The 57,671-nt window shown below is 65.7% G+C and carries 45 protein-coding genes, 1 tRNA gene and 1 pseudogene (1 of these 47 running past the window's edge); 28 read left to right on the top strand and 19 right to left on the bottom strand.

Features of this window, described 5'->3' with window-relative positions; genetic code table 11:
- The 6 genes from RJ1_RS07680 to RJ1_RS07655 form a co-directional block, all read left to right on the top strand.
- Positions 1–1,136, top strand: partial view of an acyl-CoA dehydrogenase family protein gene (locus RJ1_RS07680; RefSeq protein WP_073359363.1) — the 3' portion only. The gene continues 88 nt to the left of window position 1, outside the view; 1,136 of the gene's 1,224 nt are visible here — the last part of the coding sequence; its start codon lies beyond the left edge, outside the window; its stop codon occupies positions 1,134–1,136.
- The gene (locus tag RJ1_RS07675) at positions 1,133–2,230 is read left to right on the top strand and encodes an acyl-CoA dehydrogenase family protein (protein ID WP_073359362.1); all 1,098 of its coding nucleotides are present in this window, start codon (positions 1,133–1,135) and stop codon (positions 2,228–2,230) included. The genes RJ1_RS07680 and RJ1_RS07675 overlap by 4 nt, the downstream gene beginning before the upstream one ends.
- Before the next feature lie 19 nt (positions 2,231–2,249).
- A complete protein-coding gene (locus tag RJ1_RS07670; RefSeq protein ID WP_073359361.1) occupies positions 2,250–3,869 on the top strand; it encodes an AMP-binding protein in 1,620 nt (539 codons plus the stop codon).
- A gap of 44 nt (positions 3,870–3,913) precedes the next feature.
- Positions 3,914–5,047 carry a thiolase family protein gene (locus tag RJ1_RS07665; protein WP_073359360.1) on the top strand — a complete coding sequence of 378 codons (1,134 nt, stop codon included), beginning with the start codon at positions 3,914–3,916 and terminating at the stop codon, positions 5,045–5,047.
- A 206-nt stretch (positions 5,048–5,253) separates the two neighbouring features.
- Positions 5,254–6,078, top strand: coding sequence for a TetR/AcrR family transcriptional regulator (locus RJ1_RS07660; RefSeq protein WP_083400651.1), 825 nt, complete (start codon positions 5,254–5,256; stop codon positions 6,076–6,078).
- A gap of 569 nt (positions 6,079–6,647) precedes the next feature.
- The gene (locus RJ1_RS07655) at positions 6,648–7,991 is read left to right on the top strand and encodes an MFS transporter (protein ID WP_174694948.1); all 1,344 of its coding nucleotides are present in this window, start codon (positions 6,648–6,650) and stop codon (positions 7,989–7,991) included.
- 1,199 nt (positions 7,992–9,190) lie between these two features.
- Here the strand turns inward: RJ1_RS07655 and RJ1_RS07645 are convergent.
- The 4 genes from RJ1_RS07645 to RJ1_RS07630 form a co-directional block, all read right to left on the bottom strand.
- The gene (locus RJ1_RS07645) at positions 9,191–9,712 is read right to left on the bottom strand and encodes a cupin domain-containing protein (RefSeq protein WP_073359357.1); all 522 of its coding nucleotides are present in this window, start codon (positions 9,710–9,712) and stop codon (positions 9,191–9,193) included.
- A gap of 82 nt (positions 9,713–9,794) precedes the next feature.
- Entirely contained in the window at positions 9,795–10,541 is a 747-nt protein-coding gene (locus RJ1_RS07640) for an enoyl-CoA hydratase (RefSeq protein WP_073359356.1), read from the bottom strand.
- A 215-nt stretch (positions 10,542–10,756) separates the two neighbouring features.
- Positions 10,757–11,938 (bottom strand): acyl-CoA dehydrogenase family protein, encoded by a 1,182-nt coding sequence (locus RJ1_RS07635; RefSeq protein WP_073359355.1) that lies wholly within the window; start codon positions 11,936–11,938, stop codon positions 10,757–10,759.
- Positions 11,935–13,773 carry an AMP-dependent synthetase/ligase gene (locus RJ1_RS07630; RefSeq protein ID WP_073359354.1) on the bottom strand — a complete coding sequence of 613 codons (1,839 nt, stop codon included), beginning with the start codon at positions 13,771–13,773 and terminating at the stop codon, positions 11,935–11,937. The genes RJ1_RS07635 and RJ1_RS07630 overlap by 4 nt, the downstream gene beginning before the upstream one ends.
- A 245-nt stretch (positions 13,774–14,018) precedes the next feature.
- On the opposite strand from RJ1_RS07630, the gene RJ1_RS07625 reads away from it, so the two are divergent.
- Positions 14,019–15,188, top strand: a complete 1,170-nt coding sequence (locus RJ1_RS07625) for a TetR/AcrR family transcriptional regulator (RefSeq protein ID WP_073359353.1) — start codon at positions 14,019–14,021, stop codon at positions 15,186–15,188.
- Positions 15,189–15,591: 403 nt separating this feature from the next.
- Positions 15,592–17,334 (top strand): alkyl/aryl-sulfatase, encoded by a 1,743-nt coding sequence (locus RJ1_RS07620; RefSeq protein WP_240319928.1) that lies wholly within the window; start codon positions 15,592–15,594, stop codon positions 17,332–17,334.
- Between the two features lie 36 nt (positions 17,335–17,370).
- Here the strand turns inward: RJ1_RS07620 and RJ1_RS07615 are convergent, their stop codons facing one another.
- Positions 17,371–18,552, bottom strand: a complete 1,182-nt coding sequence (locus tag RJ1_RS07615; protein WP_073359351.1) for a zinc-dependent alcohol dehydrogenase — start codon at positions 18,550–18,552, stop codon at positions 17,371–17,373.
- A 474-nt stretch (positions 18,553–19,026) separates the two neighbouring features.
- On the opposite strand from RJ1_RS07615, the gene RJ1_RS07610 reads away from it, so the two are divergent.
- Positions 19,027–19,476 (top strand): hypothetical protein, encoded by a 450-nt coding sequence (locus RJ1_RS07610; protein WP_073359350.1) that lies wholly within the window; start codon positions 19,027–19,029, stop codon positions 19,474–19,476.
- A 300-nt stretch (positions 19,477–19,776) separates the two neighbouring features.
- Here RJ1_RS07610 and RJ1_RS07605 read toward each other — a convergent pair whose 3' ends face one another.
- A complete protein-coding gene (locus RJ1_RS07605; protein WP_073359349.1) occupies positions 19,777–21,483 on the bottom strand; it encodes a DEAD/DEAH box helicase in 1,707 nt (568 codons plus the stop codon).
- 824 nt (positions 21,484–22,307) lie between these two features.
- Positions 22,308–22,709, bottom strand: coding sequence for a type 2 periplasmic-binding domain-containing protein (locus tag RJ1_RS07600; RefSeq protein ID WP_073359348.1), 402 nt, complete (start codon positions 22,707–22,709; stop codon positions 22,308–22,310).
- A gap of 99 nt (positions 22,710–22,808) precedes the next feature.
- Here RJ1_RS07600 and RJ1_RS07595 point away from each other — a divergent pair, with 99 nt between their 5' ends.
- Genes RJ1_RS07595 through RJ1_RS07590 form a run of 3 tightly spaced genes read left to right on the top strand, consistent with a single transcriptional unit; the run spans position 22,809 to position 26,383 of the window.
- Positions 22,809–24,152 (top strand): sulfatase-like hydrolase/transferase, encoded by a 1,344-nt coding sequence (locus tag RJ1_RS07595; protein ID WP_073359347.1) that lies wholly within the window; start codon positions 22,809–22,811, stop codon positions 24,150–24,152.
- Complete coding sequence (locus RJ1_RS46685; RefSeq protein WP_162850367.1) at positions 24,149–24,289, top strand: hypothetical protein; 141 nt, start codon at positions 24,149–24,151, stop codon at positions 24,287–24,289. Before RJ1_RS07595 ends, RJ1_RS46685 begins: the two co-directional genes overlap by 4 nt.
- A 27-nt stretch (positions 24,290–24,316) precedes the next feature.
- Positions 24,317–26,383 carry an FUSC family protein gene (locus RJ1_RS07590; protein WP_073359346.1) on the top strand — a complete coding sequence of 689 codons (2,067 nt, stop codon included), beginning with the start codon at positions 24,317–24,319 and terminating at the stop codon, positions 26,381–26,383.
- A 102-nt stretch (positions 26,384–26,485) separates the two neighbouring features.
- On the opposite strand, the gene RJ1_RS07585 is transcribed toward RJ1_RS07590, so the two are convergent.
- The 4 genes from RJ1_RS07585 to RJ1_RS07570 form a co-directional block, all read right to left on the bottom strand.
- Positions 26,486–28,786 carry an acyl-CoA dehydrogenase family protein gene (locus tag RJ1_RS07585; protein ID WP_240319929.1) on the bottom strand — a complete coding sequence of 767 codons (2,301 nt, stop codon included), beginning with the start codon at positions 28,784–28,786 and terminating at the stop codon, positions 26,486–26,488.
- A gap of 156 nt (positions 28,787–28,942) precedes the next feature.
- Positions 28,943–29,605, bottom strand: coding sequence for an enoyl-CoA hydratase/isomerase family protein (locus tag RJ1_RS07580; protein WP_073359344.1), 663 nt, complete (start codon positions 29,603–29,605; stop codon positions 28,943–28,945).
- 198 nt (positions 29,606–29,803) lie between these two features.
- Entirely contained in the window at positions 29,804–31,141 is a 1,338-nt protein-coding gene (locus tag RJ1_RS07575) for an MFS transporter (RefSeq protein WP_073359343.1), read from the bottom strand.
- 48 nt (positions 31,142–31,189) lie between these two features.
- On the bottom strand, positions 31,190–32,368 hold the full coding sequence (locus RJ1_RS07570) for a CaiB/BaiF CoA transferase family protein (RefSeq protein WP_073359342.1): 1,179 nt from the start codon (positions 32,366–32,368) through the stop codon (positions 31,190–31,192).
- A gap of 150 nt (positions 32,369–32,518) precedes the next feature.
- Between RJ1_RS07570 and RJ1_RS07565 the strand changes: the two genes are divergently transcribed.
- The 7 genes from RJ1_RS07565 to RJ1_RS46680 all read left to right on the top strand — a co-directional run bounded on the left by RJ1_RS07565 (position 32,519) and on the right by RJ1_RS46680 (position 37,683).
- Positions 32,519–33,748, top strand: a complete 1,230-nt coding sequence (locus RJ1_RS07565) for a PucR family transcriptional regulator (protein WP_073359341.1) — start codon at positions 32,519–32,521, stop codon at positions 33,746–33,748.
- Positions 33,749–33,882: 134 nt separating this feature from the next.
- Positions 33,883–35,202, top strand: coding sequence for an alkyl sulfatase dimerization domain-containing protein (locus tag RJ1_RS07560; protein WP_073359340.1), 1,320 nt, complete (start codon positions 33,883–33,885; stop codon positions 35,200–35,202).
- Entirely contained in the window at positions 35,190–35,540 is a 351-nt protein-coding gene (locus tag RJ1_RS07555; protein WP_073359339.1) for a YidH family protein, read from the top strand. Before RJ1_RS07560 ends, RJ1_RS07555 begins: the two co-directional genes overlap by 13 nt.
- Positions 35,537–35,854, top strand: a complete 318-nt coding sequence (locus RJ1_RS07550) for a DUF202 domain-containing protein (protein ID WP_240319930.1) — start codon at positions 35,537–35,539, stop codon at positions 35,852–35,854. Before RJ1_RS07555 ends, RJ1_RS07550 begins: the two co-directional genes overlap by 4 nt.
- Before the next feature lie 60 nt (positions 35,855–35,914).
- Complete coding sequence (locus RJ1_RS07545) at positions 35,915–37,120, top strand: alkyl sulfatase dimerization domain-containing protein (protein ID WP_073359338.1); 1,206 nt, start codon at positions 35,915–35,917, stop codon at positions 37,118–37,120.
- 126 nt (positions 37,121–37,246) lie between these two features.
- The gene (locus RJ1_RS45770) at positions 37,247–37,510 is read left to right on the top strand and encodes a hypothetical protein (RefSeq protein WP_073359337.1); all 264 of its coding nucleotides are present in this window, start codon (positions 37,247–37,249) and stop codon (positions 37,508–37,510) included.
- On the top strand, positions 37,507–37,683 hold the full coding sequence (locus RJ1_RS46680; RefSeq protein ID WP_162850368.1) for a hypothetical protein: 177 nt from the start codon (positions 37,507–37,509) through the stop codon (positions 37,681–37,683). The genes RJ1_RS45770 and RJ1_RS46680 overlap by 4 nt, the downstream gene beginning before the upstream one ends.
- A gap of 603 nt (positions 37,684–38,286) precedes the next feature.
- Here the strand turns inward: RJ1_RS46680 and RJ1_RS07530 are convergent.
- From RJ1_RS07530 to RJ1_RS07510, 5 genes and pseudogenes are all read right to left on the bottom strand, one after another.
- A pseudogene (locus tag RJ1_RS07530) lies at positions 38,287–38,634 on the bottom strand (alanine dehydrogenase); the annotation flags it as partial.
- Positions 38,635–38,831: 197 nt separating this feature from the next.
- Positions 38,832–39,650 carry an SDR family oxidoreductase gene (locus tag RJ1_RS07525; protein WP_073359335.1) on the bottom strand — a complete coding sequence of 273 codons (819 nt, stop codon included), beginning with the start codon at positions 39,648–39,650 and terminating at the stop codon, positions 38,832–38,834.
- A 43-nt stretch (positions 39,651–39,693) separates the two neighbouring features.
- Entirely contained in the window at positions 39,694–40,545 is an 852-nt protein-coding gene (locus RJ1_RS07520; RefSeq protein WP_073359334.1) for an alpha/beta fold hydrolase, read from the bottom strand.
- Positions 40,546–40,573: 28 nt separating this feature from the next.
- Positions 40,574–41,575: an NADP-dependent oxidoreductase gene (locus tag RJ1_RS07515; RefSeq protein WP_073359333.1), complete on the bottom strand. Its 1,002-nt coding sequence runs from the start codon at positions 41,573–41,575 to the stop codon at positions 40,574–40,576.
- A complete protein-coding gene (locus tag RJ1_RS07510) occupies positions 41,572–42,480 on the bottom strand; it encodes an alpha/beta fold hydrolase (protein WP_073359332.1) in 909 nt (302 codons plus the stop codon). The genes RJ1_RS07515 and RJ1_RS07510 overlap by 4 nt, the downstream gene beginning before the upstream one ends.
- A gap of 134 nt (positions 42,481–42,614) precedes the next feature.
- Here RJ1_RS07510 and RJ1_RS07505 point away from each other — a divergent pair, with 134 nt between their 5' ends.
- A complete protein-coding gene (locus tag RJ1_RS07505; RefSeq protein WP_073359331.1) occupies positions 42,615–43,190 on the top strand; it encodes a TetR/AcrR family transcriptional regulator in 576 nt (191 codons plus the stop codon).
- 41 nt (positions 43,191–43,231) lie between these two features.
- Positions 43,232–43,663: a hypothetical protein gene (locus RJ1_RS45765; RefSeq protein WP_143048940.1), complete on the top strand. Its 432-nt coding sequence runs from the start codon at positions 43,232–43,234 to the stop codon at positions 43,661–43,663.
- Between the two features lie 411 nt (positions 43,664–44,074).
- Here the strand turns inward: RJ1_RS45765 and RJ1_RS07495 are convergent.
- Positions 44,075–44,145: transfer RNA gene (locus tag RJ1_RS07495), tRNA-Gly, on the bottom strand.
- Between the two features lie 96 nt (positions 44,146–44,241).
- Positions 44,242–45,066: an oxygenase MpaB family protein gene (locus RJ1_RS07490; RefSeq protein ID WP_073359329.1), complete on the bottom strand. Its 825-nt coding sequence runs from the start codon at positions 45,064–45,066 to the stop codon at positions 44,242–44,244.
- Positions 45,067–45,151: 85 nt separating this feature from the next.
- On the opposite strand from RJ1_RS07490, the gene RJ1_RS07485 reads away from it, so the two are divergent.
- The 6 genes from RJ1_RS07485 to RJ1_RS07460 all read left to right on the top strand — a co-directional run bounded on the left by RJ1_RS07485 (position 45,152) and on the right by RJ1_RS07460 (position 54,214).
- Positions 45,152–45,820 (top strand): TetR/AcrR family transcriptional regulator, encoded by a 669-nt coding sequence (locus tag RJ1_RS07485; protein ID WP_073359328.1) that lies wholly within the window; start codon positions 45,152–45,154, stop codon positions 45,818–45,820.
- A gap of 9 nt (positions 45,821–45,829) precedes the next feature.
- Entirely contained in the window at positions 45,830–46,399 is a 570-nt protein-coding gene (gene dcd / locus RJ1_RS07480; protein WP_073359327.1) for a dCTP deaminase, read from the top strand.
- Between the two features lie 123 nt (positions 46,400–46,522).
- Complete coding sequence (locus RJ1_RS07475) at positions 46,523–47,923, top strand: lipase/acyltransferase domain-containing protein (protein ID WP_073359326.1); 1,401 nt, start codon at positions 46,523–46,525, stop codon at positions 47,921–47,923.
- Between the two features lie 14 nt (positions 47,924–47,937).
- Positions 47,938–50,901, top strand: coding sequence for a CHAT domain-containing protein (locus RJ1_RS07470; protein WP_073359325.1), 2,964 nt, complete (start codon positions 47,938–47,940; stop codon positions 50,899–50,901).
- An 83-nt stretch (positions 50,902–50,984) separates the two neighbouring features.
- A complete protein-coding gene (locus RJ1_RS07465; RefSeq protein ID WP_073359324.1) occupies positions 50,985–52,922 on the top strand; it encodes a DNA/RNA non-specific endonuclease in 1,938 nt (645 codons plus the stop codon).
- A gap of 23 nt (positions 52,923–52,945) precedes the next feature.
- Complete coding sequence (locus RJ1_RS07460) at positions 52,946–54,214, top strand: zinc metalloprotease (protein ID WP_073359323.1); 1,269 nt, start codon at positions 52,946–52,948, stop codon at positions 54,212–54,214.
- A 44-nt stretch (positions 54,215–54,258) separates the two neighbouring features.
- On the opposite strand, the gene RJ1_RS07455 is transcribed toward RJ1_RS07460, so the two are convergent.
- Entirely contained in the window at positions 54,259–56,154 is a 1,896-nt protein-coding gene (locus tag RJ1_RS07455; RefSeq protein ID WP_073359322.1) for an alkyl/aryl-sulfatase, read from the bottom strand.
- Positions 56,155–56,545: 391 nt separating this feature from the next.
- Between RJ1_RS07455 and RJ1_RS07445 the strand changes: the two genes are divergently transcribed.
- The gene (locus RJ1_RS07445; protein ID WP_083400652.1) at positions 56,546–57,529 is read left to right on the top strand and encodes a TIGR00341 family protein; all 984 of its coding nucleotides are present in this window, start codon (positions 56,546–56,548) and stop codon (positions 57,527–57,529) included.
- The last annotated feature ends 142 nt before the right edge of the window (positions 57,530–57,671 follow it).

The raw sequence follows: 57,671 nt of genomic DNA, 5'->3' as shown, positions 1-57,671 counted from the left end.
CGGCAAGAGTATTCCAAGCCGCGCAGTACGATGCGGGGTTCGTCGCGATCACCTGGCCGAGGGAACACGGCGGTCAGGAACTATCCCCCGAGCACGAACGGGCTTACCTCGAGGAAGCCGAACACTACAGGCTGCCCGCCGAACCCTTCGGGATTGGCATCGGGATGTGCGCACCCATCCTGAGAGAACTCGGCACCGCGTCCCAGCGCGAGCTGAACCTGCGGAAGATTCTTCGTGGTGACGACATCTGGTGCCAGCTGTTCTCGGAACCCGGCGCGGGGTCGGACGTCGCAAGTCTGCAGACCCGCGCCACTCGGGACGACGCCGGTTGGGTGGTCACGGGGCAGAAGGTGTGGACCTCCCGCGCCCACTACGCCGATCGTGGAATACTGCTGGCACGGACGAATGTCGATGTTCCCAAACACCAGGGCATCACGATGTTCGTCGTCGACATGCACGCGGTCGGGGTCGACGTACGCCCGTTGAAGGACATGTCGGGTGGCGCGTACTTCAACGAAGTGTACTTCGACTCCGTCCGACTGCCCCTCGACGCGGTCGTCGGTACCGTCGACGACGGATGGAACGCGGCCGTCGCGATGCTGAAATTCGAGCGGATTGCGATCGGGACTGCACCGCGCAAGCAGTCGAATACGTTGTCGGCATCCAATCTGGTGAAGCTCGCGCGTCAGCACGGTAAGACCGCCCATCCGCTCCTACGGAGTGAGTTGGTGCGGCTGTCGATCGACGAGCGTGCGGCAAAGCTCTTGGGAGTTCGCCTCGACGAGCAGCGGAAGAAGGGCGTCGACATCGGCGCACGTGGTTCGATCGCCAAGCTCGTCGGCGCTGAACTCACCCGGCGGGCAGCAGGGCTCGCGGTCCGACTGAGCGGATCCGCCGCGGTCGGGTGGGATACAGGCGACGACACCGCCGCCGAGATCGCCCGGTCGATCAATGCCGCACCGTCCGCGGCGATCGCGGGCGGCACCAACGAAATCCAACGCAACATCATCGGTGAACGGGTGCTCGGACTGCCCAGGGAACCGACGGTCGACCGTGACATCGCCTTTCGGGAACTCAGAAGCGGCACACACCGTGGCCGGTCCGAAAGTGCTTTCCAGGCAGGGGAGGGATCGTGACTCTAGTTCTGACGGATGAGCAGGAAGAACTACGCTCGTCGGTACGTAAGGTAATCGCCGCCAAATGTTCCATTGAGCAGGTACGCTCGTTCGTCGCCAGCGGCGGAGTGGACCAACCTCAGGGCCTGTGGACGGCAATGGCACATCAAATGGGACTTGCCGGCATCGCCATCCCCGACAAGTACGGCGGTACCGGCTCGGGGATACGCGAAGCGGCCGTGGTGACGGAAGAACTCGGGCGAGGCCTTGCGGTGGCCCCCTTCCTGTCCTCGATCGTGCTGGGCGGGCAGGCATTGCTCGCCCTCGACGACGAGTCGGCGCGTCAGGACTTCCTGCCCTCGATCGCGGACGGCACCGTTCGGATGACGTACGCCTGGTCCGATCACGATTCCACCTCGAAGAGGGGTGTGCGTAGTGGTCCCGCGGGCCTGACCGGAACGGTTCCCTTCGCCCTCGACGGCATGACGGCAGACCATATCGTCGTCGAGACCGTCGATGCCGGCGGTGAACTCGGGTTCCATCTCGTCTCGACCACCGCGCCGGGACTCACCCGGACGGAACTCGTCAGCGCCGATCCGACACGGTCGGTCGCCCGCCTCGACTTCGACGGCACACCGTCGCGACAGTTGAGGTCGATCGAGCCTGAATCCACTCGTAGCCGGATCATCGATCATGCTGCGCATGCACTTGCGGCGGAGCAGCTCGGCGGGATCATCCGATGTGTGGAGCTGACCGTGGAGTATGCGAAGGTGCGCGTGCAGTTCGGCCGGTCCATCGGTTCCTTCCAGGCGGTCAAACATCGACTCGCGGAGATGTATTCGGTGGTTGAGCTCGCCACGGGTCTCGTTCGTGATGCGGGCCGGGCCGGTGACGAGGATCCCGCAGCGTTTGCGCTGGCAGCCCGGTCGGCCTTCGCATACTGCAGTCGGCAATACCCCCGGCTGGCTCGCGAGATGATCCAACTACACGGTGGCATCGCGTACACGTGGGAGCATGATGCCCATTTCTACTACAAACGCGCACATGCGAGCGGCCAGATGCTCGGAGGCCCGGAACCTCACGAGAACGTCGTCGCAACACTTCTCGGATTTTGAGTACCGGTTGGAGGACACAGTGAACACCACACAAAGCCAGGACGAGTTGTCAGCTGCTCGTGTCGATGGGGCCCTGGGGTTCTGGGAGATCGCACGAGCACAGCCCTACCGAATCGCTGTCGTCGACCCGGCCGGCGCGCAGACCACATTCGGGGATCTCCTCGGTCGGGCGGACGCGATCGCATGCGAACTACTGGACCTGGGTTTCCAACCGGGCGAATCGGTAGCCGTCTTGATGCGGAACGAACCCCTTTTCGTCGCAGTGCAGTTGGCGACGTCTCAGATCGGGCTCTACCTGACCGCGATCAACTGGCATCTGTCTGTCGACGAGGTCACCTATATCGTCCGAGACAGCGACGCACGCGCGCTGTTCACCGGCTCCGAGGCGGACCTCGCCGGCACCGCAACAGCGGCTGCAGATGCCGCCGGACTCGCGGCGCACTGTCGATTCGCCAGTTCAGCGGTTCCGGGCTTCCGCGATGCCTCGAGCCTTCCTGAGAGAGACGTTGATCCTGCAGCACGACAGCATGGGATGTCCATGCTCTACACCTCGGGGACCACCGGGCGACCCAAGGGCGTACGAAAAGAGAATCCGAAGACGACACCGGAAGCCGCCGTTGCAGAATCAATTCCCGGTCGGGAACGACGGCACGGCATCAAACCCGGTCCGGGCGTGCACGCCGTCGTCGCACCGCTCTACCATGCTGCACCGAACGGGTTCGCGATCAGCGCCCTGCACATGGGCCGCCCACTGATCCTCTTCGACAAGTGGAATCCGGAGGAGTTCCTCGAGGTCGTCGAGAAGTACCGGGTGACCGACACCCACATGGTGCCGACCATGTTCCACCGACTGCTGGCACTGCCCGCCGAGGTGCGCACCCGCTACGACGTAACCTCGCTCGAGGCGGTGGTCCACGCCGCTGCCCCGTGCCCGGTCCACGAGAAGTGGGCGATGCTCGAGTGGTGGGGGCCGATCCTGTTCGAGTACTACTCCGCGACCGAGGGCGGCGGTACATCAGTGACCGCACAGGAATGGGTCGAACATCCCGGCACTGTGGGCCGCGTGTGGCCGGGCGCCGAGCTCAAGATCCTCGACGCGGACGGACGGGAACTGCCCGCGGGCGAGATCGGCGGAATCTATATCCGCAACAGCACGTCCTTCGAGTACTACAAGGATCCGACCAAGACCGCAGAGGCGCGGGAGGGCGACTTCTTCACCGCCGGTGATGTCGGCTATTTCGACGAGGACGGCTGGCTGTATCTTTCCGACCGCCGCTCGGATCTGATCATTTCCGGCGGGGTCAACATCTATCCGGCGGAAGTCGAGGCGGTACTGCTGACTCATCCGGCCGTCATGGACGCCGGCGTGATCGGTGTGCCCGACCGAGAATGGGGAGCCACCGTACACGCAGTCGTCGAACCGGCCGCCGGCTGCGATGCCAGTGATGCTCTGGCATCTGAGTTGCTCGAACATTGCAAGTCCACTCTCGCAAGGTTCAAATGCCCTCGCACCCTGGAGTTTCGCGTCCTACCGAGAACGCCGACCGGCAAATTGAGTAGAGCCGAGCTGCGAGCATCAATCGTCGGTGATTCGACACGACCGCCCAACCAATCCAGCTCGGGCGACAGCAGCCGCTGACCGGCCTGTCCTTCCCATCCACCCCTGTCACTGAGGAGAACTCCATGCGCGATGCCGTTATCGTCGATGCCGTCCGCACCCCGATCGGGCGGCGCAACGGCGCATTGTCCGGGTTCCACCCCGCACGTCTTTCCGCGCACGCTCTGTCCGCCCTCGCGGAGCGCAACGGCCTGGATCCGCTGACCGTCGACGACGTGATCTGGGGCTGTGTCAGCCAAGTCGGGGAGCAGTCGGGCAACATCGCCCGCATCGCGGCGCTCGCGGCGCGGTGGCCCGAGACCGTTCCCGGCACCACGGTGACCCGCGCCTGCGGGTCCAGCCAGCAGGCAGTGTCGTTCGCCGCGGCCACCGTCATCTCCGGCCAGAACGACGTTGTCGTCGCCGGTGGAGTGGAGGCGATGTCCCGCGTGCCGATGGGATCGGCCGGCACCATTCTGGGCCAGTCCTACCCGACCGAGGTCACCCACCGCTACGGCGTCGACCAGTTCAGCCAAGGCGTCGGTGCCGAGATGGTGGCGGAGAAATGGTCGCTGTCGCGGACCGAGCTCGACGAGTACGCCCTCCGCTCCCATGCGCTGGCCGCGGCCGCAGCAGACTCGGGAGCGTTCGACCGGCAGATGGTCCCCACCGACACGCTTTCCCAGGACGAGGGCATCCGCCGCAACGGGTCGCTGGAGACGTTGGCCAACCTGAAACCGGTTTTCAGAGAGGACGGTGTCATCCATGCCGGCAACTCGTCGCAGATCTCGGACGGTTCAGGAGCGCTGCTCATCACCACCAGCGAGTACGCGGCCAAGCAGGGCTGGAAGCCGATTGTCCGGGTGCATACAGCGGTCGCCCTGGGCGACGACCCGCTGATCATGCTCACGGCGCCGATCGCGGCCACCGCCAAGGCGTTGAGCCGGGCAGGCCTGACCGTTGACGACATCGGCGCGTTCGAGATCAACGAGGCGTTCGCACCCGTGCCGCTCGCGTGGCAGAAGGAAACCGGTGCGACCATGGATCGGCTGAATCCGCTCGGTGGCGCAATCGCCGTCGGCCATCCGCTCGGTGGGTCCGGTGCCGTCCTGATGACTCGGCTCGTTCATCACATGCGGGACAACGAGATCCGATACGGGTTGCAGTCGATGTGCGAGGCCGGGGGAATGGCCAACGCCACGATCCTCGAGTTGCTCTGATCGCCGAGATCGAGAGCGATTCGGCCGCTGAAGATGAGCCCCACATGCTGATCCGAGGCGACGGTGCACTGCGCGTTCGCGGTCCCCATCGGCGTCGTCCGACAACTGTCGGAGGATCGCAGGGGTTCGCGCCGCATCTGCAGGCTGAACGTGTTCTGGTTCTGCTGCGGGCCGCCTCCCGGTATAGTCGATAACTATGTCGAATTATGTCCCGTGCGATGTGCCGGTGGTCGGCGGAGAAAGGATGTTCAATGCCGTCGTCTAAGGGTGTCCCCAGCTCGAATGATGCAGGGGAAACGGGAAATCCGTCGACAGCACGGGACCGAAACGGTAAGGGCCCGCGGACTCGTGGGGGATGGACGCCCGCGGGGACCGCGGCGAAGCGCCGCGAGACCCATTCTCGGCAGGGAACTGCGCGCGGTCAGCGACGGCGTCAAGAAATCCTCGATGCGGCTCGTCGGGTCTTCGAGCGGGATGGATACATCGACGTCAACGTCGAAGACATCGTGAGAGAGGCGGATGTTTCGAGGGGAAGCTTCTACACCTACTTCCCGTCGAAATTGGATGCGTTCCAGGCCTTGACGTCCGAGATGGGCGATCAGATCGACCAAGCGGTCACGTATCGGGCGGACCCTGCGCATGTGAGCCCGGTTGATGACTTACGTGAAGCCAATCGTCGGTACATCGAGGTTTATCGGAAGAACGCGGCGTTCTACGGGTTGGTGGAGCAGGTATCGACCATAGACGCGGAGACCGGGAGTTTCCGGCAGGTCGGCCGCAGGCGCCACATAGACCGGGTCGCCCGGCGAATACGGGCGTGGCAGAAGCAGGGCTACGCGGATCCGGCGATACACCCGACCAGTACGGCTGCCGCCCTGGTATCGATGACGAGCAGCCAGTGCTACTGGTGGTTCGTCGGCGGTGAAAAGAGCAGCCACCCCGATCGCGATGACGAAGTGCTTACCGATATTTGGGTGCGGGTGCTCGACCTGCGCGACGAACCATGTGGTGAGTGGATGGAATCCGCGTAACCTGTCCACTCGGGGCGGCTGCGCGCTGGCCCGGCGGCTTCTTTTTCAAGTCGGCATCCGATGACATTCGACGGTGCGGATCGTGGAAACTCGTCCGGCCGCCCGGGGTCGGCAACCAATTATGCACAGTGAGCCGTGAATAGGACGGCTGGACTGGGCGATTGGTTGAATATCCCTGGCTGTTCTGGCCAGTGGGGCATGCCGCCGCACGCGGCGTTCGTGGATGCTTCCGCTTGTCATGCCTGGCCTCGTCGTCGAGTTCGGCTGATCTCGAGGCGACCCTCCTCGCGGGCTCCCCGGCGGTGGAACATCCTCCAGGACATCGGGAATGGCGACGGGGACCGATCGGTGCAATGTCCTGAATGCGAACGGTTTTCGACGTCACCTCTGCCGCCGACCCGTGGCCGCACCGGGGGTTGACGAGTGACCGCGATCACTTTAATCTCTATTTCGACAGTGATGTCGAAATAGAAGATGGCCGACCCCGACTGAGCACCGCCATTTCTGCAGGAAATGCGTAAGGCCTCACTCGACTACTGATTCCGACCCGAACCTCATGAAGGATTCTCATGGCCACAGCCAACTTTTCCGTCGACCGCGCGGACGCGGGCGCCGCGCAGGACTCTCCGACGACCACCACACGTGCGTGGGGGATGACGGGCCTCGTCCTCTTCCTCTACGTCGTCAACTATGCGGACAAGGCCGTCCTCGGCATCGTCGCTCAGCCGCTCGCGCACGACCTCGGGCTCGATCACGCCCAGATCGGGCTCGTCGGCTCGCTGTTCTTCGTTACGTTTACCGTCGGCGGGTTCCTTGCCGGCCCGTTGGCCAGGTACCTCACGCTGCGCTGGGCACTGCTTGCACTCGCTGCGGCATGGTCGCTGGTCATGCTGCCGCTCGTGATCGCCGCGAGCCTGACAGTGCTCATCGTCAGCAGGATGCTGCTCGGACTGGCCGAGGGGCCGGGCTCCGCGCTCATGCACACCGCCACGTACTCCTGGCACCCGCCGGCCAAGCGTGGTCTGCCAAGCGCGCTGCTCCTGGGCTCCGCATCCATCGCGAAGATCGCCCTCGCGCCGATCCTCACTTTCGTGACCATCCAATTCGGTTGGCGGGCAGCGATCGTGGCGCTGTCCGGTCTCGGGATGGTGTGGGTCGTGTGCTGGCTGATCGGCTGGAAAGACGGTCCGTTCACCGGCAAGGCGGTGGAGACCGTCGCTGTCGCAACAAGTTCGGACGGTGTCAGTGCTCTCGCGCACACCGAGCTGTCTGTTCCCTGGCGTCGCATCTTCCTGTCGCGCACGTTCGTGAGCATCGCAGTTCTGGCGATGGTCATGTATGCGCTGACGACGGTCGTACTGACCTGGCTGCCGTCCTACTTCGAGCAGGGCCTTGGCTATACGAGATTGCAAGCCGGATCGATGTTCGCCGCACCCTCCATCGTGGCACTGTTCCTGATGGTCACCTCCGGCTCGGTCACCGACCAGCTGATCCAGCGAGGCGCCACCTCGCGGCTCGTCCGCGTCATCGTGCCGTGCACCGGTGTCCTTCTCTGTGGTGCAGTTCTGGCCGCGTTACCCCTGATAGAGATCCCAGTGCTCGCTGTCGTGGTGCTCTCGATCGGGTACGGGTGTGGAATGATCGCCCTTCCGCTCGTAAGCGCCGCGATCTCCGAGCTGTGCCCGCCGCAGCAGACCGCCGGCACAATGGGTGTGTTCATGGCACTCGCCGCCATCGGCGGGCTGGTCGCCCCGTACGCGACCGGTGTCATCGTCGATAATGCCGCCACCGCCGGCGACGGGTATGCCTTGACGTTCCAAGGCATCGGGATCCTCGGTGCCCTCGCCGCAATCCTGGTGCTGGTGTTCGCGAACCCAGAGCGGGACCGAGAGCTCATCCGCACCAAGGCATAGTCTGTGCACAACCACTCGTCGATACTCTCGGTGTCCGGCGGGTGGTTCACACATGTGAAGCGCCGGTTCCCGCCTCGGCCAAGAGGTGGGCGGCGTCGACGGGACAGCCCGTGCGGTCGTCGGCCGGTGGACCGCGACGTACCGGGCCTTGGCGGACCGCGCGATTACCGAAGGCGACTTCCGTGAGGGTGCGGATCCCGGGGATGCGGGCCGGTTTCTGGTGGAGGTGACATTCGGCGCGCGGTTGGTGGCTGTCGGTCCGGGCGGCCGTCGAAGCTCGGCACGGACCAGATCGAACTCGCGCAACGCCTGTACGACGCAGACGATCACACCGTCGTGCTGATCGCGGGCATGCTGAAAGTGCTACGGGCGCCGAGGCAGCCCACCAGAGCGCTGTCCTCGCGGTGATCTGGCTAAACCTTCGACATCGCCTGCGGCATCTGCGGCGACTGCCCCATCCTCACCGGGTCACTCGCCAAGCGGGCCGAGAACGGCGAGCTGACCGTGCGGTGCAACGATGGCTCGCCGCCACCGGATGGACCATCACTTCGGATCTTCTCAGCCGGACCATGCAGGGGACATCGTGAACTGGGCTCGGCCCCTCGCAGCGTCTCGCGAAGTGACGGAGTACCTCAGCCTGGATTCGCTTGTCGTCAGTCTGGATTCGCTTGGCATCATCAATGAGGCGCACTGCGGAGCAGGGTCCGGGTGCGCGACCGTGAAGGGCTCGAGGGGGCAAAAGGGCGCCCGTCCTCGGGATCATACGATCACGAATTCTTCCCTGACCTGTGGACGAAAGCTGCTTCCGGCCGGCGCGGCACAGGCGCCGTCGACTCCGCCAGTGTCGGCACCCGCACCCCTCCGAGATGTCGAGGATCGACACGAACCGGTCCTCGTAGGCCACGCTGTCCTCGCCGGTAGCGAAAGACCGGAAGCGTCCGATATCGAGGTCGGCGGGCTCGTCCCGGGGAGACCGCATCGGGTGGGAACGGCTGCGCGCGGCGAACATGCTGTGCGCGCTCAATGCCACGAATGCCCGCATGGTGTTCCGGCACCACGACGCCCAACAAGAGCCCGCTGCCACGGAGGAACCCGAGAAGGCTTACCGGACCGAGCCGACGTCGGTCTCCGAGCGAAAGACAGCGCGAGGTGTACCCACCGGCGGAGCGCGTGACGTTCGGTCCGCGAAGGTCTGCTCCTCAGCGGGTGGTGGACATCATGGTCGCGACGAGCACAGCGGGCCGCTCGGACCGGTTGCTCCACGCGTGCTTGGTGCCTCGCTGCACCACGGAGTCGCCGACCCGGAGCAGGGTCTCTGTTTCCTCCAGGACGACGTAGATCTCGCCCTCCACGACGGTCAGGACGTCGACCGTGTCGGTGACGTGCATCCCGGGGACGTCGCTGTCGACGTGGGCGTCGCCGGCGCCGACCTCGCCCATCGCGTCGGCGAAGGCGTCGGTGCCTTGCCATTCGGCGTCCGGAGGGAACCGGAGCATCCGCACCACGAGCCCGCCTGCCGGTGGGTCGAGCACGATCGTCTCGCCCAGGGTGCTTTCCGAGCCGACTGCCGCCGGGAGGGCGTCGACCTGCCACAGGTCGACCGCGCCGAACATCGGGGTCACGAACCGGGTCGCGCCCGGGCCGTCGCTGATGATGGTGGAGCGACCGTCCTCGATCCCGGTGACGACGCAACGGCCGACGAGCTCGTCCGAACTGCTCATGATGTGTCTCTCCTTGACGTAGGTGCTGTTGGTGAGGTGATGGGATGAGGCGGTGCGTGAGCTGAACGAGTTGATCGGCAGTTCAGCCCGGCGTGGCGGGTCGTCGCGTCGCGCCGGCGTGGGCGATCGTGTTCCAGTTCTGCGCTGTATGGCTCTCGACGTCGTAGCCGGCGTCGCGGATGGCCCGGTCGGCTCGTCGGTAGGACGCCAGCAGGGTTCGTGCGGCCAGGGCGTGGCTGCGTGAGATCTGGGCACCGGCGGAAAGCGCGGCGGGGATGAGGTCGTCGTGGGCGACGACCTGGGTGACGAGTCCGGCGGCGTGGGCGGCTGCCGCATCGAGGGGTTCGCCGGTCATGCTCATCCTCATCGCGGTGCGGCGGCCGACTGCGGCCGGCAGCAGGACGGTCAGACCCCAGCAGGGCAGCACCCCGACCCGGGCGTGGGTGTCGGCGAAGGTGGCGCGCTCGGAGGCGATCAGGAAGTCGCAGTGCAATGCGACCTCGAGCCCGCCCGTGACCGCGGAGCCGTTGATGGCGCCGATGACCGGTTTGGCGGTCGCCGGCCACGGCGCGTGCGAGGCTGCTCCCACGAGTCTCAACAGGTGGGGGTCCTGGGCGGCGACTGCCTTGAGGTCGATGCCGGCGCAGAACGCGGGGTCGGCGCCGGTGAGCACGATCGCGTCGACGGCGTCGTCCTGGTCGGCCGCCGCCATCGCGGTAGTCAGCTGCTGGAGCACCGGGCCGTTGAGGGCGTTGCGCGACTCGGGCCGGTCGAGTGTGAGGACGGCGGTCCGGTCGTGAGTCTCGCACCGGACGAGCTGGTCGGTCATCGCGGCCCACCTCCCACCACGGCATGCGGTCTGGGCTCGCCGGACGCGGTCGCGTCGACCCTCAGCGGCCTCGTGGCGAGGCGCTCGGAAGCGGTCTGGGTGCTCATTGGACGTTGCTCCTGTCGGTTCAGTGGTAATCCCGTCCCAAGGGGATCGTTCGCCGTTGTGTCGCTGTCGAGCGGCGGGGTGGGCTCGCACGATGTGTTCGCACGGGGTCAGAGGGAGCGGGCGACGATGTCTTTCATGGTCTCGTTCGAGCCCCCGTAGATCCGCTGCACGCGTGCGTCGGCGTACATTCGCGCGATCTTGTACTCCCGCATGTAGCCGTAGCCGCCGAAGAGCTGGACGCACTTGTCGATGACTTCGCCTTGCTGCTCGGTGAGCCACCACTTGGCCATGGCGGCGGTGGCGGAGTCGAGGCCGCCGTCGAGGTGTCTCTGGATGCAGGAGTCGATGAACACGCGGGACGCGTGCGTCACGGTCGCGCATTCGGCCAGCACGAACTTGGTGTTCTGGAAGTCGAAGATCGTCTGGTCGAACGCCTGTCGGCTCTTCACATAGGTGATCGTCTCCGCCAGCGCGGTCTCCATGCCTGCGACGGCTTGGAGCCCGATGTAGAGGCGCTCTTGCGGCAGCAACGACATCAATTGGGCGAAGCCCTGGCCTTCGACCTCGCCGAGCAGGTGCTCGGTCGGAACGCGAACGTCTTCGAAGAACAGCTCCGCGGTGTCCTGACCGGGGAGGCCGACCTTGTCGAGGACGCGTCCTCGGGTGAAACCTGGGCAGTCGGCGGTCTCCACCAGGAGCAACGAGATGCCCCGTGCCCCTGCAGAAGTGTCGGTCTTGACCGCGAGCAGGACGAGGTCGGCGGTCGCGCCGTTGGAGATGAAGGTCTTCGCCCCGTTCACGACGTAGCTGTCGCCTTCTCGCACGGCCTTGGTCTTGAGGTTCTTCAGGTCCGAACCGCCGCTGGGCTCGCTCATCGCGACTGCCGCGATCAGTTCGCCGGAGGCCATGCCCGGAAGCCACCGGTATCGCTGTTCCTCGGTGCCGTAGGCGAGAAGGTAGTGCGCGACGACGCCGCTGTGCACGGCGTTGCCGAAGGACAGCTCTCCCACGAGCGACTGTGCCTCCAGAACCGCGAGGTCGTGCGCGAAGGTCCCACCACCGCCGCCGTACTCCTCGGGGATCGAGCAACACAGCAGGCCCAATTCTCCGGCCTTCGCCCAGATCTCGGGGTCGACCTGGTGCTGGGCCTCCCACCGCTCCCGATGGGCGAGTAGGTCGGTGAAGAACTTCTCCGCCAGCGACCCGACCGCTCGGACCTCGTCATCACGCCAGGAGGAGACGTACCCGCCTCCGCGCCGCGAATGGTTCTCTTTCGCAGCCACCCTCATCGCTTCGCCTCCAGGTCGACATCCAACCGTGAAGAACCGCCACACACGCCCGTCGGTACCGGCGGATCCATCGTGTACATCGAGGCGATCTGCGCGGCGTAACGATCGTTGACGGACTTGCGGCGCACCTTCATGGTGGGGGTGAGTACGTTGCTGCCGGGCTGCCAGTACTCCGGCACCACAGTGAACGCGCGCACCTGTTCGGCGCGTGACAACTTCGAGTTGGCGACATCGATCCCTTGTTGCATGGCGTCCTGCAGGCAGGAATGAGAGGCGAGGGCGGCGATGTCGGGCGGAAGGCCGTGCTGCGCGGCGAACACGGCCGCGGCATCGGGGTCGAGCACCACCAGGAGGGAGACGAACGGTCTGTGGTCCGCGATCGCGACGACCAGGCCGGCCAGCGGACATGCGTCGCGGACCGTGCTCTCGATGTGGGACGGGGACATGTTCTTCCCGGAGGCGTTGATGATGAGGTCCTTCTTTCGGTCCACGATCGCAACGTGGCCGTCTTGGATGGTGGCGATGTCACCGGTGTGAAGCCACCCTTCGGCGTCGACGGCCTCGGCCGTCTTCTCGGCTTCCTTGCGATAGCCCCGCATCACAACCGGACCGCGGATCAGCAGCTCACCGTCGTCGGCCAGGCTCACTTCGACCTCGGGGTAGGGCGTGCCGACCGTGCCGACCCGAATGTCGTCAGGGGGGTGCGTCGTCGCGATCGCGGAGCTCTCCGTCATGCCGTAGACCTCGCGGACAGGGATGCCGAGCATCATCATGAACTCGTGGGCCTCCGGGGTCACCGGGGCGGCGCCTGAGGCGGCAACCCGGAGCTCGTCGAGGCCCACACGCGCCCGGAGCGGAGCGAGGACGAGCCGGTCGGCCTCGGCGTGCTGCGTCAGGAGCTCGCTGTCGGGATCCTCACCTGTCTGCTCGGCACGGACCTTGCGCATCCCGATCTCGAACGCCCACGCGGCGGATTCCCGAATGGCCTGATCGGTCTCGGCGGCCACGGCCAGTTCGATTCCGGTCCTGAGCTTGTACCAGGTCTGCGGGACACCGAAGAAGACGTGCGGGCGGACCTCGACCAGACCAGCGAGCACGTCCCTCGGATTCGCGATGTCCGTCACCTCGGCCGCTTGAACCATCGCCACGTAGTGGGCGAGCAGCCGGTTGGCCACGTGCGCGTCGGGGAGGTAGGACAGCACACGCTCGTAGACTCGCGGTCCGAGGTCGGCCCTGATGGTGGCCCGGGCGCTCACCAGCGTGCCGGCGTGTGTGAGCTCGACGCCCTTGGGTGTGCCGGTGGTGCCCGAGGTGTACACGATGGTCAGCAGGTCGTCCGGCTGGACTGCCCGCCAGGTCGCGTCGAAGTCGAATTCCGGTGCGGGCGCGGACTCGACCTCCGCGAGGCTGATGGTGCCGTGAGGCGCACCGTCGACGCAGACGATGTGCTCGACGCTGCTGCCCTCCGCCTGCGCCTCGAGCAGCACCGGGACGAACGCCTCCTCGCAGACCACCACCCGGTTGTCGGCATTGTCGAACAGGTAGCGGATCGTCTCCACGGGGTTGGTGTTGTACACCGAGAACGGCGCTGCGCCGAGATGGAGCGCCGCCGTGTCGACCAGGTGGAACTCGGGCCGGTTGGTGAGCATCAGTGCCACCGTGTCACCCGATCGAACGCCCAGCCGTGCAAGCCCGGCCGCGATCGTCCGAACCCGGTCGGCGTACTCGCTCCACGTGATCGACACCGCGCCGCCCGGTGTGCGCAGCGCGACTCTGTCCGGGTTGGCCGCGGCGGTCTCCTGGAAGACATGACAGAAGGTCGGGGGGTTGCTCATGGGGGCTCCTGTAGAGAAGGTTCGCTGAATAAGTGAATCACACGTCACGCAAGCTGGCAATGAACTGCTGAGAGATGGTGACCGATCCATTGCTCCGAGTGGTGTTCGATAGAATCGAGCGTCACGAAAAGTCGTCCCAAGCCTGCGACGTCACTCGTGCGCCCACCGTCGACGGCGGGAAGGCCCGCAGTTCACCCGAGCGGATCGGTAGGCTGCCCAGGCGCATACGAAAGGTCGTGAGGTGAATGGCGACGGGTACCCGGCCGCGCAACCGCAAGGCCTTGATCCGAGTGGCGGCAGCCGAGCTCTTTCGCGACCGCGGCTACCACAACGTCTCCATGGCAGACGTAGCCGAGGCCGTGGGGATGACCGCTCCGGCCCTCTACCGTCACTACCACAACAAGCAGGACCTCCTGGCGGACACGGTGCACTCCGTGGTCGACTCCATCGAGGAGGTCCTGGCCGGGGCGGACGGGCTCGACGACCTGTTGCGCCGGATGGCGACCCTCACTGTGCAGCAGCGCGGCCTGGCCGCGATCTGGCTGCGTGAGTCCCGCAACCTCGACGACGAGCAGCGCGCAGCGGTCGCCCAGCGCTCCTTCACGCTGATGGAGACGTTCCGGTCCCACCTGCGCACCGAACGCCCGGATCTGCCGGAGTCCGACTGCGTGCTGCTGTCGGTCGCGATCATCGGCGTATTCGCGATGCCGACGACGGCGCGCCAGCCCCTCTCTCGATCCCGGCCCGAACACCTCCTCTACCGCGCAGCGTGGGCGAGTGCCAGATGCGAGCTCGGCTCGTCGGGACCGGTCGCATTGCTGCCCGATCTGGGACCCGACGACTCGCACGCGGTCGCCGGCGTGCGGATGCCTCGTCGCGACCTGCTGCTCAACGCGGCGATTCGGCTCTTCGATGAGCGTGGCTTCCAGTCCGTCGGTCTGGGCGACATCGCCGACGCTGCCGGAATCGTGCGCTCCGGTGCTTACCGGTACTTCGACAACAAGACCGAGTTGCTCGTCGCCGCCACGACGACGGCCGCCGACCGGATGTGGCACTCGGCCACAGCGGCCCTCGCGATGGCCGAGGAGCCGCACGAAGCACTCGAGCGCATCGTCGGCGGCCACGTGGAGTTCGCGCTCGAGAACCCGCACCTGTTGGGGATCATGGCCTACGACCAGGGCGAGCTGCCCGACCTCGAGAGACGGCGGTTCGACCGGCTGGTGAGCGACTACGACGACGTCTGGCCCCAGGCCCTCGTCCAAGCGTTGCCCGACACCGACACCGCCGAGGGCGTGAGAAAGATCCACATGGCCCGGGTGATGATCTTCTTCTCGGTCCGGTGGGGGCCCCAGCCGCGGCGCGTCGACCTCGGAGAACGCCTCGCAGAGATCGCGATGGCGATCCTGCAGGCATGACAGAAGTGAATTGTGCGGCACATGTCGGAAGCTCGAGTCACTCAATTCATCCACGCTGAGCTTGGGGTCTCGTGTTAATAGTGCGTCACTTGCCGGGAGGTGGTCCTGCCTGCGTCATTCTTTCGTTGACCTCCACGGTGCGATGTCGCGTGGGAACTCATCCGCGCTGGGTGAGGCTGCTACGCCTATGGCTTGGTAAGTGTTGGTTGATCGAGCGAGGACGTCCATTCTTTCGAACGGAGCGACCATGTGCTACCAGCCGAAACCGGCCACATCGGAGACCGCGCGGATCAATCGGGACGCGGTCGAACTGTATGACCTGGCCGATCGGCGTGACTTCGCCGACGCCCGTCGCGGGCTGATCGCCGAGCTGCCGGGAAATGTGCTCGCGGACGATGGTTCGGTGGCATTCGACCCGCACGCATTCGACTGGATCGGGGACGATGATCCCGCCCCGGAATCGGTGAACCCGAGTCTGTGGCGGCAAAGCCAGATCATCCGCCACGGCGGTCTGTTCCAGCTGGCCGATGGCCTCTACCAGGTGAGAGGCAACGACATCACCAACCTGACCGTGGTGGAGGGCACGGACGGACTGATAGTGATCGACTGTTTGAACGGTGTGGAATCCGCACGTCAAGCCATGGGCCTGATTCGCGAGCATGTCAGCGACAAACCGGTTGCCGCGGTGATCTATACCCACACCCACCTCGACCACTACGCGGGCGTGAAAGGCATCGTCGATGCCGACGACGTGGCTTCGGGCAAGGTGCCGATCATCGCGCCGGGGCATCAGTTCGACAGGTACGCCCTCGGGGAGAACGTCATCGCCGGAAATGCCATGGCAAGGCGCAGTTTCTACGCTTTCGGCGGATTCCTGGATCTGAACTCTTGTGGGTATGTCACCGGCGGCATGGGCATCGGCAGCCTCAAAGGACTGACCGTGTCCTACATCCCTCCGACCGACCTGATCACCGAAACCGGTGCCAAACGCGAGATCGCGGGCATCGAATTCGAATTCCTCTACGCTCCCGACACCGAAGCGCCTGAGGAGATGCATATCTGGATACCGCAGTTGAAGGCGCTGACCTGCGCGGAGAACGCCAACCACTCGCTGCACAACATCCAGACCTTGCGTGGCGCGCGGACTCGTGATGCCCGCAATTTCGCCCGCTACCTCGATGAGACCCTCGAACGGTGGGGTGAGGTCGCCGAGGTGCACTACGGCCCGCACACCTGGCCGGTGTGGGGAAACGAGCAGGTGACTGCATTCCTCGAATCCCAGCGCGACACCTACAAATACATTCACGACCAATCCCTGCGGTTGGCCAACAAGGGCTACACGCCCCTGGAAGCGGCCGAGCTGCTCGAGCTTCCCGAGGAGTTGCGCCGCAACTGGGCCAGCCGCGGTTATCACGGCACCCTGCACCACGATGTGCGCGCGGTGTTCACCAAGGAACTGGGCATGTGGGACGGAGACCCGGTCTCGCTGCATCCGCACCCACCGGTGGAAACGGCGAAGCGATATGTCGAATTCGCCGGTGCCGACGCGATTCTCGCCGAAGGGCGCCGCGCGTTCGAGGCCGGCGACTACCGCTGGGCCGCGCAGATCCTGCACCAACTCGTGTTCGCCGACCCTGCCAACACCACCGCTCGTGAACTACAGGCAGATGCCTACGAGCAGATGGGTTATCAGGCCGAAGGTCCGCAATGGCGGGGAATATTCCTCAGCGCGGCAAAGGAACTGCGCCTCGGTGTGCAACCGCCGCCCTATGTCACCGCGAGCCGCGACACCATTCTGGCGATGCCGATCGATATCCTCTTCGACTTCCTCGCCGTACAGATTGCCGGCGACCGTGCCGCCGATGTAGACATCACCATCGACCTGGACTTCGCCGACATCGGCGAACAGTGGACGATGTGGATCCGCCGCGGCGTCCTCAACGCCCGCCGCGGCCGTGACGCCGATGCCCGGCTCACCGTCACCGGCCCCAAACAGGCATTGACCGGTGTACTCCTCAATCCCGCCACCGCCGAAAAGTTGGCAGGGGATGGCACCGTCCAACTCACAGGAGACCGCACCGCGCTAGCGGAGCTGACCGCGATCCTGGACCACTTCGAACCCACCTTTCCGATCGTGACCCCCTGACACGGTTGCGCCGATCCTGCTGAGCGAGTGCGTTGTTCAGGGTTTGAGCTGGATCTTGACCGCCCCGTCCTGCTTCTTCTGGAAGATCTCGTAGGCATGCGGAGCCTGTTCGAGGGGGAGTTCGTGGGTGGCGAAGGTGTCGACGCCGAGTGGGTCGTCGTCGCCGAGGAGCGGCATGATGTCGTCCACCCATTTCTTGATGTTGGCCTGGCCCATGCGCAGCTGGATCTGCTTGTCGAACAAGGTGAGCATGGGAATCGGGTCGGCCATGCCGCCGTAGACGCCGATGATGGAGATGGTGCCTCCGCGGCGGACGATGTCGATCGCCGAATACAGCGCGCCGAGTCGGTCGACTCCGGCCTTCTGCATGAGCGGCGCCGCAACCGCATCGGGGAGATACCCGACGATCTGCTGGGCGAGTTTGCCGATCGGTGAACCGTGCGCCTCCATGCCGACCGCGTCGATGACCGAGTCCGTGCCTCGACCGTCGGTCGCATCGCGGATCACGTCGGCGAGATCGCCGCCGTGCTCGTCCAGATCCAGAGTTTCGATGCCCCGAGCCCTGGCGCGGGCAAGGCGTTCGGGGACGTTGTCGACCGCGATGACCCGTGCGCCCTTGTGGTGGGCGATGCGTGCTGCCATGTCTCCGATCGGTCCGAGGCCGAGCACGGTGACCGACCCGCCCTCGGGGATCGCGGCGTATTCGACGGACTGCCACGCCGTCGGCAGCACATCGGACAGGTAGACGAATCGGGAATCCGGCGGTCCCTCCGGAACTTTCATGTGGGTGAACTGGGCTTGGGGGACGCGCAGGTATTCGGCTTGTCCTCCCGGCACCTCGCCGTAGAGCTTGGAGAACCCGAACAACGCCGCTCCCATGCCCTGCTCACGAACCTGCGTCGTCTCGCACTGCGTATACAGCTGCATGTTGCACATGAAGCAGTCGCCGCACGAGATCTGGAACGGGATCACGACGCGGTCGCCGACCTTCAGATCGCCGGCCTCCGCCCCGACTTCTTCGACGATCCCCATCGGCTCGTGGCCGAGAATGTCCCCCTCACCCATGAACGGACCGAGAGTTTCGTACAGGTGCAGATCGGAACCGCAGATATTCGTCGTCGTGACCTTGATGATGGCGTCGGTCGGGTGTTCGATCTTGGGATCGGCGACGGTGTCGACGCTGACCTTTCGTTTGCCTTGCCACGTGACTGCTCGCACTGGGAACCACACCTCTCGTCGATCGATGTCGATTTTCGGGTGCCCGACGGGGGAGGAAGGTAAACCGTGCTCGTCGTGCTCTTCCTCCGCCATGCCGTGAGGGCGTGAGTCAGCAGGCTGCGAACGTCCCAGCCAAGGATTCTGAGGTTCGTGCGGTGATCGCAACACCACTGATCAAAGGGTTGCTGCGATGGCGAAATATTCTCATCGGATGGCTCCGGAGTTCTTTCACACGTTCTGGGCGGGGATGGCTGCGGGTGAGTTCATCACTAGGGACACGAGGTTGTCACGCCCCGCGGGCAGGACAGATGCGTCGCGGTGACCGTTGCGTCGCGATCCGCGATGGGCACAGCAAACCCCGCCCCAATCGAAGGAGCGGTTTCGCATCTGCTTCGCAGGGCATAGCTACAGGAGATGTCAACCGCAGGACGAAGCAGAGAATCCGGCGTTCTGGTGCGTCGGTGAGGAGTGATCATGGGTACCGAACCGGGTAGGCAGTTGCATGAGGAGCCTCAGTCCGAGCGTGGCCCCAAGGGCTCGCGAGACGCGGGCCCGGACGAGGCTGGAACAGGTCAGACGGACCGCACGCCGGGGTCTCTGGATCAGGAGGAGGTCACCTCTACCGCGGAACCGGGCAAGAATCCCGTGCCCGCCGCCGGCTCGCTGCCTCCCGGCGACGCCGAGTCGGCGATACCGCCGTACGACGGCCGGACGACGAGCGCGAAGGAGGGGCGCCCGGAGCACGACGACCACGTGGACGCCGGCGGAATGCAGTCACCGGAACCCGAGGGGACCCCTCGCGGCGCGGTGGCGTCGCCGGCGGAGGAGGAGCCCGCAGCACGTGCCGCCGAGACCGAGGGCAGCGATTCCGGCGTGGGACCCGCTCATCAGGGAGGCGTCGGCAAGGCCGAGGACAAGAAGTGACAGCCCCAGGGGTCTGCGTCTTCTGGGACTGTCGCAGAAGGGGTCGGTGATGTGCCACAAAACCATTCGGGTTCCCGGGGTAGGGAGGATGTGGGGTGGGTCGCGCATCCGGCCGCCGATCCCGGGTCGGGGTACCGGCCCGGTCGATCTCCCCGATGGCGAATAAGCACGCTGCAAGTCGCATGTTGGTCCGAGTGTTGTCGTGGTTGATCCGCAAGCGATCCGATCTGGTCAGAGTCTGGAATCGAGAACGGGAGACGGCACCTGCCAACCCGCCCCTTTCACAACAGATGCTGGGATTTACATGAACATGCTTTCGGGTAGCCAGTCTGCGTCGAACAACCGCGCGAGCTTCCCGAACGCCGCGAGATCACCATCGACGCTGGCCGAGGTCACCATCAACCGATTGATCATGATCCGAGCCGCCTGCTCTTCCACCGTTCCGGCGGCGAACAGGAGTGACCATGAGCAAACCTGCCCGTCGCGATGCGCACGACCCATCGTTTGGCGTGCCGCAATCCCGGAATAGCGAGGCTGGTGGAAGAACCCGATGCGACGTGCCGATGAGGCGCGGGAGCCGTCGACCATCAACTCGGACGCCTGCAGATTGATCGCAGATGCGGTGTTGAACACCACAACCGGGTTGTGGCCGCGCTGAAATCTGATGCGCTCCGCCTCGAGATCGCCCCCGCCGAAGATGCGCGAGACGCCAATGCCGTGCTCCTCCAAGAGGCTCGCAACCGGGTCGGCGGCCGTGGTGACCAATTCGACGGCAACGAGCACCTGGTAGCCGCGTTCGACGTGTGCGGCTACCAACTCGGCGGTCTGCGGGGCTCTCAGCATGCCCGCCTTCTGCCGGAATCGCATCAGAGCGGCACGGCCTCGGGCGGTGTCGTTACCCTGGCGGGCGATCTTCATTGCGCTCCGGAACTCACTCCAGTCCTGGTGGTACGCAGCCCATTGTGTGGCGGTGAAGTCGAGCGGCAGGCCGTCGATAGGTGCCGCCCCCCACGGCGCGTCGCGATGCACCATGACGGGCGGGTCGCAGTCGGTCATCCACTTCCGGACGTGGGTGACGGCCTGATTCTGCAACCGCTGGGAACCTTTTGCTTGGTCGTTCCAATCCCATTTGCCCTTGTCCCACCCGGGAGCCAGGGGAAGGCCATGCTCGACCAGCTTCTTACCGAGATCGGCCCACTCACCCGGCGGGTCATCGTGCAGTTGCGCGAAAAGCGCAGACAGGTAGGTGTATTCGCCGGGGTGATGACCCGGCGTCGCCGTCACGGTGATCACGAACGGCGCCTTCTCTGGTGATGCGGAGAGGCGGTTGACGCGCCGCTGGTACTGGGTGCGCTGGGCCGTGAGGTGCCTGAATTGCTGTGCTTCGTCATTGATGATGAGGGAAAAGGAGTACTTCGGTTGGCCGTTGCGCCCGAGCAACTTCTTCAGCTGGTCCGGGGAGATGATCAGCCACCGATACCCTCCGTCTCCGAACGCAGCGAGGGCGTCGCGCCACGCGGCGATGGTGATCTGGGCCGGCCGGTCAACGGTGATGAGTACGGTGTCGCCGCCCCCCAATTTCAGCGCAGCCTTCGCGCCGATGATCGCACTGCCGGTCTTGCCTACACCCGGCTCGTCGGCCAGCAGGAATCCACGCTTACCGTGGTCAAAGGCCGTCGCGATCGCCTTCGCGGCGTCCACCTGTTCGGGGCGCGGTGTCTTGTGGAAGCCGGTAGCGCCCGGTTGCCGCACGCCGTTGAGGTCCTCTTCGACCCAGCGGCTGTACGAGTACGGCTTCGACGCGTAGACGACGAGTTCGTCAGGCAATTGAGCGCCGATGTAGGCATATGCTTTGAGTGCCTTGTAGTACTTGGCACCGGGCGCGGGCGCCCGGTAAGGGACGTCGAGGATCCAGATCTGCTCCCCGTGCCCCGGGGTGGGTATCAGCGGCGCGACGCTGGCTCGTCTGGGACTGGAGCGTCGCTGGGTGGTCTTCCGTGCGGCCATGAGTGCAGGCTATTCCCAAGGCGAATCGTCGAGGTCAACGACGTCGACTGCGGCGGGTGCGGCTGCGACCGCCGCGGCGGCTGGCGCCGAGGAATCGCGTGCTGCCGCATAGGGCGCGGGGCCCGATGCAGGGCGATTATCTACGTCGATGGTCTCCACAGCCTCAGGTTCGGCGGACGGTTCCACTGCTCTCGACGCGGCGGTGCTGGGCGGGCGTGGAGGTTGCGCGGCACCGGGAAGGGCCTGCCTCCTGCGTCATGATTCATACAATTCAACATTGATGAAGTTTTAGCAACAGCTATGCGCAGGGTATTCGACGCTGATCGACGCCCCAGACCGCGCACGGTGACCAACAGGTGCGGGTGACCTGGCGTTAGTTTCGATACTCGAATATCGCACCAGATGCAATTCCGCTCGTTATGACCCGTGGCCCGTCGGCGACACTCCGCCAAGCCAAGGAGCGCACAGCGTTTGATTCCTTCGGAGGCGTTTTGCTTCGAACCGGGCGAGGACGGTGGGATCGTCGAGCCACGAGCGCCTCGGCGACGCGGATCGGCTGCGTCACACCGATCAGGACCAGCTGTTCGACCGCAGGTGTGGGAGTGGGGGAGGGGTCCCCGGCAGTCACCCCGAACTGAGCGGCGGCGTTCGACGTCAGATCAGCCAAGCGGCGGTCGGCAATATACGGAAGAGGGATGATACGTCACCTGAAGGGTAAAAGCAATGGTGCGCCAACACTTTTGGGATCGCCACGATGCGCTGACCAGGAGTCGGTCATCCTCATCAACGACGAACCGACCTTTAGCCCGCGTCCGGCCAGCTAATCAGGTCAGGTGGTGCGCGGCGACCTCGACGAGCTGCTGGCGCAGCCAGATGCTGGCAGCGTCGTTGGTGAGGCGGTCCGACCATGTGAGGTGGTACTCGGTTGGTGCTAGCTCCAGAGGCACGTCGAAGCTGGTGAAGCCGTGGGTGGTGGGGCCGCCGGCCCACCCGATGGTGACCAATTCCGTGCCGTCCAGGATCACTGGTATCAGTTCGGAGTTGGTAATTCGGACGGCGATGGAGCGCGTGTATCCGCGTTTCGCAAGCATGTCATCGATTAATTCGTGGACCAGCGCGCGTTCGACAATGACGTGTTGTAGTGCGCAGAACTCCTTCACGCTGAGCGGTTGAGCGACCGCCTCGTTTTCGGGCGTTGCCAGTCCGGTCCACTGGACGGCGCCCAAACGTACGGACGGATCCGAGGGTGGCACGCGAGAGGCCGGCAGTACGACCGCATCGACGGTTCCCTCACGTGCGGTCCTGACTGCTGCCCGGATGCGTAGGTGGAACTCGGAGCGCTGGACAATACCCTCGTCCTGTACATCCTGGGCGACAACGGCGCCTCGGCCGAGGGCGGCATTCATGGCAATTTCAACGATATTGCCGCGCTGAACGGTGTTCACGACACCACTGAGAACATCCTCCGCAGGCTCGACGAGATCGGCGGCCAGCAGGCGTACAACCACTACCCAGCAGGGTGGGCGCATGCGATGGACACCCCCTATCAGTGGACGAAGCAGGTGGCCTCGCATTGGGGCGGCACTCGGGTGGGAATGGTCGCCCATTGGCCGCGCGGCATCAACGATGCCGGCACGGTGCGGGATCACTGGCAGCACGTGATCGACGTGTACCCAACCATTCTCGACGTGGCGGGACTACCGATCCCCACCTCGGTCAACGGAGTGCCGCAGCAGAGGATCGACGGCACCAGCTTCGCGGAGACCTTCGCCGACCCGGCCACGCCGCACCGCGCGGTCACCCAATATTTCGAGATGTTCGGAAACCGCGGCATTTACCACGACGGGTGGTCCGCGTGCACCAAACACTGCACACCCTGGATCCGGGACGGCCTCCCTGACCTCACTGACGACGTGTGGGAGTTATACGGTCCGGAGGATTGGAGTCAGTCACACGACATCGCATCCGAATTTCCGGAGAAGCTGGCCGAGCTTCAGGCACTGTTCCTCGCAGAGGCAGAACGCAATTACGTGCTCCCGCTGGATGACCGACGATCGGAACGGTTCGACCCAGGCATTGCCGGCCGACCGGATGTGCTACGCGGACGCACATCGATGCGACTGTTCCCCGGCATGACCAGACTCGGCACCAGTTCGGTGCCCAACATCAAGAACAAGTCGCACCGGGTGGAGGCAGCGATCGAGGTACCCGAGGAGGGCGCCGCAGGCGTGGTCATCGCACAGGGCTGCAGATTCTCCGGGTGGGTACTGCATATCGTCGACGGCTACCTGACCTACACCCACAACTACCTCGCGGCCTCCGTGTACGAGGTCACCTCTGACGCTCCCTTACCCAGCGGGCGACACGTCGTGAGCTTTGATTTCGAGGTCGACTCGGGGCCGGGCTTCGGACGTGGTGGTCTCGTCCAGCTCACGGTGGACGGTGAAGTCATTGGTGCAGGAAAGATCGATCGCACTGTGCCATTCCTGTATTCGGGAACCACCGACGTCGGATGCGATATCGGTAGCGGTGTGGCTCCGACATACGAGACAGAACGCGGAGTGTTCCGGGGAGCGATCGACTGGGTCGGCGTGGACATCATCGCGGGTCCGGAGGCGACAGCGCCGCCGGTAGAGGTTCTCAACGAGATTGAGATCGCAACCCAGTGACCATGCAGCGGCCTAACCGTAGTGATCGAAGGCGGCGCTGGAGGGTTTTCGATCTGGTGGAACTGAACGACGTGGAAGGCAAGAAGAAGATCGCGGTTGATCTCGAAGAGATCGGTGGCGACGTCGTCCGAGACTGACGGGTGCCGGAGGCGCACAATCGGTGAATGGCTTTTCGGTTCGTACAGGAGACAGTCCGTTTTCTCGCGGTCTCCGATCCCGGCAGGCTGCGGCTACGTGCCGCAACCGCCACGACGATCACCGTCGTTCTCGCGATGGGGGTGCTGCTACCGGGTTCCACCGTGATCGGCCAGCCACTCACCGTCGCGCTGCTCGGGACGGTCGTCGCGATGCAGTCCTCGGCGGCGGTCAAGGACAAGGATCAGCACAGCAGGGTGATCACGACACTGCTGCTCGTGTTCCCTGCAATCGCAGCGGTGTCGATGTCCGCGATGCTGTCACAGTTCGGGAAGGTCGCCGATGTGGGCTTCATCGTGGTGCTCTTCGTGGCAGTCTGGGTGCGGCGCTACGGCCCGCGAGGTACAGCTCTCGGGATGGTCGCGTTCATCTGCTACTTCTTCGCACTCTTCCTTCGGGCCCAGCCTGGGCAGATTCCCATCCTCGCCGTGTCCATCGTCGCCGGCGTCGGTATCTCGCTCCTCGTCCGTACAGTGATCCTGCCGGACCGGCCGGGGCTCGAACTCAAACGGTTGGTTCGGGCGCTGCGGGCCGCGTCGATCGACGTGCTGGAGGTGGCGTCGAACAGAGGTGAACGGAATCTCGATCTACTCCGCAAGAAACTCGACCGGCTCGGAAGCACCGCACTGATGATCGACGACTGGCTCGACCGCCACGATGCAGCTCAGCTGCTGAGCGTCACGAACGATGATCTGTCCGTTCGTATCTTCGACGCGCAAATCGCCACCGAACAACTCGTCAGCGCGCTGTGGGCGCTCGACCCGAACAAGTCGTGGCCGAATTCGCTGGGGCAGGCGACCACTGCACTGGGATCGTGCCTGCAGAACAATCCGTCGGACGACCAACTCCGCGCCGCCCGACGCCTCGCCGCCGCGGCCGCAGACAAGTCCGATCCATCGACGCAGGCGGGTATCGCGACCGCCGGCGCGATGCGAGCAGTGCAGGCGCACATCGCGATCCATCACATCACCAGCAATGCCCTGCGAACCGAATCCGAGCCGAAAAAGAAGCCGGACGAGGTCGAAGAAACGGACACCGGATGGAATTCGAGCACCAAAGCCGCGATCCAGGTGGCCGTCGCGACCAGCGCTGCAACGATTCTCGGGGAGCTCATCTCGCCCGACCGTTGGTACTGGGCGGTTCTGACGGCCTTCCTCGTTTTCACCGGTGCGTCTACCCGCGGTGAGATTCTCTCGCGCGCAGGCCACCGTGTCGTCGGCACCATCGCGGGAGTTCTTGCAGGAGTATTGCTGTCCGCCTTGGTCGGAAACAACCAGCCGTTGCAGCTGCTCCTGCTCGTCGTCTGCGTATTCTTCGCGTTCTACCTCGTCACGGTTGCCTACGCATTGCTCTCCTTCTTCGTCACCGTCATGCTCGCGATGCTGTACGGACTGCTCGGCACATTCAGCATCGAGGTACTCGAGCTGCGCATCTACGAAACGGCCGCCGGGGGACTCGTCGGAATAGCGGCGGCATACTTCATCTTCTCCACCGGAACGAGATCGACGCTGATCTCGAAGATCGACGACTACCTCGATCAGATGACTGCCATCATCGACACCGGTATCGGAGCCGTCGTCCAACCAGGCCACGAGACTGACCTCGTCGCCGACATCCGGAAGCTGGACAACGCCCTGAAGGACCTTGTCACGGCGGGCAAACCCTTGGAAATGGGACCGACGACGCGGACTCGTCGCGGAGCGAAACGGTTGTTGCGGATCATGACGGTCAGCAATCGGTCGTCTCATGCACTCGCCCGAGCAGGGGTGAGCGCCTCTCGCGGCGAACCGGACAGCGGACCGTCGCAGGAGACGAGGAGGGCATTGCGCCACGCAGCCGACGTCACCAAGGCAACCATCGCCGACGTCAAACGCGCACTCGCCGGTGAGCACGTAGAGCCGCCGGAGAAACTCACCGAAACCTCGGCACCCGACGTCATGCTGCAGTCGACCACCACGCCTGGGCCGGTTCGCAGTGCCGTCCGCTCGCTCAGCACCCTCAACCGCACGATGGGGGAAGCATTGACGCATGTCTGATGCCGTCGTACATGCTGCTGAACGAAGCACAAAGCAAACCAGTCGACGGGGGAAGCCTGTCACAGCCGGCGAATCGACCGGCGGGAGTGACTGCTCGCTCGTCTACTTCGGCAAACCCAGAATCCGTTCGCCGATGATGTTGCGCTGAATTTGATTCGACCCGCGTGCGATACGGCGTCCCCGGCTCTCGAGGAACACGCGTTGCAGGGAGTCGAGTTGATATCCGCCCGACTCGGGGCGGGTCAGAGCCGACGCTCCGAGAAGCTCCAGCGCCGTCGACCCGAAAACGCAGTGATACTCCGACCAGTTGATCTTGTCGATCGCCAGCAACTCGTCCACGGCCTGTCCGTCTGCAACACGGGCACTGATCACGGAACCAACGGCACGCATCAACTCGACCTCGACGACGAGGTCCGCCAACCTCTGGCGGACGATCACGTCGCCGAGGCGACCGTTCTTGTCCAGCCGCTCCACCAGCACGTCTAGTTCGTGGCGATAGCCGACGTACTGCGTCGCCGCCTTGCCTGCCCGCTCGGCACCGAGTGTGGTCATCGCGACCGCCCAACCGTTGCCGAGCCCACCCACCACATTGCTCATGGGGGCGCAGGCATCGGTTATCCGTTCCTGCGCAAATCCCCTGTCGCCCGACGCCATCCGGATAGGATCGACATCGATGCCGTTGTCAGTCATGGGGACAAGGACAAACGAGATGCCGCGGTGTCTCGGCGCATCACGGTCGGTGCGGCACAACAGGAACATCATGTTGGCCTGGTCGCCGTGGCTGGTCCAGATCTTGTCACCGTTTATCCGCAACTCGTCGCCGTCAACGGTTCCGCTGGTCCGCAGCGAGGCGAGGTCGGATCCGGTCTCGGGTTCGGAGAAGCCCTGGCACCAGATGTCTTCGCCCGACAGAATGCGGGGCAGGAACCGGCGCTTCTGGTCCTCGCTCCCGTGCGCCAACAGGGCGGGCGCAAGCAGGGTCTCGCCCATTCCGAGTTGGGGACGTCGAAGTCCCGCGCGCGCAAACTCCTCCTCGACTACCAGAGTTTCGATTGGTCCCAGTCCTCGGCCACCGTGTTCCTCCGGCCACGACAGGCACAGCCAACGCCCCTTCCGCAACAGATCGATCCAGTGCTTCTCCGCGTCGGTGACTTGGTACCTGAACGGCTCATGAGCGTATTCGAGCCTCGTTCCCTCGGCGCGGTGCTCGGCCAGCCAGGCGCGGACCTCGGTCCGCAGGTCCGCCAGCGGAGCGGGTTCGTCGGCCCGCGCCGGCGCCTCGAACGCGGAGCCGGCGGCGAGGACTCCGGCGAGCAGACGCTCGCCGTGCCACGCCGACGACCCGAACATCAGCTGATCGGTCTTCGCCCGCTTGAGATGAACGTGAGCCTCGTGCTCCCAGGTGAAGCCGATCGCGCCGTGCAGTTGAATTGTTTCGCCGGCGATCTGCAGGTACCTTTCGGCGCCCGCGACGCACAGCAGGCTCACCAGTGCCGGCAATTCCGGCGCACCGTTATCTGCGGCGTCCGCGGCAACGTCGAGCGCGGCGGCGACCGGTTCAAGCGCACGGATCAGGTCGGCCAGTCCGTGTTTGACTGCCTGGTTGGTTCCGATCGGATGACCGAACTGGTTGCGGGTCTTCGCATACTCAGTTGTCAGGTGCAGGCACCGGCGAGCGCCGCCGACCCTCTCCGCCGCCTGCACGACAAGCGCCATGTCGAGCGCTCGGGACAGCGCCTCCGAAATGTCTGCGGTGCCGCTGATCCGTTGCGCTGCTGCGCTGTCGAAGGTGATGGTCGTCAGCGGGCGGGTCAGGTCCAGCGCGGGTTGCCGGACCCGCAGAATGCTCGCGTCCGATGGTTCCACCAGAAACAGGCCGGTCCCGTCTTCCGTTCGGGCGGCGACGACGATCGTGTCGGCGCAGTGTCCGAAGATCACGTGATCGGCCCGTCCGTCGACCCGCCAGCCGTCGCCGTCCGGGTGTGCACGCACCGTCTCCGAGCCGGCCTGCCACCACCCGTCGGCGTCGGCAAATGCCAGACACCCGAGTCGAGTGCCCGCGGCGAGACCTGGCAGCAGCTCACTGAGCCACCGCTCCCGGGCGCAATTCGCGATGGCGAGCGTGGTCAGCACGGAACTCGCGAAGAAGGGGCTGCACGCTGCGGAGCGCCCGAATTCCTCGGCGACCACCACGAGGTCACCGATACCCGCGCCTGATCCGCCGTATTTCTCGTCGACGAGCAGTCCTTGCAGTTCGAGTTGTTCGGCCATCGTCGCCCACATCTCGGGTCGGTATCCGAGTTCCGTGTCCTGGACGGCCAATACTTCGGCCGGTCCACTGGTTGCGGTGAGAAACTCGCGAACCGTTTCGCGAAGGGCGCGGTGTTCAGCGGTTGTTGTCATACCCATTCGATTGTCTCCTTCGAGTGTCCCGTGTAGCACCACGTCGGTCGGGATCCCCAGACCTGGGATGACCGGGCGTCCTGCGACCTGTCCGCCCCGCTGTGCATTGTGTTGTCTTGTGGCTCCTCGACCGCAGGTGCCGCCGTGCGCACGCACTCACACGAGCAGTGTTCTGCGCGTCAGAATCGCTTGCTTCATGGCGATTCCCCCGCCCTTGGGGTAGGCCGCAATCTTGTCGGTGAGCTCGGTTGCCCGGCCCAGAACCTGCTCGTCCGGCACCATCGCGTAGGCGAAGCTGCGGCGCAACAGGTCGGGACCGTACTGACGTTCACAGGCCAGCGTGAGCTGCAGTGCCTGGTTCACGTCGAATTTCGCGAGCAACCACCGCAGATTGTTCGGCGCCGCTACCCCCATCTCCGCCTCGCCGACCATGAGGAACGACGTCTCTCCCACCACAAGAAGGTCACAGGCCAGCGCGATCGCCGCCGCACCGTTGACAGCGGCCCGCTCCAGCGCCCCGATCAGCGGCTTCTCGAACCCGGACAGGGTGGTGTGCAGGTCGGCGATCGCCGCGGTAATTGCCGGCTCACCCGGGCGTACCTCGGCCAGATCCAAACCGGAACTGAAGCACCCGCCCGCGCCGTACAGCAACACCGCGGTGACTGTGTCGTCGCCCTGAGCGTCAGCGAACGTTCTGGCAAGCTGGGTGACCATCGGGACCGTCAAAGCATTTTTCCGTTCGGGACGATTCAATTCGATGTCCAGCCGTCCATTCTGATGGTGCCGAACGACCACGACATCGCGCTCCGAATAACTCACACCATGCTCCTCACGAGTCCGTCGAACTGCCCGGCGGGAGCAGCCGGCCGCCCCGCGGCGTATTCGCCACCTATCAGGCGCACGTTGCCTCCCAACGACATTGAGGTGTTCATCGCTTCCTTCCAGAAACGCCAACGGCAGGCTCGTGCACTCAGGCCAGGCGCATGGACAGCGGTGCCGTCGACGTTCCGGTTCGGCCTACTTGTTCGGGTCGTGTGCGGCGATCGTGGTTGCATCACGTTCGGGGTTGACCAGGACGGCGGCGGCGAGTGCGCCAACCAGCATGATGACTCCCACGATGACGAAGCCTCGGCCGTATCCAGCGGCGGTGTCGGCGGCCCCGGAGACGAGGGAGCCGATGAGAAGCGGCGCCGCCACACCGCCGAGGCTGTAGATCGCGACGGTGATAGACATGACGGATCCGCGTTGCTTGGCGGGTACCACGTCGGAGAGCAGGGAGAACGCCAGTCCCCATGCTGCGGTGTTGAGGGAGAACGCGAGCGCGATCAGCACCATCTGAGCGGGTCCGACGGGCAACGCGGTGAATCCGATCATGCACACACCACCCGCAGCGAGTAGGCCGGCCGCGAACAGGGCGCGGGCGGTGCGGGACGATCGTCCGGCCAGCGAGAGGCGCGTGGAGATCAGACCGGCGAGGAAGGTCAGGATGACGGCCGCGGCGAAGGGCAATGTGATCAGCAACCCGGTGGCATTGGCGCTGTAGTGCAGGCCTTCGCGCAGGTACAGCGGCAACCAACTCACCTTCAACGCGGTCGCCCAATAGGAGCAGAACGAGAAGATCGCGACACCGATCACCGTGGGACGAGTCCACAGGAGCCGGACGGGCACGGTGTCGGGAAGCCTCACCGCCTGATTGCCGGTGCCCGCCCCCGCATTGCCGGCGGGTCCTTCACCGCCGATGAACAGCCAGGCCACCAGCCAAACCACTCCGGCGGCCATGAGCACGAGAAACGCTGCGTGCCAGCTGTAGCTCTGGATGATCCAGGTCAGGACCGGGGCAGCGATCAGCGGGCCGAGAGAGGCTCCCATGATGACTACCGAGGCCGGTAGTGAACGACGCTTGGGAGAGAACCAGGTGTGGGCGATCTGCTGGGACAACGCCCCGGCGGGGCCTTCGGCGAATCCGAGCAGCATTCGGCAGGCGAGGAAGACCCCGAATCCGACCGTCGTGGTCATCGGGGCCAGGCTGAGCACCCATAGTCCGACCAGACCGGCGAGGAGCCATCGCGCGGAGATGCGGCCGCCGAGGGATCCGAGGGCGACCGCGCCGACGGCGAAGAGCCAAAAGAACGCGCTCTGCGCGGTGCCGAACTGCTGATTACTCAACCCGAGGTCGGTTTTGATCTCGACGCCGGCGAGGCTGACGACGACCTTGTCGGCGAAGTTGATCAGCATGAAGGCCATCAGCATCAGGGTGATGGTCCAGCCACGCCGGCGAACGCGAGGGCTGTCGAGTTCAGGGTCGCCGACGAGGTCGCCCTCCTCGGCGCGGGTTTGCGGATTCTGCAGGGACACGAGGGCTCCTGGGGGTCGTGAGCGGTGAGGGGTAGGTGGCGGGTCAGGTCACGTCAGGGAGTACTCGCCCAGCCGGTAGTGGGCGACGATCTCGTGGCTGTGTTCTCCGAGTTCGGGGACCCTCCCGGCGTCCGCGGTGCGGGGGGTGCTGCGGGAGCGGTACGGGAGTCCTGGGATGGAGTATGTGTGTCCGTCGCCGGTGTTGCCGGTGGTGAAGATGCCGCTGGCAATCACGTCGGGGGCACTGGGGACCTGGTCGTAGGTGCGTACGGCGCCGGCGACGATGCCGACGGATGTCAGCGCCGCAAGGGCGGCTTCGGTGTCGAGGCCGGCGAAGAACGGTGTGAGCGCGGCGAGGAGTTCGCCGCGGTGGGCGACCCTTGCCGGGTTGTCGACGAAGCGAGGATCCTTCGACAGGTCGGGTTGGCCCGCGAGGGCGCAAAGCTGGGCGAATCGTTGCTCGGTGTAGGCGGAGATGACGATCGAGCCGTCAGCGGTGGGGAAGATGTCGGCGGCAGGTGCCGCGGTGGGTTGCCCGTTGCCGCGCCGACGGGGCGCGACGCCGGTGATGGAGTATTCGCCCCAGTTCACGCATTGCAGGTCGATCGCCACGTCGAGCAGTGACACATCGATGTCGTCCCCGAGGCCGGTGCGTTCTCGTCGGAACAGGGCCGCCAGCACCGCCTGGGTGACCACGTAGGAGGTGGCATGGTCGACGATTGGGAAACCGACGCGTTGCGGGTCTCCGTCAGCCTCTCCGGTCACCGACATCATGCCGGTTTCCGCCTGGGCGGCGATGTCGAGGCCCGGCCGGCGGCGGGAGGGTCCGTCGGTGCCGAAGCCGGACACCGCAGCGAGGATCACGGTGGGATTCAGTTCACGTATTTCGTCGGCCGACAAGCCTAGCTTTTCCATCACCCCTGGTCGCAGGTTGTGGATCACGACGTCGGCTCGGGAGATGAGGGCCCGGGCACGGCGGAGATCGTCCTCGGCTTTGAGGTCGAGGACGATCGACTTCTTGCGCCGGTTGTAAGCGCGCATGATGGCCTCGCCGTATACGCCGATACCGCGTGCCTGGTCGCCGCCGGGGCCTTCGATCTTGAGGACGTCGGCGCCGAGGTCTGCCAGGGTCTGCGCGGCGCCGGGCGCCGCGATGTACTGACCGAAATCGACGACCGTGATCCCGGCCAGGGGCAGGTCATCGGGAGCGAACTCAGAGTCTGGCATGGTTCCTCATTCTGTGCCGAGGTGGACTTCAGGGCTGGTGGAGCCGTTCTGGGTCCCCAGAGTGGCCGAAGGGGTTGCTGTCGTACCATCGGCGGCTGTCACACTCTTCACGTCACAGGTGTGTGACCCGTCACATCTAGGAGGCGTTCGATGCGCACCGCGCCCGAGGCAACCACAGACGATCTGCAGGGCACGATCGGCCGTATTCGCCGGTCGGTGCCGCGAATGGCACGGGCAACGATCGACCGCTACATCGCCGCCTCGCCGCTCTACACGCAGACCGCGGTGCCCGAACATTTGCACCGGGAAAGCGCCCACACGGTTCGATCGATGCTCGAGGTGTGCCTGCAGTCGGTCACCGACGAGTCCATCGACGTCGCCGACACGATGCGCGAGAACATCGAACGCGGTACCGAACGCGTCGCGGAAGGGTTGCCGCTACGGGAGTACATGCGCTGCTGGCAGATCGGATTCGACGTACTCTCCGAAGAGCTGGAACGCGAACTCGGCACCGACCACGGACTGTTCTGGTTCGCATTCCGCCGCGCCCGTATCACCTTCGACAGCATGCTACGAGAGGTCGTCTCCGCGTACGAGATCCACGCCCACGACCTCATTGCGGCGCAAGACCGAAACCATGCCCCCACCATCGATGCCCTCCTGCGTGGCGACGGGTGGGTGTTCGACGACCCCGACTCCGTCCCTGCCGAACCGAGCATCATGTTGCTGCACATCGGTGACACCCCCGCCGAGGGATCCGGCGACCGGAACGCCCGATCACTGGCGGCCACGCGGAAGGTCCGCGCGATCCGTGCCCACCTCGCCAGGGCGGTCGCCGGCCTGTGGCTCATCGATGTCCGGCCTCGGCACGCTCGGATCGTGATGCATCCACCGATCGGGGCTCTCGACCCGCTGGCCGTGGACCTTGCACGGGTCAGCGGCGCACCAGTGACGATCGCGATCGAGAACGCCACCTCGATCACCGATCTTCCGCGGGCGGGCACCACGGCCGCCGAGGTACTCGACATCGCGATCCGGTCCGGCCGCACCGGCACGGTCAGCCGAATGAGCGATGTCGCACTTGCGCACCATTTCGCCCACACCAGTGCGTCGCTGCCGGTGCTGCTGGAGCGCTGCGCCCCGTTGCAATCGCGACCGGACCTGGTGCACACCCTCCGGGTCTATCTGGCCAGCAACCTGGACCGGCGCGCCACCGCGGACACCCTGGTGGTCCATCCCAACACCGTCGACAACCGGCTCAACCGCGTCCGCGAGCTGACCGGCCTCGACGTACACATCACCACGGAGCTCCTCACTCTTGCGGTCGCGGTCAGCGCCGCCACCGTTCACCCCGACGCGGAGGCTGCCCACCTGCAGTGAATCTGTGATCGGTCACAGATTGGGGCCGGCAGGGGTGTGCGCGCAGACGATTGTTCGGCTGATGTTCGGTGCACAGAATGAGGCGCACGGATCGCAGTGTCGCGGTCCGACAGCCACGCCGAGGAGAGCGCCACATGACGGACATCATCGACTACGCCGACAAGGTCTGGAAGGGCGAAGCCAACCAGAACGCCTACCACCACGGAGACCTCCGGAAGGAGGGAATGCACTACATCGCGGAAGGCGCATACATGTGGCCGGCGTTCGGCAACGTCTACGTATTTCCCACTAACGCGGGGCTTTTCGTGTACGACACCGGCGACCGCCGCACCGCCGAAGACCTGTTCGCAGCCACCCGGCGAATCTCCGAGCAACCGGTGCACACGGCCGTCTACTCGCACGGACACGTCGACCACGTCTTCGGCATGGAACCGTTCGACACCGAAGCGCGCGAGCGCGGCTGGACCCGACCCACGGTCCTCGCACACGAAAACGTCATCAGCCGGTTCGACCGCTACAAGACAACCCGCGGCTACAACGGCATCATCAACCAACGCCAATTCCAGGCGCCGAACCTGACGTGGCCGGACGAATACCGATACCCCGACGTCACCTTCACCGACCAGACCACCCTCGCCATCGACGACCTGCAGGTGCAACTCCATCACGCCCGCGGCGAGACCGATGACGCCGCGATCGCCTGGATCCCCGACCGCAAGATCCTGTGCTGTGGTGACTTCTTCATCTGGGCCAGCCCCAACGCCGGAAACCCACAGAAGGTGCAACGCTTCGCACACGAATGGGCCCAAACCCTGCGGTGGATGGCCGACCTGGGCGCCGAAATCCTCCTCCCCGGACACGGGCTCCCGATCCTCGGCGCCGACCGAATCCGCACCACCCTCACCGACGCCGCCGAACTCCTGGAAATCCTGCATGGCCGCACAATCGAGATGATGAACGCGGGAGCGACCCTCGACGAGGTCGTGCACACCGTCACCGCCCCCGCCGAACTGCTCCGCAAGCCCTACCTCGCCCCCTCCTACGACGAACCGGAATTCGTCATTCGCAACGTCTGGCGCCTCTACGGCGGCTGGTACGACGGCAACCCCGCCAACCTCAAGTCCGCCGCCCGCGCCGACCTCGCCCGCGAGGTCGCGGACCTCGGCGGCGGCGCCGCCCAACTGGCCGAGCGGGCCCGCGCCCTACTGGCACGAGGCGAACACCGGCTGGCGGGACACTTCGCCCAGATGGCCACCGACGCCGATCCGCAGAGCCGCGACTCGCATCAGGCCCGCGTCGACATCTTCGGCCAGCTGGAACAAGGTGCCACTTCCACCATGGCGAAAGGCGTCTACGGCTGGGCAGTGGCCGAATCGCGGGCCTTCCTCGACGGCAGCGACCACGCGACCGAACTGAAAGCCAAAACGGCCGGCCGCGCGCGATGGGCATTCTGACCTCAGATTCGGTGGATGAGGAACCGGACTACCGGTACACGCTGGCGAACGAACGCACCTACCTGGCATGGATCCGCACCGCTATGGCGCTCCTGGCGGCAGGCGTGGCTGCCCATCAGTTACTTGCGTTGCCCTCCGGGGCACTGCAGATGACGATCACGATGGTGTGTTTCGGGCTATCCACTGTCCTCGCCTCCGGCGCATATCTGCGCTGGAGGGCCGCGCAGTCGGCCATCAGGCGGAACCTGCCACTTCCGGGCTCCGTCCTCGTGCCCGCTCTCGCTCTCGGTCTGGGGATCCTCACCCTCCTCGCCGCCGGAGCGGCATTGTCGTCGTGATCGGGTCCCTTGACCGGGATCCGGGACTACAACCAGACCGCACGGCGCTGGCCTGGCGGAGAACCACACTCTCCGCCGCCGCGACGACGGTGGCGCTCCTCCACCTTCCCACCGCCCATGGTGACCGCGCTGCTTCGCTCACCTTGGTACCGATGGCGGTTCTGCTGCTCGTGATCACGCACGTCAGCCACCGACGAGGCCGTTCGCTGCGGCGGGGGACTCAGGGAATGACCGGACACCATGCCGGGCTGATAGCTCTACTCGTCACGGCCACCGCCGTCGCAGCTGCCGCGACCGCCGCCTTCGCCCGATAGCCACACTCTCGAACTACAACTCGAACTACAACTCGAAGCACACACTGGAAGGAGACTCCGATGCCCGTAGCGGAAATCGAGAACAACCCGCTGTTCGGCGGCACCGAAATCACCGTTGTTGCGCCAGGAATTTTCACGATGGGCCTACAGGGAAACAGCTTGGCCGTAGAAACTGATGAGGGATTGCTCGTCGTTGACTCCGGACCGAGTCCATCCGTGGTTCCTCAGGCGCTCGCACAACTCCGCGAACACACCGACCAGGCAGTCCGCTGGATCGTCTACAGCCACGGCCATCTCGGCTACAACTACGGTGTGCCCGGGTTCCTGGTAGAAGCCGAAAGGCGCGGGGAACCACGCCCGACAATCATCGCCCACGAGAATGTCGTTCGCCGCTACCGTCGCTACATCGAGACCGCCGGACTCCAAAACCACATCAACTCCCGCCAGTTCCGTCGGCCGATCGAAGAGTTCGCGCCAGTGCCGACCGTCACGTTCCCCGACCAAACCTACCGGGATGCAATGACACTCGGCGGCCCAACCAGGCAGGTCCGGCTATTGTGGGCGCCTTCGGAGACAGACGATGTCACCGCCGTGTGGTTGCCACAGGAACGGATCCTCTACGGGAGCGCCGCAGTCATCGACAGCATCCCGAACATCGGCACCCCCATGCGCACCATGCGGGACGCCGGGCGGTGGGCGAACACCCTCGACAGTCTTGCGGCCCTCAACCCCGCCGTCCTGATCCCCGAGTTCGGATCAGTCATCCACGACGTCGGCGCCGAGCAGCTGGCCGCCACCTCGGCGGCACTTCGCTGGCTGCGCAGAGCCGTCGTGGAACGCCTCAACAAGGGAATGGGTGTCGACGACATCGTGCACGATATCGACTACCCGACCGAACTGTTCGACGTGCCGTGGATGCGACAAGCCTACGGGCATCGGGACTTCATCGTGCGGGACATCGTCCGCTCGGAAACCGGGTGGTGGGACGGCAACCCCACCCACCTACACCCCGCCCGGCCCGACATCGCCGCCAACGCGCGCGCGGCAGCGATCACCGACAAACAGGCCGTGCTCGACCAGGCGCACCGACTACGTGACGCCGGACGGGTTCAGGAGGCGCTACACGTCGTCGATCTGCTGGCACTCGCGACCGCAGACTTTCCAGAGGCCCACCACGCCCGCACACTTAAGTTCGAACTGAGTGCGCTTCTGGCTAAAGACGCACCCAGCTACGTCTCGCGTAGCTTCTATCGCGCCTCGACCTGAGGCTAGCCTCGGGATTTCGTCTTCCTCGGGGTGAGGGCGGCGTGTAAAGCACGGAAGTGCCTGCCTGGTAGTGGATTCTTGGCTTGTCGAAGGTCAAGGTCCGCTACTCAGAGAGGCACCCCGCAGGTGAAGACTAACCTCTATCCGAGTCTGGTTCTCAACCGCGGCCGCGAGTCGCTGATCTCGTCGTCGGGAGCGCTGCTGCTGCGCGAGTCCGTCCGGGTCGCGGGAATTGGACCGAGCCCTGTCAGCAGCGTGGGAACCGTGGCGGCCACCGCGATCGATCCACAATCCGGCTGCCCGCGCTCGGGCACGGGCACGGGAAGCGGTGTGGGCACGCCGTCGGCCACTGGCCGGTATCCCGGGCAGTCGCCGGAGGTGGCCAGGTGATCGTCGACCACGGTGAGCACGGCACCGGGGAACCGCTGATCCTTCACCTGCGGCCCGGCAAGGCCTCACCGTGGAGCAAGGACGATCACATCGCCGCACTCGACCGTGCGCTGGACCAACTGCCCGCGGCAGGGCGGGGTCCGGTGCTGGTGCGGACCGACTCCGGTGGATGATGCCGTGCCGAGGCGCCCAAGCGGCACTCCGGCGCGCGCCGCGGTAACAACACAGCAGGAGATCGCGAAGTTGACCTTGTGCGGACACTGATACTGATCGGAACAGCAGTCCACACGGTCCTGTCAGGGATGCAGCAACCGGGGTTCGGTCCACCTTTCCGTGATCGAGGCGCCGTCCGTGGACCCGGTGATGATCTGAAAAACCGAGGTCACGTGCAGCGATGGCCCGAGCTGGTCACGAATGTCAGTCGGCTACGTGTCGCTCGTCGAGTGGGGAGGACCGCGGCGCGGACCCGTAGGGAGAGCCCACCAGGGCGCTCGCGGAGCGGCAATGATGACCGCGAGCCCGGCCACCGCGTACTGGGAGGTCGGCCGAACTGTGCGTGCAGTACTACCGTTTGACTGCCGTCGATCTCGGCGACTGCGTGTCCAGTGTTCGTGTGGGGGCGGGATCCGTATTGCTCGCGCCGAGTAGGCGCAACGCGAACTCCATGTACTCCTGGATCACCGTCGATCTGTCCAATCTGCCGGATCCGTGCAACCATTCACGGATTCCGTTCAGCATGTCCAGCACGTCGGTTCAGTGACCCGGCGATTCGTGGGTTACGAACTGGTGGGGGTGTAGCCGTGTGCGGCAGCAACTTCCGCGGACAGCAGCTCTCCGTCGTGCGTGGACAGTCCCTCGGCGAGTCCGGGGACGGTCGCGGTGGCGTCCTTCCAGCCCTTGTCGGCGAGGGCGACGACGTAGGGGAGGGTGGCGTTGGTGAGCGCGTAGGTGGAGGTGCGGGGAACGGCGCCGGGCATGTTCGCGACGCAGTAGAACACCGAGTCGTGGACCTGGTAGGTGGGTTCGGCGTGGGTGGTGGGCCGCGAGTCCTCGAAGCAGCCGCCCTGGTCGATGGCGATGTCGGCGAGCACCGATCCGGGCTTCATCCGCTTGAGTAGTCCGTTCGGGCCGACCAGCTCGACACCCTCGGCTTTTGCCTGGGCCAACAGTTGTTGGGCCAGTTTCTGGTGGTCGATCTTCGACTGATCCATGGGATCGAGTGTTTCGGTCATTGTCTTGCCTTCTCGCCAAGAGAACTCGGCGTGTCGACCAGATCCAGTTCAACCGTTATCCCGACAGTCCCGAATGATCCGAGGTGAGGTCACGTGGTCACTGCGGCGAGGAGTTTGTCGGTGATCGCTGTGGGCGTTACTGCTACGGCGAGCTGTTGGACGCGGCTGGCGGTGTCGAGGATGTAGCGCCGTTTGGGGCGCGGCGAGGTCAGAGCGTGGTGGACGGCCGTGGTGACGCGTTTCGGAGGAGCTGCGATCTTTTGCATTCGACCCAACAGGGTGCGGCTGCCGGCGAGGTGCGCTGCATAGAGTTCTCTGTTTTCTTGGCTCAGCTGTGCGGTCATGGCGTCGTAGTCGTCGAGCATTCCCTCCCACATGTCGGTACGGATGGGTCCGGGTTCGATCAGGGAGACGGGAATCTTCCATGGACGCAGTTCGATTCTCAGTGCGGCACCGAGGGATTCGATCGCGTACTTCGATGCGCTGTACGCGCCGGTGCCGGGGGTGGTGATCAGGCCGCTGACCGAGGACATGAACACGATACGGCCGTGTGCTGCTCGGATCGCCGGCAGGACGGCTTGGGAGACGGCGATCTGCGAGACTACGTTGACGTCGAGTTGACGCGAGAGGTCCTCGATCGAGAGGCCTTCGACCGGTCCGCTGACGATGATGCCTGCATTGTTGACCACTGCGTCCAGCCGTGCTGGAAGGTGTCGTGGTAGTGCCGCGATCGCCGTTCGATCGGTGATGTCGAGCGGGACCGCGTGGACGCGATGCAGCTGGTCGAGGCGGGCGAGTGCCGACTCCGACCGGGCGGTTGCGTAGACGGTCCACCCGGCTTCGCTCATGCGGTGGGTGATGGCCAGACCGATGCCTCGGCCGGCTCCTGTGACGAGTACTGAAGGCATGCGTTTTTCTCCGATCCAAAAGGGCGTGTGTACCGAGAGGTGTTCAGAGACCGAGGAACTCGACGGCGACGGGAGCGAACTTGTCGTGGTATTGGAAGACTCCGCCGTGGCCGGAGTCGGGGTAGATGATCAGTTCGGAGCCGGGGATGCGGCGTCGTAGATCTTCGGACAGTGGGGTGGGGACCATGCGGTCGTGGTCGCCGTTGGCGATGAGGGTGTCGGCGGTGATGCGGGATAGATCCGACGGGGCGGAGCGCCCGTACTTTTCGATGGCGGCGAGTTGTGTTCGCAGAACAGATATTCCGACGGCTGTGTCGCGGTCGGTGCTGCGTTCGTGGAGTCGCCCGATGAATGCCTTGGCGGCGGTCTTGCCGGCTGGGTTGCGGTTGAAGAACAAGAACTCTTTGGGGTCGGCCCGCACGAGCGTTGCGCGCAGAATGTCGAAGTAGGTCGTTCGGGAGACCTTGTCGATGTCCTTGCCTCCGCGTGGTCCTGTTCCGGTGAGGATGAGCTTGCGGACCAGGTGCGGGTGCTCGAGGATCAGATCTTGGGCGATGAAACCGCCCATCGAGAAGGTGAACAGGTCGACTGTGTCGAAGCCGAGCGCGGTGATGAAGGTGTAGGCGTCGGCGGCCATCGCCTCGATCGTGTCCGGCACCTTCCCTGTGGACGCGCCGACACCGACGTTGTCGAAGGTGACGACGTGACGGTTCCGTGCGATCGCGTCGACGATTCGGGGGTCCCAGTTGTCGAGGTTGGCGGACAGGTGGACAAAAAAGACGACGGGGATACCGCCTTTCGGTCCCAATTCGCGGTAAGCGTAAGTATTCCCGCCTGCGGTGATGGTCTTTGTCCGGGCTGATGCGTAGGCGGCGTGATTGCTCTGGGTGCTCATGGGGGTGTTGTCCGGCGATTCGGTGGGTTCAGGCGGTGGGCAGGGTGATGACGGCTTTGCCGCGGATGCCACCCGAGGCGAGGGCCGTGAGGGCGTCCGGTGTCTCGTGGAAGGGGTACGTTCTTCCGACGATCGGACGGATCGCGCCGTGGTCGACGAGTTCCGCAATGCGGCGTAGTTGCTCACCGCTGGCACGCATGAAAAGGAATTCGTAGCTCACGCCCGCTTTCGCGGCTTGTCTGCGTATTTTGCGGCTCAGGGCGGTGATCGCGAGACGAACGATCGGATTGACGCCGGCGGTGCGGGCGAACGTGGGGTCGGGTGGGCCGGCGATACCGATTGCCTTGCCGCCCGGCCGGAGCACGCGCAGTGACTTTTCGAGGTTGTCCCCACCCAGGCTGTCGACGACCACGTCGTAGCCGTCGAGAACGTCTGCAAAATCTTCGGTGCGGTAGTCGATGACGACGTCGGCGCCGAGTTCTCGGACGAAGTCGGCGTTTCGGCCGCTGGCGGTGGTGGCGACGCTCGCGCCGAGATGCTTGGCGAGTTGGATCGCGATCGACCCGACTCCGCCCGCACCGGCGTGGATCAGAACTTTCTGCCCGGGTTGCACATTCGCTCTGTCGACGAGTGCCTGCCAGGCGGTGAGCGCGACGAGGGGGAGTGAGGCGGCTTCGACCATGCTGATCGATGTCGGTCGTAGCGCGAGGTCGTCCTCGTGGACGGCGATGCGTTCGGCGAAGGTGCCGATTCGGCCGTCGCGGGGGCGGGCGTAGACCTCGTCGCCGACGGTGAAGTGTCCAACGCGGGCGCCGACTCCGATGACGGTGCCGGCCAGGTCGTGTCCGAGAGTCAACGGCGTCGGATAGTGGAGCAGTTGTTTGAATTCGCCGGTGCGGATTTTCTCGTCGAGCTGGTTGAGGCCGGCTGCCTGAATTTTGACGAGTACGTCGTGGTCGCCGACGATCGGCTCGCGCACGGTCGTCTCCTGCAGCGGCCGCTTGTACGCAGCGAAGGCGAAGGCTTTCACGACTGATCGCCAGTGTGGGTCGCGGAGGAGGCGGCGGCGGTGTGCGGCTCCTCGCCGAGGAATGCGAGCACTTCCGGGACGAATTCGCGGTGGTATTGGAATATGCCGCCGTGTCCTGAGCTCGGGTAGATGGTCAGCTGCGAATTGGGAAGGCGCCGTGCGAGGTCGGCGGAGTGCTCACTGGCGACCATGAGGTCGTTGTCGCCGTTCGCGACGAACACTGGCGCGGTGATCTGTGACAGGTCGTCGGGTGCTGCTTTCCCGCCGCCCATGATTGCTTTCAATTGTGCGAGGCGCGCCTGCATCGAAATGCGTGTGTCCCGGTCGACGGCACGTTCGGCGAGCCGGGCGAAATAGGCGTCGGCGGAGCGTTTGCCCTCGGTCGTGCGTGGGAAGAACAGGAAGTGTCGGGCATCTTTGCGGGCAAGGGCGGCTTTGAGGTAGGCAAGTCCGACGATCCTGCGCATGTGGTCGATACCTCCGCCGCCGCGTGGGCCGGTGCCTGCCAACACCATTCGCCGAACCAGTGTCGGATTCTGCAGGGCGACCATCTGGGCTACCCCCCCGCCCATAGAAAACCCGAGAAGGTCGACGCTGTCGTGACCGAGCGCTCGAATGAACGTAGCCGCATCGCGTCCCATCTGCTCGAGATCGGCGGGGACCTTCGAGTCGGTCGCACCGACGCCGCGGTTGTCGAATGTGACGACGTGGTGATGCGCGGCGATGCCGTCGATGATGCGGGGGTCCCAGTCGTCCAGAACGGCGGCGAAGTGATGCAGGAACACCACGGGCACGCCTCCCGTGGGGCCGAGCTCGCGGTAAGCGAAGTTCGCGCCGCCGGCGAGGACGGATTTGGTCGGGACCGTGATCCAGGTGCCGGCTGGAGCGCCGTGGTTGGTTGCCATGTCTGTCCTCTATCCGAAGGAAGTGAGCCTGGCCCGTGAAAGCCCGATTGAATTACGCTCATACTATTATGATCGTAAGGTTATCGGATAGACTTCGGTAGGGCAAGGACGCGGCAGTACGGAGGATCATCGACATGGCGAGATACGGCAGCGAGCACAAGGCGCAGACGCGCGCTCGGGTGGTGGAGGCGGCGGGTCGACGTCTGAAGAAGGATGGGATCGACGGGGCAGGCGTCAGTGCGTTGATGTCCGACGCCGGGCTGACCAACGGCGCCTTCTACGCGCACTTCGCGTCGAAGGACGAACTCGTCGCGGTGGTCTTGGCCGATCAGCTGACGAAGCAGCTGGATACTCTGCGGGCGCTACCCGACGACGGCCACTCGTTGCAGTCCTACATCGAGGGCTATCTGTCGGCGAGTCATCGTGACCAGCGTGAGAACGGATGTCCGTCCGCCGCCCTGCTCAGCGAAATCAGTCGGTCGAAACCGATTGTGCAGCAATCGTTCACGGATGGCATCGCGGCCATGATCACCATCGTCGCCAGTCGTACCCACATCGACGACACAGCCGCGGCGCAAACGATAGCGATCGGCCTGATGTCAAGCCTGATCGGGACCCTGCAGTTGTCGCGGGCGGTGTCGGATTCTGCGCTTTCCAACGAAATTCTCGCGTCCGGGCTCGTGAACGCGTTTCGCCTACTCGAAAAATGAAGCAACCGACTGGGAAGAGACTGCAATGACAACGACCACGCGTGACCGCACCCGAGATCGACGCCAAGATGGACGTCGACGTGCGTGCGCGGCTCGAACGGCGCCACCAGGCACGCCAGGTAAACGCTTTCGCCCCGCATGGCGCCCGCCGTCCTGGCGGGTCCCGGCGGTATCGCGGGCCTGCTGTTCCTTCTGTCCGGGTTCGTTGCCCGAGCAGTCCCGTCTCGATGCGCGCGCCGCAGAGCGTGCCGACGACGTCCCGCAAACCGGGTACCCCCTGCGGCTGCGGGCGCACCATCACGCTCGACGACGCCGATGACCCGGACATGCGGATGCCGTTCCAGCACGGAACCCTGGCCTGGGAGGCGCCCTATCACCGCAGGGTCGGGATCGAGAGCCTGTTCGCCGACCTGAAGAAGAACCGGCTCGGCGTGCACCGCGGCTACTTCCGGGGCTTCGGGATCCGCCGTTAGACCCTGCTCGCCGGCTTCACCCTCGCCGCCCTGAACATCCTCAATCTGCACGACTGGGCCACCAGGCGGGAAGTTCTCGATTCCTGGGGGCGGTTCCTGGGCGAACCGGAACCCGAACGCCGACCCCGACGGCGTCGTCGCCGCACCCACTCCGCCACGCGCCACGCAGCATCTCTGGCTGCCACGGGACCGGGCAGATAGCTACCCCGCCCCGCCGCCGGAATCCACGGATCCCGGTAGCTGACCTCGACCACCCGTCGAAAATGACCCATTATCAGGCACGGGTTCGCCAGATTCACCGCCCCACAGCGTCGAACGTCTCGCACACCGACCGAAGAAGCGGGCGTCACAGCGTCGAATGCGCAGAAATAGGGGTCCGAATCCGATCCCGGGCCTAATAGGTGGGTGGTGAGCCGATGACGGGAATCGAACCCGCGTATTCAGCTTGGGAAGCTGATGTTCTGCCATTGAACTACATCGGCGCGCACGATATTGGGCGCCCGTAGGCAGGCCCAACACCCTGCGGCGGAAACATTATCAGATGGTGATCCGGACTACCCGACGCCACACGCCGAAGGTCATACGAGAGGTTTGCCGGCCTTGATTCTGCGTCGCAGATCGAACATGAGCACGTTGTACGGGAACTCTCGGATGCGGACGGGGATGCGCCGGCTGACGGCGCCGATGGTGCGCAGGGTGCGGTCGAAGCGCTTCTGGTCGTCGGCGGTCCACGTCAGGTGCATTTCGTCGCGGAACTGCTGGGGCAGGAAGCCGTTGGTGAAGAACATATTGAGCCGGCCGAAGAGGCGGGACACGATGGCGGGCAGGAATTCGAGGCGTGCGATGGAGAGGACGTGTGCGCGGATGGTGTCGTCGATCGACACCTTGTCGAGGGCCTTGTTCCAGTACTCCTCGAATGCGGCGCGGTCTTCGGGCCACATTTCCGGTGGCACCTGGAGGGTGGTGCCGAAGGTGGCGCCTTCCTTGTAGAAGAACGCGGAGGCTGCGGGGGAGAGGTCGCCGTGCAGGGCGCGGTTGACGTCTTCGAATCCGCGGTAGATGCAGGCGGCCACCCACAACTGCAGTTCGGGGTCGAACGCGTTGTATTGCACGGGGCTGTCGGGGGTGGAGCGCACCTTGGCGTGGGCGCGGTTGACGCCCTTGCGGAAGGCCGCCTTTTCCTCGTCGGTGCCGCGGGCCGCCACCACGAGGTAGGTCAGCGTGGTGCGTGACCGTTTGATCGGATGCTTGAACAGCTGGCCGCTCTCGACCTTGCTCTCGTACACGCCGTACCCGACGCCGGGATGGGCGAGCTGCATGATGATGTTCGCGGCGCCTGCCAGCAGTCCGGCGCCGTCCATGACCTGGTCCAGACGGTCCGGTACCTCGAGTGACGTCGACATTCTCGCTCCTTCTCCCTCCACGGATTCGCTATCTGAATACGACCGTACTCACATATATGTTCGCCGTCCAGAGGGGAGTGGAAAGATGGTCCGCATGGCTACCGCACCGGTGAACGCGAAGGGCGGAAACTCGACGAGCGACGGCGGGCGCGTCTACGGCGGCCAGGAGATCGATCAGCGTCGGTCGGAACGCCGCGGCCAGCTCATCGAGGCCGGACTCGACCTGCTCGGCAGCGCGGACGGCGACCACGCCCTCACGGTGCGGGGGGTCTGCAAGACGGCCGGGCTCGCCACCCGCTACTTCTACGAGAGCTTCCCCGACCGCGATGCGCTCACCGTCGCCGTCTACGACCACGTGGTGGACCGCATCGCCACCAGCACGCTGGACGCCGTGTCGAACGCCGGGCCGGGCGAACGCGACATCGTGCGCGCCGGGGTCCGCAACATCGTGCGGGAGGTCGGAGAGGATCCGCGGCACGGCCGGCTCATGTTCTCGGTGGCGCAGTCGAGCGCGGTGCTGGCGCAGCGTCGCCTCGACAGCTCGCGACTCTTCGCCGGCCTGGTCACGAAGCAGACGGTGGGGTACTACGAGGTGGCCGAGAGCCCTCGCCTCGACCTCGCCGCGCACTTCATGGTCGGCGGCCTGGCCCAGACCCTGACGGCATGGTTGAACGGCACCGTGACCCTCCCCGAGGACGAGCTCGTGGACACCTGCACCGAACTGCTGCTCTCGATGGCCATCCACACCCGTTAACCTCTACGTGTGCTCCTCTCCGATCGCGATCTCCGTGCCGAAATTTCCGCTGGACGTCTGGGCATCGACCCGTTCGACGATTCGATGGTCCAGCCCTCGAGCGTGGATGTCCGCCTCGACAGCCTGTTCCGGGTGTTCAACAACACCCGCTACACGCACATCGACCCAGCTCAGCGGCAGGACGAGCTGACGACGCTGGTCGAGCCGGCCGAGGGCGAGCCGTTCGTCCTGCACCCCGGGGAGTTCGTTCTCGGATCCACGCTGGAGGTGTGTTCGCTGCCCGACGACCTGGCCGGACGCCTGGAGGGCAAGTCCTCGCTCGGCCGTCTCGGACTGCTGACGCACTCCACGGCCGGGTTCATCGACCCCGGTTTCAACGGGCACATCACCCTCGAACTCTCCAACGTCGCGAACCTGCCCATCACCCTCTGGCCGGGGATGAAGATCGGCCAGCTGTGTCTGCTGCGGCTGTCGAGCGCGGCGGAGCACCCGTACGGCAGCTCCGCCGTCGGCTCCAAGTACCAGGGCCAGCGCGGGCCGACGCCGTCGAAGGCCTACCTCAACTTCGCGCAGCGCTGAGCCCCGCGACCCGGCGAAAAAACTGCAAACCGAGTGGTCCGCTACTCGTGTGTATTGCGGCGGGTGAGAGAAGACTGGGATTCGAAGCCGCCCTCTCCTGGGCGTTCGATCCCGGAGGCCGCCATGCAAGACGTAGTCGTGTTGTTGCCCGGCATCGGCGGGTCGGTCCTCGCCCGCGACGGCAAGAACGTGTGGGCGCCGACACCGGGAGCCGCGCTGGCGGGTGTGCTGTCGCTGGGCGGGAACATCAAACGCCTGCAACTCGACGGGGACGATCCGGACCTCGACGACCTCGGTGACGGCGTCGTCGCCACCCGGCTGGTCCCGGACTTCCATTTCGTTCCCGGGCTGGACTGGAAGATCGACGGTTACACGAAGTTCCGGAACGACGTCGTCCGCCGGTTCGGGGTGGTCCCCGGCGACAACTATTTCGAGTTCCCCTACGACTGGCGGCGCGACAACCGGGTGGCGGCCCGCGCCCTGGCCCGGCGATCCCACGAGTGGCTGTCGCGGTGGCGCGAGACGTCGGGCAATGCCGACGCGAAGCTCGTCCTGGTGTGCCATTCGATGGGCGGAATCGTCGCGCGCCTCTTCCTCGAACTGCTGGACGGCTGGCGTGACACCCGCACCCTCGTCACGTTCGGCACCCCGTACTCTGGCTCGGTCAACGCGCTCGAATTCCTGGTCAACGGGTTCCGCAAGGGCTGGGGTCCGTTCACCGTCGACCTCAGTGCGCTGATCCGCTCGTTCACCTCCGCCTACCAGTTGCTGCCGTCGTATCGGTGCATGGCGGGCGACGACGGGTCGTGGCTCGCGCTCGACCACGAGAAGCTCGACTGGTCGGGGACCGGTCTCGACGCCGACCGGATGGCTGCGGCGGTGCGCCTGCACCGGGACCTGCGCGACGCCGTCGACGAGCGGCTGAAGCCGGGACACGACGGCTACGACATCCGTCCGGTGATCGGCGACTTCCAGCCCACCAAGTGGGCCGCCCGGCTCGCCGGGGACAAGGTCGAGACGCTCACCGTGCGCGGACCGGGGGAGAGCGGCGGCGACGGCACCGTGCCGAAACTGTCGTCGATCCCGCACGAACTCATGACGGGATGGAAGAACGCGGCCTTCTTCAGCCAGAAACACGGATCCCTGCAGAACGACGACCCGGTGCTCGACCACGTCGGCGGCATCCTGACAACCGCAGTTCTGGCGCCCCCGAACGTGTTTCCGGCGGTCAACGAATCCGTTGCACTGCTCGTCGACGACGTCACCACCGCCGAGCCGCTGGTGATCCGAGCGCGAACCGGTGCCGAGGCCGCGCGGCTCGTCGCGACGGTCGAGCCCGTCGCGGGCGGTCCGAGCCGGCAGCACCCCTTGTCGACGACCGTCGACGGCTGGCAGCGGACCAGCCTCGACGGGCTCACCGCCCAGGACTACCGGATCACCGTGCACGCCCCCGGGGTGCATCCGGTGACCGACGTCGCGAGTGTGGTCGACCTCGACGAGATCGCCCGGTCGGTCGACGTCTAGAGGAGCGCGGAGACATGAGACCGCAGACCGCACCCGGATTCGAGGAACTGGAGATCAGCGTGCTGCGGGCGGGCGACCACGTCTGGCTCTCGGCGCAGTCGCGGATGGGCTCGGTGTTCGCGGTGCGGCGATCCGTCCCGGAATGGAAACTGCCGAACGACGTCACCGGCAAGACGGTCGACGCGCCGTCCGACTGGCTCACCGACACCGTCCGGCATGCGCGCACCGACGCGGCCTCCCACGCACTCGACGTCGGGAAGGTGTTGACGGACCTCGTGTTCGGGGTCCCCGACATCGTCACGCTGCTGCAACAGAGCCGGGGAATCGCGGGTACGTCGGGGACTCAGCTCCTCGTGCGTGTCCTCGCCGCGCCGCAGGAAGTGTGCGCCTGGCCGTGGGAGCTGCTGCTCGATCCGCAGCGACCCGACCAGTTCCTCGCCATGGCCCGCGACGTCCACGTCGTGCGATCCGGGCGGTCCCGCACCTACCCGATTCGGCAGACCCCGATCGAGCCGCCGCTCAATCTCCTGCTGGTGATGTCGAGCCCCCTGCGGGTGGGTCCGGAGGATGCCGAGGCCCCGTTCGACCTGTATGCCGAGAAACGCAGCCTGCTGTCGGAACTGCAGCCGCTGATCGACCGTGGCCTGCTCCGCGTGGTGGTCGAGGACCGCCCGTCGGTCGAACGGCTCCGCAGTCGAATGGGCATGCAGAGACGCGGTTTTCACCTCTTCCACTACCTCGGCCACGCCAATCCGGACGGGCTCAAGCTGGAGCGTCGCAACGGCCGCGGGATGCTGCTGCCCAGCCAGGAATTCGCGTTGCTGCTGCAGCAACTGCCGGACCTTCGGCTGGCGGTGTTCGCGGGCTGTGAGACGGCACGCGCGCCGGACGGCGTCGTCGACGACGACCCGTGGCCGGGGCCGCTGTCGTCGGCGGACATCTGCGTGCGGGACGCGTGCCCGATGGTGATCGGGATGCAGGCGGTGCTGCCCTTCCGGACGGAGCGATTGCTGACGCGGTTCTTCTACCAGGCGTTGACCGCCGGGCAACCCGTGGCGGAGGCGTTGCGGCTGGCCCGGCTCGCGATCAACGGCGACGAGAACAGCGGCGAACCGCTTCTCGACTGGGCGGTGCCGTGCCTGTTCGTCGGCGGCAGTGAACCCGGCGCGATCATCGACCCCGAGGCGAAGGCGCGGCCGGAGCCCGCCCCACGACGGATCGGACTGCGACTCGGCATCCGCCAGGGCGAACTCCGGTTCATCTCCCGGCTCGCGGAACTGCGTGAGGGGGTGGATGTGCTGTCCGGGCAGACGTCCGCGCGCCTGCTCCACGTCGTCGGAATGCCGTCCACGGGAAAGACGGCCCTCCTGGACCGGATTCTCGAAGAACTCGACCCGGGAATCGCGCTCCTGTTCATCAGCGCGAAACGTCTTCTCGCGGAACCGGACCCGGTGCGTGAACTCGCCCGTCTCGTCGCCGAACTGATGCGGGACGCCGGGGCGCGCACCGTGCGGGAAGGCAGATTCAGTGCCGGTGACTGGTGGGAGCGACTGCTCGGCGACCTCACCGAAGTCCCGGCCGCGATCGTGATCGACGACGGCGATCTGCTCCTCGGCGACACACCCGGCGCCGCCGATCTGCTCAGCGCGCTGATGCTCCTGACCGAACGGCGCGGGTGTGCGCGGTTGGCGGTGGCGACCACCGGGGACCTCGCCGAACTGACGCGGCCGCTCCGACCCTCGGAAGTGCGCACGATCCGCCTGGACGCCCTGTCCTGGCCGGAAGTGTGGCAATGGATCCGGCGCAACCTGCCGGCACTGACCCGCTACCCGGAGAAGGACCTCTCCCGCCTCTACACCGACGTCCGGCACCTCGAATTGTGGGAGCAGTTGGCGGATCTCGCCGCCCAGAACGGGACTTTCGAACCGCAGGAGCTGCCGAACCTCGTCCGGCAACTCGGCGTCGGTACCGCGAAAACCCCGGAACCGGAACCGAGCGGATCCGACTTCTTCGGGGCCGAGACCGCGGTGCCGGAGGTAGCCGCGGCGACCGCGGCACCGGTGCGGCGCGCGCTGCGGTTGGCGGTGGCGGGCCCGTTCACCGTGGGCCGACGCGAGGAGATCGCCGTCGCGGTCACCCAGTGCGCCATCAAGCACGGGGTGCCGGGGCGGGTGGTCGCCGGAGAAACGGGGGAGGGCGAATCGGCTCTGGCCGAACTGCTTCCGCAGGAGCTGGCCTTCGCGGACGGAGTCCCCTCGGAGCGCGACGTCTGCCGGTGGATGGCCGATGCAGCCGCGGCCGACGCCGACATCCTGGTGTTCGACTACGGCAACGCGGTGCCCTCGGACGCGCAGAACGCCGTGATCGCCCGCCTGGGAAGCGACGGAAGACTCGTGATCGTCTCGGGTGACCACTCGGACGAGCCGGCCTATCCCGCCTGGACCGCGGACGCCTTCGCGGTCGGCGCCATCGAGGACGACGGCACACTCACCCACGAAACCCCGTACTACCCCGATGTCGGCAAACCGGACGTCTACGCGCCGCGGACGATCACCGACACGGCCTGCGAGCACCTCGTCGATCGGCCGGAGATGGAGGGCACGACGTTCGCCGCGCTGTACGTGGCCGTCGCGGCAATGCTGGTGTGGGCGACCGACCGCGACCTGTCCGCGCAGGAGGTCCGGGCGCTGCTGGTGAAGACGGCGGCACCGATACCGACGGAGCGCGGCGGCACCGCGAAAAGACTCGACGTGGAGGCGGCACTGAACTCCTCGCGACGCAATGTCCTCGTCGGCGCGATCGGGTCCGACGCACTCGAACTCGGGCAACTCCTCGCGGAGACCCCCCTCCGTCCGGAACTGGCGGTCCCGCTGCTCGACGGCCTCGTCGCGGACGGCACCCGCATACGACGGGTCGTCCGGAACGGCGTCGAGCAGTACGAACGCGCCGACGACGATGCCGGCCCCAGAAACGAGTAGCCGACTACGCATGACCGGGGCGGACGCGGCGAGGAGGCTCGTCCTCACAACACAGAGCGGCCGACCTACGTGAGGACAGCGTCATGACCATCGTCGACAGCATCGGAGACGGGCAGTCGCAGCGCGAGATGCCCACCGGAACGTTCGCGTCGGAACGGCAACGGCAACACGACGCGGCCGAACTGCGTGCCCGCGAACGGGCGCCGCAGCGAGGCGAACACGTCGACGCACTCAACGGTCCCGGCGGCGTCGCGGCGGCGGACACTCCCGAACGGATCGCCAAACGCGTGGACCGACTCGGCCGTTACTACGCGGCCGGTGAGTGGGAGTCCGACACGATCCCCGATCAGGTTCTCGAGAAGATCATCAATACCGCTGATTTCGTCGGCGCCCGGTACCTCGAAGCCGGTGTCGCCGCGGCACGGTCGATCGGGCGCGTGAACATCCGCGACGCACGAGGCGCTCTGCAGGGCTACGGCACCGGCTTCCTCGTCTCGCCGACCCTGCTGCTGACCAACCATCACGTGCTGCCGGACGCGGACACCGCCCGCTGCAGCGTGATCGAGTTCGACTACCAGGACGGTGTCGACGGGAAGCCACGCCCCGTGCAGATGTTCCCCCTCGACCCGGCCCGGTTCTTTCTCGCCGACCGCGAACGCGACTTCGCCCTCGTCGCCGTCGGTGCAGAGCCCGGCGCGCTCGCCCAGTTCGGGTTCAACCCCCTGATCCAGGCGGAGGGCAAGGCCATCATCGGTGAATTCGTGACCATTGTGCAGCACCCCCGCGGCGACAAGAAGCAGATCGCCCTGCGGGAGAACCGCATCGTCGACATTCCCGAACGGTTCCTGCACTACTCGGCGGACACGGAACCCGGATCCTCGGGCTCACCGGTCTTTAATGATCAGTGGGAGGTGGTCGCATTGCATCACGCCAGTGTGCGGGCGCCGCAGCACATCGAGTTCGGCGGGTTCCTCAACGAGGGGGTGCGGATCAGCCGGATCCTCGAATTCGTGCGGGCCCAGAACCTGCCACCACACTCGCGCGGCCTCGTCGACGACATCGTCCGCGCGGAGCGGACGGCACCGACGGTCCCCGCGGCTGTCGAACACGAACAGGAAGTGACCGTCCGGGTGCCGCTCGAGATCATCGTCCGCCTCGGATCTGTCGAGTCGCCGGCAGCCGGGCGAAACGCTGCGCCCGAGGCGATCTCGATCGACCCGAACTACAGCACCCGCGTCGGGTACGACCCGAACTTCCTCCGCGTTCTCCTGCCGCTTCCGGAGCCCGGGACGCCGTCGGTCGCGTCACCGGAGTTGAAGTATCACCACTTCAGCGTCGTGATGCACCGCGAGCGGGCACTCGCACTGTTCACCGCCGTGAACATCGACGGCACACAATCGCAGAGCCCGAGACGCGACAGCGACCGATGGATCCTCGACCCCCGACTTCCGGCCGAACAGCAGACCGGGGAGGAGGTGTATCGCGACAACCCGCTCGACCGCGGGCATCTCGTGCGGCGTCTCGACCCGGCGTGGGGTCCCCTCGCCAAGGCCGCGAACGACGACACATTCCACTTCACCAATTGCGCCCCGCAGCACCACAGTTTCAACGCCGGCCAGACACTGTGGCTGGGCCTCGAAGACTACGTCCTGAAGAACGCGGAGACCGCCGATCTCGCCGTCAGCGTCGTCACCGGACCCGTTCTGGCGCCGGACGACCCCGAGTATCGCGGGGTGTCGTTGCCGCGCCAATTCTGGAAGACGGTGGCTATGGTGAAGCAGGACGGCGCGCTGTCGGTCACGGGATATCTGCTCAGCCAGGCCGCGCTGCTCGACGAGTTCGCGGAAGGGGAGGAGGCGTTCTCCTACGGCGCGTACCGCACCTTCCAGGTTCCCGTCCGGCGGATCGCCCAGTTGACCGGGCTGGGCCTGGACCCGTACATCGCGGCAGACCCGCTCGAGCGGATCGAGGCGAGCGCCCTGCCTCGCGAACTCATTCGCCCCCAGGACCTCGTTCTCTGACGCCGGAAAGGACCCACGTCATCATGAGCAGCAACGAAACACCCGTCGATCCGCCCACGCGCCGCACGTGCGGGGCGATGGACGTGCATCGCCGGCTGTTGACCGAATCGGAGTCGTACCGGATCGCCCGGTCTGAGATCGAGAACCGGACCCTCGAACTGGAATCGTTGCAGTCGATCTCCGCCCGCGGTGTCGCGCGGATTCCGGTGGTGGTGCACGTCGTGTCGAACACTGTCGCGCAGAACATTTCGGACGCGCAGATCGAGAGCCAGATCGCGGTGCTCAACAAGGATTTCCGGGCCGCCAACGACGACGTGGACACCGTCCCGTCCGTCTTCGAGCATCTGGTCGGCGACGCGGGCATCGAGTTCTTCCTCGCCGACACCGACCCGTCCGGACGTCCCACGAACGGAATTACCCGCACCGCAACCGAAGTGACGGCGTTCGACCAGGGCGACGGCGTCAAGTCCGCAGCCAGCGGCGGCGCCGATCCGTGGCCGACACCGAGATATCTGAACATCTGGGTCTGCGCGCTCGGCGGCGGACTGCTCGGGTACGCGCAGTTCCCGGGCGGCCCGGTCGCCACCGATGGCGTCGTGATCACCTACACCGCGTTCGGGACGACGGGCACCGCTCGGGCCCCGTTCAACCTCGGGCGCACCGCGACCCACGAGGTCGGCCACTACTTCAACCTCTTCCATATCTGGGGTGACGACGGCACCGGGTGCCGCGGCTCCGACGAGGTCGCCGACACCCCCAACCAGGGCGGACAGAACGTCGGGATGCCGCGTTTCCCCCACGTCAGCTGCGGAAACGGCCCGCACGGCGACCTGTTCATGGACTACATGGACTACACCGACGACGTCGGGATGGTGATGTTCACCAAGGGGCAGGGCGCCCGGATGGGTGCCTGCCTCGATACGGTCCGGAAGCAGTTGTGGACCGGGCGGGCCGCGAGTCCGGCCTCGTCCGCCGTCCTCGCCAGAGACGCCGCCGGCCGCTGGGGGCATTCGTTCGAGGAAGACCACGACGGCCTCCGCGTGTACCGGCCCGCCGGATACGACTTCCCGCGGGCGCGGGGGCGCGGCGGTATCGAATTCCGGCCGGACGGCTCGTTCGTCGATTGGGTGATAGGCCGGGGTGACGCCAACGAAGCACGGGAGGGCACGTGGGTGTCCGCGGACGACGGCAGGCTCGAGGTGACCACCGCGGCAGGGGAACCGCGCACCGTTCGAGTGGTCCGGCTCGAGGAGGACCGACTCGAATTGGACCTCGGTGGCGCCTCCGAATAACCCCGCGACCAGACCTGCTCAGGTGGTCGCGGGGTTCGGCGGCACTACGGTGTGACGATCGCAAAGTCCGGGTCGGGAGCGTCGAGGTAGCCGACCAACTCCGTCAACGTGGTGGCGTCGCCGTCCACTTCGACGCTGCCGCCCGAGATCATCTCGCCCAGGTCCTTGCCGCCGAGCAACGCCGCGAGTAGGTCCGGCCGGGTCAGGGTGAACGCCGCATCGGGTGCGGGCATCTCCCCGTCGACGTCGAAGTGCACCAGTACCCCGTTGTGTAGCTGAGTTCGGTGTGCGACACCCTCATCTTTGATGTTCCAGTCGATGGTGAGGTCGGCAGACCAGGCTCGGGGCCCGTCGACCCGCAGCGCGATCGCGTCGAAGGCCTGCTCCACCGTCAGTGCCGCCGAAATATCCGGGGAGGCAGTGACGATGGGCGTACCGACAGACCCGTTGCGGAGTTCGTAGGCGCCCATGAGGAAGAAGTTCCGCCAGGTGCCGTTCTCGGATCCGTACCCGAGCTGTTCGAGGGTGTCGGCCTGCAATGCCTTCGCCTCGGCGTTGCCGGGGTCGGCGAAGATCACGTAATTCAGCACCTGCGCGACCCAGCGGAAGTCGCCCGCGGCATAGGATTCGCGGGCCTTGCGGAGCGTCTCGTCCACACCGCCCATGAATTCGACGTGCCGCTTGGCGGATTCGACGGGCGTGTGCTCCCACAGCTTCGCGGGATTGCCGTCGAACCAGCCCATGTAGCGCTGGTAGATCGCCTTGACGTTGTGACTGACCGAACCGTAGTAGCCGTGCGTGTGCCACGCCTGTGCCACAGCCGGCGGCAATTCGATCGCCTCGGCGATCTCGATTCCGGTGGCGCCCTTGTTGAGCGCTCTCAGAGTCTGATCGTGGAGATACCCGTACAGGTCACGCTGGACGGACAGGAACTCGGTGAGCCGGTCGGTTCCCCACGTCGGCCAATGATGGGAGGCGAAGAGCACGTCGGTGCGGGCGGCGTACCGGTTGATCGACTCGGTCAAGTACTTCGCCCATACATGGGGATCGCGAACCAGGGCGCCGCGCAACGTCAGCAGGTTGTGCAGCGTATGGGTGGCATTCTCGGCCATGCAGAGCGCTCGCCGGTCGGGGAAATAGAAGTTCATCTCCGACGGCGCCTCGGTGCCCGGGGTGAGCTGGAACTCGATCCGAACTCCGTCCACGGTCTCGGTCTGGCCGGTGTGATCGATGTCGACGGTGGGCGTAATGAGGGTGGGAGTTCCCGTCGAGGTGGTGGGGCCGAGCCCGGCCCCCACGGCGCCTTGCGGCCCACGAGGCAGCGCAGCCCCGTACATGTATGCGGACCGTCGTGCCATCGCGGCGCCGGCATACACGTTCTCCGCGACGGAGTGTTCGACGAAACCCGCCGGTGCCAGAATCGGGCAATGCCCTGCCGCGACGTCGTCTTCGGTGGTGACCCCCTTGACGCCGCCGAAGTGATCGATGTGCGAATGCGAGAAGATCACCCCGGTCACCGGACGGTCACCGCGCTGAGCCCGATACAGCGACAGCCCCGCGGCCGCGGTCTCCGCGGAGATCAGCGGATCGATGACGATGACGCCGGTGTCGCCTTCGACCAGGGTCATGTTCGACAGATCGAGGCCACGGATCTGGTAGATACCGTCGGTGACCTCGAACAGGCCTTGCCGCGCACACAGCCGCGACTGCCGCCACAAACTCGGATGCACCGTGGGCGGGCAATCCTGCTCGAGGAACGAGTACGCGTCGCTGTCCCACACCACCTTTCCGTCGGTCCCTGTCACGACACCGGGCTCGAGAGCCGCGACGAACCCCCGCTCGACATCGGCGAGATCCTGTTCGTCTCCGAACGGGAGCTGCTGCAACGCGTCCCCGTTCGCGCCGTGCACGCTCGCCGTGGCATCTGTCTGGCTGGACATGGAACCCCTTCCACCGCGCCGCGCAGGCCTCCGCCGGCCGCAACTGTCCGCGGGCGTCGACCTCGTGGTCATTTCACATGGCGCGCGGCCGGCGATCTTCCTCCAACGCAGCACCCGGACTTACCCTGCACAGTGTCACCCCGGTTACGACGTGACCTCACCCGAGAGGGGTGAAACCACGCAAACCGCCCATCCGCTTTCACCCGCGGAGGATGACAATTCAGCCATCCGAACGACCTACCGTGTCTGGAAACCCTCTCTGCCCGACATTCGGAAGGAGCCATCCGATGAATCAGATCCAGCCGGGAAGACCAGCCACTCCCACCGTCGACGCGAAACGGCTGTGGGCCGGAGGTGCCGCCGCGGGATCGGCGCAGACTCGGCTGGAAAAGTGGTGACCAGTCGCCTGGGGATCATTCCCGACAGGCACCGTCGCACGCTGACCGAGCTCGGCGAACGCCTCGACCTCTCGGTCGGCGACCGGGACGCCAAGCGTTCCGCCTTCTGGGTGATGTTGACGCTGTCGGCCGTGATCGCGGTGGCGGGTGTGGTGGGTGATTCCACCGCCACCGTGATCGGTGCGATGATCGTCGCGCCGCTGTCGACGCCCATTCTCGGGGTGGGGTTGGGCATCACCGCCGGCAACGGGCGCCTGATCGGGCACAGCCTGTTCTATGTCCTCGCCGGCATCGCCCTCGTCGTCGTGTTGGGGATGGTGTTTGCGCAGGTGTTGCCGAATCCGACGAACGTGCTGACCAATTCGCAAGTAACCGGCCGTACCTCGCCGACACTGATGGACCTGGCCGCCGCGCTGGCCACGGGCCTGGTCGGGGCCGTCGCCGTCGCGAGGAAAGACGTCGGTGACGTACTTCCCGGCGTCGCCATCGCCATCTCCCTGGTCCCGCCCCTCGCGGTGGTGGGGGTGTGCCTGGGCTCGGGGGCACCGTCGCTGGCTGTGGGAGCGTTCGTGCTGTTCGCGTCCAATGTCGTGGCGATGGTCATCACCGCGACGGCCGTGCTCGTCGCCGCGGGATACGCCCGGGAGGTCGGGAGCGCCACCGGCGCGCACCGGCGACGCGCGTATACCGTCCTGGCACTGGTCCTGGTCGCGGTCGTGATCCCCATGGTGGTCAACTCGCTGTCCTCGCTGTGGGCGCGGCAGATCTCCACCGCAGCGGAGAATTGGCTCGCCGGCACTCCCGGCGCCGAGGTCACCGACGTCACCTGGCAGGGCGGCACTGCGACCGTCGCGGTACTCGGTCCCGAGACGCTTCCGCCGGTCGACGAGCTCGAGAAATCCGTCGATGCGCTGGTCCCGTGGAATCCGGACGTGCAGGTGGTGCACACCGTCGGGGCTCGACTCGTGGCGGAGTGACCGGTTGCCGCCTATCTCGCCTTCGCCGAACCGGCACGAGTCGAAGCAGTCAGTATTTCTTGGCAGCAGCATGTTTCGTTGCTCCCTCGCTGTCGTGCGCGGCGAGTCGGCATCCGGCCGCCGAGGGGATCGACGACGCTCA

The organism is Rhodococcus jostii NBRC 16295, assembly GCF_001894825.1.
GTDB lineage: Bacteria > Actinomycetota > Actinomycetes > Mycobacteriales > Mycobacteriaceae > Rhodococcus_F > Rhodococcus_F jostii.
This window is presented reverse-complemented; position numbering and strand designations above follow the sequence as displayed.

Bases quoted from the DNA above. Each gene is read 5' to 3' on its own strand.
- RJ1_RS07665 (WP_073359360.1), top strand. From the start codon at position 3,914: ATGCGCGATGCCGTTATCGTCGATGCCGTCCGCACCCCGATCGGGCGG.
- RJ1_RS07660 (WP_083400651.1), top strand. From the start codon at position 5,254: ATGTCCCGTGCGATGTGCCGGTGGTCGGCGGAGAAAGGATGTTCAATG.
- RJ1_RS07655 (WP_174694948.1), top strand. From the start codon at position 6,648: ATGGCCACAGCCAACTTTTCCGTCGACCGCGCGGACGCGGGCGCCGCG.
- RJ1_RS07645 (WP_073359357.1), bottom strand. From the start codon at position 9,712: ATGAGCAGTTCGGACGAGCTCGTCGGCCGTTGCGTCGTCACCGGGATC.
- RJ1_RS07640 (WP_073359356.1), bottom strand. From the start codon at position 10,541: ATGACCGACCAGCTCGTCCGGTGCGAGACTCACGACCGGACCGCCGTC.
- RJ1_RS07635 (WP_073359355.1), bottom strand. From the start codon at position 11,938: ATGAGGGTGGCTGCGAAAGAGAACCATTCGCGGCGCGGAGGCGGGTAC.
- RJ1_RS07630 (WP_073359354.1), bottom strand. From the start codon at position 13,773: ATGAGCAACCCCCCGACCTTCTGTCATGTCTTCCAGGAGACCGCCGCG.
- RJ1_RS07625 (WP_073359353.1), top strand. From the start codon at position 14,019: ATGGCGACGGGTACCCGGCCGCGCAACCGCAAGGCCTTGATCCGAGTG.
- RJ1_RS07610 (WP_073359350.1), top strand. From the start codon at position 19,027: ATGGGTACCGAACCGGGTAGGCAGTTGCATGAGGAGCCTCAGTCCGAG.
- RJ1_RS07605 (WP_073359349.1), bottom strand. From the start codon at position 21,483: ATGGCCGCACGGAAGACCACCCAGCGACGCTCCAGTCCCAGACGAGCC.
- RJ1_RS07590 (WP_073359346.1), top strand. From the start codon at position 24,317: ATGGCTTTTCGGTTCGTACAGGAGACAGTCCGTTTTCTCGCGGTCTCC.
- RJ1_RS07585 (WP_240319929.1), bottom strand. From the start codon at position 28,786: ATGACAACAACCGCTGAACACCGCGCCCTTCGCGAAACGGTTCGCGAG.
- RJ1_RS07570 (WP_073359342.1), bottom strand. From the start codon at position 32,368: ATGCCAGACTCTGAGTTCGCTCCCGATGACCTGCCCCTGGCCGGGATC.
- RJ1_RS07565 (WP_073359341.1), top strand. From the start codon at position 32,519: ATGCGCACCGCGCCCGAGGCAACCACAGACGATCTGCAGGGCACGATC.
- RJ1_RS07560 (WP_073359340.1), top strand. From the start codon at position 33,883: ATGACGGACATCATCGACTACGCCGACAAGGTCTGGAAGGGCGAAGCC.
- RJ1_RS07555 (WP_073359339.1), top strand. From the start codon at position 35,190: ATGGGCATTCTGACCTCAGATTCGGTGGATGAGGAACCGGACTACCGG.
- RJ1_RS07545 (WP_073359338.1), top strand. From the start codon at position 35,915: ATGCCCGTAGCGGAAATCGAGAACAACCCGCTGTTCGGCGGCACCGAA.
- RJ1_RS07525 (WP_073359335.1), bottom strand. From the start codon at position 39,650: ATGCCTTCAGTACTCGTCACAGGAGCCGGCCGAGGCATCGGTCTGGCC.
- RJ1_RS07520 (WP_073359334.1), bottom strand. From the start codon at position 40,545: ATGAGCACCCAGAGCAATCACGCCGCCTACGCATCAGCCCGGACAAAG.
- RJ1_RS07510 (WP_073359332.1), bottom strand. From the start codon at position 42,480: ATGGCAACCAACCACGGCGCTCCAGCCGGCACCTGGATCACGGTCCCG.
- RJ1_RS07505 (WP_073359331.1), top strand. From the start codon at position 42,615: ATGGCGAGATACGGCAGCGAGCACAAGGCGCAGACGCGCGCTCGGGTG.
- RJ1_RS07490 (WP_073359329.1), bottom strand. From the start codon at position 45,066: ATGTCGACGTCACTCGAGGTACCGGACCGTCTGGACCAGGTCATGGAC.
- RJ1_RS07485 (WP_073359328.1), top strand. From the start codon at position 45,152: ATGGTCCGCATGGCTACCGCACCGGTGAACGCGAAGGGCGGAAACTCG.
- RJ1_RS07475 (WP_073359326.1), top strand. From the start codon at position 46,523: ATGCAAGACGTAGTCGTGTTGTTGCCCGGCATCGGCGGGTCGGTCCTC.
- RJ1_RS07470 (WP_073359325.1), top strand. From the start codon at position 47,938: ATGAGACCGCAGACCGCACCCGGATTCGAGGAACTGGAGATCAGCGTG.
- RJ1_RS07465 (WP_073359324.1), top strand. From the start codon at position 50,985: ATGACCATCGTCGACAGCATCGGAGACGGGCAGTCGCAGCGCGAGATG.
- RJ1_RS07460 (WP_073359323.1), top strand. From the start codon at position 52,946: ATGAGCAGCAACGAAACACCCGTCGATCCGCCCACGCGCCGCACGTGC.
- RJ1_RS07455 (WP_073359322.1), bottom strand. From the start codon at position 56,154: ATGTCCAGCCAGACAGATGCCACGGCGAGCGTGCACGGCGCGAACGGG.